This is a genomic window from Actinomycetota bacterium (assembly GCA_019347575.1).
Classification (GTDB): domain Bacteria; phylum Actinomycetota; class Nitriliruptoria; order Nitriliruptorales; family Nitriliruptoraceae; genus JAHWKY01.
Genome location: JAHWKY010000022.1, coordinates 1 through 57,671, shown reverse-complemented (window position 1 = coordinate 57,671; position 57,671 = coordinate 1). Strand labels below are relative to the sequence as shown.

Here is a 57,671-nt window from a genome sequence, read left to right as displayed (position 1 = left end):
GCGTGAGTGACGCGTCGAGCTTGATGATGTCGGGACGCAGCCGGGCGATGTGGTGCAGGCTCGCGAACCCGGCGCCGGCGTCGTCGACCGCGAGCCGAGCCCCGGCCTCCCTGAGCCCCGCGATCGCGGCCCGAAGGGCGTCGTAGTCCTCTACGGCGACGTGCTCGGTCACCTCGACGACGAGGCGGGTGGGATCGATGCGGTCCGAGATCAGCCGCTCCAACCGTCCCGAGAGCAGCAGCGCGGGCGAGGCGTTGACGCTGAGGTACCAGTCCTGGCGGATCATCTCGCCGGCGCGGATGGCCGCGGCGAGGGCGGTCGCCTCGAGCTCGACACCCACGCCCAGGCGATGTGCCTCGGCGAACCACAGGTCAGGCGGGCGCGCGGGTGGTCCCTCGAACCGGGCGAGCGCCTCCACACCGCGGGTGGCGCCCGACGTCAGGTCGATGATCGGTTGGAAGACGACCGCGAGACCTTCGCCCCGTACCGCCGCGCGGATGCGCTCCACCGTGGCGACGTCGCCGTCGAGCTCGTCACGCTCACGCTGCAGCTCGTCGGCCACGATCCCGGCGAGGACGTGCAGGAACTGCGCGTCGTGGGGGCCGAACGTGGGCCGCGGCCGAGCGGATACGCAGCACAGCGAGCCGTAGGGCAGGCCCGAAGGCAGCCTGACGGCGACGCCGGCGTAGGCGCCCAGGGGCAGCCCGATGCGGCGGGCGAGGCGTCCAGCGTTCGGGTCGGCGCCGACGTCGGGGACCACGTTGGACACCATCCCAGCCAGCATCCGCACGCAGTAGCTGCGGTTCAGCGCGAGTTGCGTCCCCAGGGCCGCCCCGAAACGCTCGCCCTCACCGACGACCGCGCGGACGACCTGGCTGTCGCCCCGGAACTCGGTCAGGTAGGCGGCATCGACGCCGAGGTGTTCGCGGGCGTGGTGCAGCACGCTGCCGACGACCGATGGCAGCCCCGCCTCCCCCACCGCCCGATCCGACAACCGTGCACCTCGTGTGTCGCGTACCTCGATGGTCGGTACGCCCGATGTGCACCTTGAACCTCAGCCGATGGCGGCGCCGACCGCTGCCACGACGGGCTCGGCGACCGCGGCCTCTCCGCCGTAGACCCACGCCACCCGCAGGTCGGCCGCGTGGTGGAGCAGGTAGCGCGCCGTCGTGGCGTGCAGCGTGTGCGTCTCGGTGAGGAGGATCGGTCCGCCGGCCTTCCCGGCGTGAACGCCGCCCGTGAGCGCGTCGGCGAAGACGTCGGAGCGGGCGACGCCGACAGTCGGCGGACGGTCGAAGAACTCAGCCGCCACGAGTTCCGCGGTCTCGAACCTGGTGCCGCCGACGAGCGGAACCGCGCCGGGATACGCGGTGGCTGCCGGGCCACCGGCGGCGAACACCGTCGCAGCGCCGACCTCGTCCAGGTAGTCCGTCGTGACGGGATGGGGCTGGTCGTCGGCCGACAGGACGATAGCGCCGTTGCTCGCGATCGCGGCGGGACCTGCCGCGAGCGCGTCGGCGAAGACGGTCGCTCGGGCGACGATCACGGTGTCGACGCTGCCCAGGGCACGGGCGATCGCGGCCGCGGTCTCGTAGCGGTTCTGACCGAAGATCCGCTCGACGACGTGCCCCTCGGCTCGGAGCTCGAGCACCACCTCGGGGTGGACCGCCACCTCGCCGCCGAGCACGTAGACGGTGCCGGCGCCGCCGAGCAGTCGTCGGATCTCCGTTCGTGTGGCGACGGACAGCTCGTCCGGGGGAGTCAGCAGCAGCGGGGCGCCGACCGCGTGGGCGAAGGGCGTCCCCGTCAATCCGTCGGCGAAGTCGTCGGAACGCGCGAGCACGACGGCCTTGGCCTGACTCGCCGATCCGAACCCGAGGGCGCCGGTCCCGTTGGCGGGGAAGCTGCTCTGGCTGATGTCCACAGCGGTCAGGATCCGGTCGTCACCCCACAGCCGGAAGGTCTCGTCCACGCCCACCTCGATCGTCACCGTGGTCGCTGGCGACGGGTGGCCGGTGGCGGTCGCCGTGTAGCTGAACGTGTCGGTGACGCCCGAGCCACCGTCGTGGTTGTACAGGAAGCTGCCGTCCGGAGCGAGCGTGACGTCGCCGTGCCAGGCGGGGCGTGCGAGGCTCGCCGTCAGCTCTCCCGCGCGACCACCCCGGTCGTTGGCGAGGACGCCGTCGCTCGGGCTCACGCCGAGATCGCCTCCGATCGGGAGACCCCCGAAGGCGTCCGGTGCGACGTCGAGCGTGCCGGTCGACAGCGCGTGTGCGGTGTGGGCCGCGGTGTGTTCGAGGCCGACGAAACCCTCTTCGGCCACGTAGATGTCAGTGCCGAAGTCGACGTCGGTGTCGTCGCCGCCGTCGTCGAAGACGCCGTTGTCGCCGACTCCGACGAGGTTGGGCAGGAACCCACCCTGATCCATCAGCTGGGGGGCGGCGTTCAACGGGTCGGTGTGCCAGCTACCGAGGACGTGGCCCAGTTCGTGGGCCGCGATGTTGCCCACGCCGGTGCCGACCAGCTCCAGCTTCGTCGCGCTCGAACCGCGGGGGACGCTGTTGAAGGAGTTGGCGTTGCTGGAGGGGGTCGACAGCAGGTCGAGCAGGACCACCCCGATCTCCGACAGGTCGTAGTTGCCGAGGTCGATGGACTGGGCGATCCCGATAGTGGGGACACCCAGCTCTTCGATGGTCCCGCCGATGACGATCCGGGACACCAGCCTGCCGTCACCGGGGTCGGGGTGGTCACGGCTGTTGAGGATCTCGACGTCGAAGCTCCCACGGGTGCCGCTCGTGTCGCGGTCACCGTTGAGTCCGCCGCGAAGGTCCCGGTCGACGTTCTCGCGCACGACCGCGACGATCCGGTCGATCAGCGCATCCTCGTCCGATGCGTCTAGTCCCCAGCGGGTGAGGAAGTCACGGAGCGGGGACAGCCGGGCGTCGGGCTTGCCGCCCCAGATCCGGTCGGCGTCGGCGATGGTCGCACCGTCGAAGTCGAGGAACACGACCTGCTGGTCCGAGCCGAAGCCACCCTCGGAGCCAGGCAGGTAGGCCTGCAGCGACACCTCGTACGGACCTGCACCCGCGCCCACGGCGACCGCGTAGGTACCGCTGGAGTGGGCGACGATCGCGGCGTGGGGTCCCCCTCCTTCCAGCGGCGACTGACCGGGGTACGCCCCGAACACCGGATCGTGGTTCGAGGCCATCAGCAGCGTCCCACCGGGTCCGTGGATGGCGACCCGGTTGACGTCGCCCGAGGTGATCGTCGCACCCAGGACGTCCCCCGCGTCGAGCGAGAAGCTGTAGAAGTCGATGTCGGGCACCGTGCGGGCGATCGTGACCTCATACGGGCCCTCGCTCTCAGCACCGGTCCCGCTGGCGGAGTCATCGAGGTTCTTCGGTTTGGTACCGAACCCGGTTACCAGCACGTAGTAGGTGTCAGCGTCCTCGACAGTGAAGTCCAGGAAGCTGTCGAGCGTCCCACCTGCGTCGTCGTTGAACGCCACCCACTGCGGCAGCTCACCGTCGGAGCCCGTCGCCGGCTGGGACCCGGTGAAGATCGCCACCGTCGGATCGAGACTCGAACCGACCTCGGAGGCATCGACGTCCACGACGATGTGCTCGCCGGGCTCGGCCTCGACCCGGTAGTAATCGAGGTCGCCGCTGCCGCTGCCGCTGGAGCCGTGCGGCCCGTCGCCGATCTCGGCGCTGTAGCTGACCGCCGTCCCGAACGTCAGGCCGGTGACGGTCGCCGTACCGCGGGCGCCGTCGTCCTCGCCCCCGTACACACCGCTCGGCGCAGCGGGGAGGGGCTCCAGGTGCCCCGACAGCTGCGCCTCGTTGTCCTCCCCGATCGCGGTCCCGAACCCAGCGACCGTGTCACCGGTCGCGTAGGTGTCGTTGGGTTCCGACTCGTCGCTAGCGACGACCTGCACCGACCCGGTCCCTGGATCCGGCTCGCTGACGTGGGCTCGCCGGCCGTGCTCCGCGCTGTACGCGGACCACGACTTGACGTCGGGCTCCTGCGAGGTGGGCAGCAGCGCGAGGAACGGGTTGGGCGAGGCGGGGCGCCGGGCGAGGTCGGTGGGTTCGTGCCCCGGCGCGGCTCCGGCGGAGGGGACCATGAGCGCAGCGCTCAGCAGAGCCAGGACGGTGACGACGATGCGGAGTCGCACGCAGGAGCCCTCGCCGGTCGGATCGTGACGGACGCGCCACGATCACGCCCGCGGCGGGGAGACTACGTCACCGCCCCGAGGACTTCGTGGCGAGCGCTTCCCGTCGGAGTCTCAGCCCGGAGGCCAGCCGACCCACACGCACGTGCGGTCGACCTTGACCCACATCACGTGGGCCTTGGCGCACGCTCCGACCCCGATGCGGTCGTCGAACCTGACGTCGAGCTGCGCCGCGGCGCGGACGTCATCGGTCGGGGTGAAGGCCAGGCTCGCGAACGCCGCGAACGCGAGGACCAGGTAGACGATCCAGCGGCTGGTCACGATGTACCTCCGATCTGCAGGGGAGCGTCGGCGAGGACGTCAGGAGTCGTGGCCTCGAGGTGGAGCTCGACCGTGAGGCTGACCACATCGGAACCGTCCTCGACGTCGACACGTTCGGTGTCGGTTCCTCCCGGTGGCCGATCGTCGACGACCAGAGGTCCGAGTTCGGTATCCGCCCACGGGGCGTCCATGGTGGGCGGTTCGACGCTGGAGCTGTCCGGGGCGGTGACCCGACCTGCGGACAGGGCCTCGGCGGGTAGTCGTACGACGGAGCCGTCGGTCGGCGTGGACAGGGCTGGGGCCGTCGCTACCTCGTGGCTCGCCAGCAGGTGCACCGTGTCGCTCAGATCGACGGCACCCGGTCCCGATCCGCCCGCGCTCGACCCGGGCATGACCACCAACGCGACGGCGAGACCGGCCTGGGCGATCGCGGCGGTCACGGCCGTCTCGGATCCGACGGGGTGACGGAAGCGACGGGTCCAGTCGCGCAGCGCGAACAGCGGCGTCAGAACGAGGTTGCCGTAGGCGGCTCGCAGCTTGTGCCGCGCCCGGGTCAGTGCCACGCGCGCCGAGCCCTCGGTGACACCGAGGAAGTGGGCGACGTCCGCGACCGGTGCCCCCTCGGCGTCGCGCAGCCACAGCGCCCCGCGGTCCCGGTCGGACAGGCCGGCGAGGTGGGCGTGCAGCTCCTTGGCGTCATCGTCGAGGAGCACCCGATCCTCGGGGCGTGCACCCTCGTCCACGAGGTCATCGAGTTCATCGACGGCGATGACGCTCCGCCGGCACTGGTCGATGGCGCAGCGCGACGCGATGGTGCGCAGCCAGCCTCCGACACAGCGACCGTCCCGGAGCGTGGGCAGCGCGGCCACGGCCCGCGCCAGGGTCTCTTGGACCGCGTCCTCGACGTCGTGCTCGTTGCGCAGCCGACGACGACAGACCGAGCGGATCATCGACCCGTAGCGCTCGATCAGCGCGTTGAACGCCGCGCCGTCACCGGCGGACGCGGACGCGACAAGGACCTCGTCGGACGCATGACGGTAGCTGTCGAGCGGATCGAGCTCGCGACGGCGCATCCGGCGAGCCGTCGCGCCGGTGGCTCGTGCGGTGGTCATGTCTTCCCCTCCTGCCCGGCAGCGACCGGCCGCCGGACCCTCTCGGAGGGGAGTGCGAGTGGGTCCCGCTGCGTTAGCGCGTGGACCCTAGCACCGGGCCATGTGCGCGCCGAGCGCACGGATGTGGCCATGAGGCCACGTCCGACTCGTCCGTTGTTAACGCCCGCTCGGATGCCGCCTCTTCCGGCCGACGGCGCGCGGTGCGCCGTGGCGGCGGGCGTCGCTGCCCTCTCGCACGACCTCCGCGGCTCCGCCCGCCGCCCCACCCCTCACACGGGCGTGGCGACCCCGATGACGTGGGGACGCACGATCGGCGGGTACCCGGGCGCCTCGTAGGCGTCCAGGTCGACGATCTCGAACCACGCTCGGTGGAGCTCGGCCGTGGTGTCGCGGTTGGGTCTGCAGCCGCGACCGATCCAACCCCACGGTCCCTCGAGGCGATCCTGCCAGCGGGCGAGGCGCGGGTCGTCGCTGCGGACGTGCTCCCAGAACCGCAACCTGCCCTCCGGGCGGAGCACCCGACGCAGCTCGTGCAGGCCGCGATCGAGGTCGGGGATGGTGCAGAGCACGAGGCTGGCGATGACCGTGTCGAACGTGTCGTCATCGAACGGCAACGCCTGGGCATCGCCGTCGACCAGCGTGACCGGCACCGGCGCGAGCCGTGCGCGTTGCTCGGCGTACCCACGGGCGACGCGATCGGGCTCGAGCGCGACGACCTCGTCGGCGTCGCGGTAGAGCGCCAGGTTGCGGCCCGTGCCCGCCCCGACCTCGAGGACGCGACCCGTCGCAGGGGCCACGAGTTGGTGGCGCAGCCGGTAGCCGTCACCACGGTCGACCAGCGCTGCCGCACGATCGAACAGTGCGACCCAGGCGCGGTCGAGCACGTCGTTCACGGCTTCACTCCTCCTTCGCGGCTGCACTGCTCGAGACCTCGCCGATCCATCGCACACCGCAGCCTCGACGGTAGTCGCACCGGTCCCCTCCCCTCGTCCGGGTATCGGTCCTTCGCATCGCGGCGATCATCGGGCAGGTTCCTGCTCCCGATCCGGTGGAGGGGGCGGCGTGGCGACCAAGGGCATCGGGGCGGCGTTCCAACGTGCGGTCGACGAGGGCGAGGTCCGACTCGGACGCACACCGTCGCAGCTCCTGGCGACCGGAGCCGTCGGGGGCATCGACGTCGGCGTGGGGGTCTTCGCGCTCTTCATCGTCACCGAGCAGACCGGCAACCACCTCCTCGCCTCGCTGTTCTTCTCCATCGGGTTCCTCGCGCTGACGCTGGGGCGCAGTGAGCTGTTCACCGAGAACTTCCTGGTGCCCGTGGCGGCCGTCACGGCCGGGAAACGTGAGTGGCCGTCGGTGGCCCGACTGTGGATCGGCTCGCTGGCCGGCAACCTCGCTGGGGGCTTCGTGATCGCGGCGGTGGTGGTGACCGGCTTCCCGCAGCTCGAGCGCGACGCGGTCGACATCGGCACCCACTTCACCGAGCTCGGGATCGGGTGGCGGTCGTTCGCCATGGCGTTGCTGGCCGGTGTCATCATCACGCTCATGACCTGGATGGAGCACAACCACGAGTCAACATCCGGTCACATCGTCGCGGCGGTCGCCGCCGGGTGGGCCCTCGCGTACGGCGAGCTGAACCACGTGATCGTCGCGTCGATCGAGATGTTCGCTGCACTTCAGTACGGGGCGCCGTTCGGCTACCTCGACTGGCTCGCGGTGTTCGGCTGGGCCGCATTGGGGAACCTGGTCGGGGGGCTCGGACTGGTGACGATGCTGCGGCTGTTCCAGGTCCAGGGCGGGTCGGCGAAGGAGTCCGACCACGATCCCGAGGACAACGACTGACCTACGTGCGCGCGTTGGCGGCGAGGTCGGACTCCAACGCAAGTCGGAGTTCGTCGGGCATCGGTCGCGAGCGGCCCTCGGACGGATCGATGGTCACGTAGGTGGTCACACACGTCACACAGTGCCGGTCGGCGACCGTCGCGGTGAACCTCAGGTCGAACGACGACGTGCCGAGTCGAGTCGGCAAGACCGTGATGAGGATCTCGTCGTCGAACCCGGCCGAGCCGACCCACTCGATGACCGCCTTGACGAGCTGGACGTCGAAGTGGCCGCCCAGCCACGTCTCCTTCGCGGGGAAGCCCAGCGTCTCGACGTACCGGGTCATCGCGTCGTCGAAGTAGGTGAGCCAGTGGGCGTTGAACACCACGCCCTGCTGGTCGACCTCGGCGTAGCGGACGCGGATCGGGAACGAGAACACATCGGGCTCCGTGGTCGCTGCACGCTCGGCCGGGGTCCGACTCGCGCTGGAGGCGGCGGGCGAGGCAGCCTAGGGAGCGGACCGGGGAATGCCGGTCCCAGTCAGGACGCCCATCCGATGAGCAGGGAGGAGCAGCACATCCCGCTGTCGGCCGCCCTCAGACGTGCCGCGGGTCCGCTGGCCGTGGCGACGCTCGCCACGGGGTACGGCCTGCGCGCGCTCAAGCAACGGTACGAAGCCACCGCCCCGTTCCACCTCGACGACGAGCCCGAGCCCGGCAGTCCCGAGTTCGACCACTTCCTCGAAGGGATGACGGGCGAGCCAGTACGGCCGGGCAACCGGGTCGAGGTCTACCGCAACGGTCGGGAGATCTTCCCGGCCATGTTGGAGGCGATCGCGCAGGCGGAGCGATCCATCCTCTTCGCGACCTACATCTACTGGCGTGGCGAGATCGCACGCCGTTTCGCCGACGTGTTGTCCTCACGTTCACGGGAAGGCGTCGAGGTGCGTGTGCTGCTCGATGCGGTCGGAGCGTCGCGGATGCGCGACGGGCTGGCTCGTCAGATGGGCTCCGCCGGCTGCCGGATCGAGTGGTTCCGGCCCCCGAAGTGGCACACCATCCACCGGTTCGACAACCGCACGCACCGCAAGATCCTGGTGTGCGACGGACGGGTCGCCTTCACCGGCGGCGTCGGCATCGCGGAGCAGTGGACCGGCGACGCCCAGGACCCCGATCACTGGCGCGACACCCACCTGCGCATCGACGGACCGTCCGCGCGCGGGTTGGTCGCGGGGTTCCAGGAGAACTGGGCCGAAGCCACGCGCGAACTCCTCGGTGGCGCGAACGTCCCCGACATCGAGCCCTACTCCGACGGCGTCGCGGTGCACGTGGCGCGTAGCTCCGCACGCCACGGCACCAGCGAGATCCAGCACGTCTTCCACGCCGCCATCGCCTGTGCCCGCGAGCGCATCCGCCTCACGACCGCGTACTTCGCTCCCGACCGCTCGTTCGTGGATGGCCTCATCCAGGCGGCGGAGCGGGGGGTGGACATCCAGATCCTGACGAACGGCCGCAACGCCAAGTCGGAGGTCGTGCGACAGGCGGGCCAGCGGCGGTACGAGGCCCTGCTGGAAGCGGGCGTGCGCGTCTTCGAGTACACGCCGACGTTGCTGCACGCCAAGGTGTTGACCGTGGACGGCCGCTGGTCGTCGGTCGGCTCGGTCAACCTCGATCATCGCTCGTTCGCGCTCAACGACGAGCTCAACGCATCGGTCTCCGACGGAGGCGTGGCGGGCGTCCTCGACCGGCACTTCGATGACGACCGCGACCGAAGCGAGGAGATCGACCTCGAGCGATGGCGGGCGCGGGGCGCGCTGCCACGACTCAAGGAGCGTGTCAGCTCCGCCCTCCAGCAGGAGCTCTGACCCCGAACTTGAATGGTTGGATGCAGTCACGTGCCCCCAGGTATTCAAGTTCGGCGTGAACAGACGCGGCGGGGCGGGGCGCGCCCGCCATGTCACAGCGCCCCGAGCGACTCGCGCGCCATAGCCACGAGTAGGTCGAGGTAGCGCGCGGCGTCGATGCGTCGCTCCACAAGCTCGGCCGCTGACGACCAGATCGCGGTCGTGACGACGCGCGCAGCGACCCGTGCCTCCTCGGCTGGGGCGCCCCGCAGCGCGCCGATGACCTCCGCCCACGCGTCGAGGTAGCTCGCCTCGTTGCGAGCCGCCGCGCGCCGGTACCAGGCCGGGGCGTGCCGCAGCTCGCGCAGCAGCACGATGACCGCGTCGGGGTGCTCGATGCCGAGCCGTGCGTGGACCGTGGCGAGCAGGTCGAACGCCGCCGGCGGCTCCAACGCGGGCGCCTCCTCGAGCGCGGCTCGCAGCGCCTCCCAGATGCGGTCGAGCGCCGCGATGAGCAGATCCTCCTTCGACGGGAAGTGGCGGTAGATGCCCGGGCCTGTGATACCGGCCGCCTCACCGATCTCGTCGATGCCGGTGGGGTGGTAGCCCTGACGGGCGAACAGAGCGGTGGCGGCGTCGACGATGGCGTCGCGCCGACGCTGACCGCGTTCGGTCGGCGCTGATGGCTGGTCGGCGACCTCGAGCGACACCTACAGCCCGAGCGCGTCCGCGAGCAGCGCGCGGTGGTGGCGGGCGTCGCCGAACAGTAGCGACGCTGCCTTGGCGCGCTTGAAGTACAGGTGGGCGTCGTGCTCCCAGGTGAACCCGATGCCGCCGTGGACCTGGATGGCTTCGCCCGTGACCCACGTCGCCGTCTCGGAAGCGATCGCCTTGGCGAGCGCGGAGGCGATGGGGAACTCATCGGGGTCGTCGCTGGTGCGTGCGGCGTGGTAAGCGGCCGAGCGGCTGTGCTCGGTGCGGACGAGCATGTCCGCGAGTCGGTGTTTGATGGCCTGGAACGAGCCGATGGGACGGCCGAACTGGTAGCGGCCGCGCGCGTACTCCAGCGCCATCTCGAGGCTGCGCTGAGCCACGCCGACGAGCTCGCACGCGAGGGCGGCAGCGGCCAGCCGCTGGACCTGCTCGACCACGTCCCAGCCACCGGGCATCGGTTGCGCGGCGACGTTCTCGAACGTCAGGGTCGCCTGCTTGCGGGTGGCGTCGAGCGTGGAGGTGAGCTCGCGGGTCACTCCGTCGGCATGCCCGTCGACGAGGAACAGGTTCACGTCGGTGTCGTCCCGAGCTGCCACGATGACGAGATCGGCGGTGTGCCCGTCGAGCACGTAGCGCTTGCGGCCGTTCAGCACGCCGTCGGTGACCGTGAGCTCGACCGTGTCGGCGGTGAGCCCGTGCGCGGACTCGAGCAGCGCGAGGGCGGCGGTGAGCTCCCCCGCCGCGATCGCCGGCAGGTGCTCCTTCTTCTGCTCGTCGCTGCCTCCGAGGAGCAGTGCGTTCGCGCCGAGCACGACCGTCGACAGGAACGGGCCCGGGTACACGGCGCGGCCTTGCTCCTCGAGCACGATCGACAGCTCGGCGAACCCGTATCCCGCCCCGCCGAGCTCCTCGGGGATGGCCAGGCCGTGCCAGCCCATGCCGGCGGCCTCACGCCACAGGTCCGCGTCGTGGGCGCTGTCGGTGCCCATCAGCTCACGGACCTTCTCGCTGCCCACCCGGTCGGTGAGGAAGCGGCGAGCGGTCTTGCGGAGCAGCTCCTGCTCCTCGGTGAGCGTGTAGTCGACCTGCGTCATGGCGGGCTCCTCGGTTCGGTCGCAGTCAGCTTCGGGGGACGTCCTTCCAGGGCACGTCCTTGTCGACGCGCGGCTCGCCAGGCAGGCCCAGGACCCGTTCGCCGAGGATGTTCTTCATGATCTCGGAGGTGCCGCCCTCGATCGAGTTCGCACGAGCACGGAGGAACGCACGCTGGGGCGACGCACCCGATGCGGCCTCGACCCCGGGACCAGTGTGCGGATCCACGTCGGTCCGCGTGAACTCGTACCCGCCAGGCATCAGCGTGCCCTCGTGCCCCATCAGCTCCACCGCGTACGCGGTGATCTCTTTGTTCAGGTCGGCCCAGGCGAGCTTGGCCGTCGAGCCCTCGGGGCCGGGCGTGCCGGCCTCCCGGTTCTCGGACGCGCGCATGACCGTGAGCCGCGCTGCCTCCGCCTCGGCCCACAGCCGTGCGAGCTCGTCGCGCGCGACCGGGTCGGCCGATCCGTGCTCCTTCCAGGTGCGCACGGCGAGGCCGATCGCCCCGGAGCCCCGCGGCACCGTGGCGGCCCCGATGGCCACACGCTCGTTCATCAGCGTGGTCATCGCGACCGACCAGCCCGCCCCGACCTCGTCGAGGCGCAGGCTGTCGGGGATGTGGACGTCGGTGAAGTAGACCTCGTTGAACTCCGCTTCACCGGTGATCTGGTACAGCGGACGCACGTCGACGCCGTCGGCCTCCATGTCCACGATGAAGTAGGTCAGGCCCTTGTGCTTGGGCACATCGGCGTCCGTCCGGGTGACCAGCAGCCCCCACTTCGACAGGTGCGCCAGCGTGGTCCAGACCTTCTGACCGTTGACGACCCACTCGTCGCCCTCCTTCACGGCGGTCGTCGACAGGCCCGCCAGGTCGGAGCCAGCCCCGGGCTCGCTGAACAGCTGGCACCAGATCTCCTCGGTGGTGAACATCGGGCGCAGGTAGCGCTGTTTCTGCTCGTCCGTGCCGTGCGCCATGATCGTGCCGGCCCCCATGCCGATGCCGATGACGTTGAGGCGCTTGTTCCACATCGGCGCGTCGGCCTCGCGCAGCCGCCGGTCGACCAGCTCGCGCAGCTTGGGGCTGAGCCCCAGCCCACCCAGGCCCTCGGGGAAGTCGACCCAGGCGAGGCCGAGATCGAACTGCGCACCCCAGAACTCCGGCGCCTCGCTCGTGGCCGGAGGGTGCTCGTCGAGCAGCTGGCGCAGGCGGCTCTCGACCAGCTGGCTGTCGGGGCCGGCCGAAGGACCGGCGTCGGGCGTGGTGGTCTCGCTCATGCGCTTCCCCAACGACTAGGGTGCGGGCACCGGATGTTAGCGACGGTTCACCTTACCGCCCTCGGACGGTCGGGGGAGAACCGTCGAGGATCAGGGGGGAGGTACCACCCATGGCGACGCTCGCGGCCAACGGACACTTCACCGGGGTGGGGGCCCGCGACGCGGTCGCCATCGCCCGGGACGTCGCCGACTGGGGCTACGGCGCCGTATGGGGCGCCGAGGTGGCCGAGCAGGAGTGCTTCACCCTCCTCGGTGCGATCGCCAGCCACACCGACCTCGAGGTGGGACTCGCCGTCACACCGGTGCAAACGCGGTCCGCCTTCGTGCTCGCACGCGCCGCGCTGACGGTCCAGGAGCTGGCCGCTGGCGGGTTCCGACTGGGGATCGGGGCGTCGTCCGAGGTGCTGGTGTCGCGCTTCGCGGGCGAGCCGTACGTCAAGCCGTTGACCTACGTGCGCGAGACGGTCGAGGCGATCAGGCCGATCCTGCAGGGCGAGCGGAGCACCTTCCATGGCGAGTTCATCGACATCGGCGGGTACAAGTACCCCCTGCCGGTCGAGCCGGTCCCCATCTACCTCGGGTCGCTCAACCCCGCGTCCCTGCGGCTGTGCGGCGAGGTCGGCGACGGGCTGTGCATCAACCAGTTCGCGCCCAGTCACGTCCCCACGATGCTGGCGGAGGTGCGCGCGGGCGCGGAGGCTGCGGGGCGCGAGCTCCCCGACGACTTCCCCGTGGTGGCGCGGCTGTTCTGCGCGATCACCGACGACGTGGCGGGTGTCAAGGGCCTGCTGCGCCAGGTGTTCGCGCCGTACGCCGCGACGAGCGGCTACAACCGCTTCTTCCGCTGGCTCGGCTACGTCGAGGAGGCTGACGCGATCGCCGCCGCAGCCGAGGCCGACGACAAGGAGGCGATGGTGGCGGCCTACAGCGACCGGATGCTCGACGAGCTGTTCGTCGTGGGGGACGCTGACGCGGTCACCGATCGGGTCCACGAGTACGTGGACGCGGGCGTTACCGTGCCGGTCATCGCGCCGCTGGCCCCGGGTACCGAACCCGCCCGGCAGACCCTGCAGAACATCGGCCGGCGTTTCGGCCGCTGACCCCCGAGCCAGGAGTACCACCGTGAGCCTCGAAGTCGTCCCCCTCGACGAGCTGAAGTCACGGATCGGCGCGGAGATCGGCACCAGCGACTGGGTGCAGATCGACCAGGACCGGATCGACGCCTTCGCCGACGTGACCAACGACCACCAGTTCATCCACGTCGATCCCGAAGCGGCCAAGCAGACCCCGTTCGGCGGCACGATCGCGCACGGCTACCTCACGCTGTCGCTGCTCCCCCACTTCATGAGCCAGGCCACCTTGCTGCCCGAGGGCCTGGTCATGGCGATGAACTACGGCTCCGACAAGGTCCGCTTCCTCGCCCCGGTCAAGGTCGGCAGCCGTGTCCGCGGTCGCGTCACGCTGCTGGACGTCAAGGAGAAGGCGAGCGGTCAGATGCTGATCAAGAACGAGGTCACGGTCGAGATCGAGGGCGAGGACAAGCCCGCCCTCATCGCCGAGGTCCTCTCCCTCTTCTTTCTCGGGTGACGGCACATCCGCGCCGTCAATAGACGTGTCCCCGCGCGCCCGCGGCCGAGAGCGCGGTCTCGGCCGCTCGGTAGGTGGGGGGACCCGGACCCGCTCTCCTGGGTGACGGCGCCTCCGCGCCGTCGATCGTCGTCAGCGGGTCGCGTCGGCGAGGAGCGAGAGGAACGAGGCGTACAGCGAGTGGTGATCGCCGCTGGGATCGGCGAGCTCGAGGTGGGCGATGCCGATCGTGGCCGCCGTGACCAGCGCCGCCACCTCGCGAGGCGTCCGGGGCAGCCGCACCTCGCCCTCTGCGAGCAGGCCCTCGATGAACCCCTCGATACGGTCGAGCTGCTCCCGGCGGAACTCGGCGAGCCGCTGGCGTGCGCCCGGATGGCGCTGCGCGTAGAGCAGGACCTCGACCTCGAGGAGCACCCAGTCGGGGTCGGCGTAGACCGTGCTGAGCGAATCGATCGCGGCCGGCAGCAGGTCGACCGCGATCGCATCCTCGCCGACGTTGGCCGAGAAGCCCTCGAGGACATCCGCGAGCCGCGCATCGACGACCTCGAAGAACAGCTCCTCCTTGCTGTCGAAGTTGGAGTAGACCGCGCCCTTCGTGAACCCCGCGGCCTCCGCGATCGCATCCACCGACGCCCCGTCGAACCCCGACCGGGCGAAGACCTGAGCGGCGGCCTCGATCAGGGCGCGTCGCGTCTTCTCACGGCGACGATCCCTCGTCTGCTCCGGCTGCTCCTCCATGCGGTGACGCCCATGTCCGCACCTGTACCTGTTCGGATACCGATTAGTATCCGAGTACTGCTCGGTACCGTTACCCTCCTCGGAGGACCTGTGACCGGTTCGAACGGTAGGCGACTACCCCGCCGGATGCGGCTGGTCCGCCGACCCGGCGACCGCTCGATCGCGGTCTCGGCCGACGATGCGCTCGCGCTGTCCCGCGCAGCGACGGACGGGACCCACCAGTTCCCCGGCCGCGGACCCGTGGCCCCCCCGTCCACGACCGCGGCCGGGGAACATCGAGCCACCGCCGTCACGGCCCCTCACGCGCGCGCTTGACCACCGCGCTGGTCCGGCACCGACGCGTTAGAGCGCGAACTCGCCGGCACCGAGGACGTTGCCCTCGCTGTCCTTGAACCAAACGCCCTTCTCGCCGGTTGGCATCGTGGCGACCACACCGTCCCACTCCAGACCGGGCGCCTCGAAGGTCTCGAACTCGACCCCGCGCTCGCTGAGCTCACGTACCAGCGCCGCGACGTCGTCGACGATCCAGCTCATCACCGTGTTCTGCGCGGTCCCCGCCGCGGGGGTGGGGAAGAGGAAGAAGCGGCTGCCGCCGACCTCGTACATCGCCCCGCCCATCGTCTCGACGGACGGGTGCAGATCGAGCTTCTGGGAGTACCAGGCCTTGGCGCGCTCGAGGTCTTCGGCGGCGATCGTGGCGTACACCGGTGCATCGTTAACGATCACGTCGTTCCTCCTGTCCTCACCCACCCTACGCTGCGGGGTCCGCGTGGTGAAGGGGAGCGGGTGGATCGAAGCGAAGCTCCGTGGCGGCCCCGCCGTCCCGGTCCGGACGACGAGCTGGCGCTGGACCGCAGCGACCTCGCCCCGGACCCCCTCGAGATGTACCGGCGGTGGCTGGATGATGCCGACGCTGCCGAGGAACCCCAGCCCGAGGCTGCCGTGCTCGCCACCACGACGCTCGACGGACTGCCCTCGGCCCGAACGATCCTCGTCAAGCGCGTGGACGAGCGGGGCGCCGTGTTCTTCACCAACTACTCCAGCCGCAAGGGCCGCGAGCTGGCGTCCAACCCCGTGGCTGCTCTGTGCGCGGTGTGGCACGGTCTGCACCGGCAGGTGCGTCTGACCGGTCACGTGAGCCACATCTCCGCCGCCGAGTCGGACGCCTACTGGACGACACGACCGCCGTCCTCGCGGCTGGCTGCGGCGGCGTCACCGCAGAGCGAGCCGATCCCGGACCGCGATGCGGTCGAGCAGGCGATGCGTGGGCTCGCGACGATCTACCCCACCGGAGACGTCCCACGCCCCGACCACTGGGGCGGATACTTGCTCGAACCCATCGAGGCCGAGTTCTGGCAGGGACGGCGCGACCGACTCCACGACCGTTTCCGCTACCACCCCTCGGGGGACGGGTGGTCCATCGAACGCCTCGCCCCGTAGGGTGCCGCTAGCCGACAGGCTCGGACGACCGGAGGGCCCCCGTGAACCGTGCATTGCGCCGGCTCGTTCAGCGACTCGGCCACAAGCGCTGGTTCGCGGCCGTCGGCAAGCGCGTCGCCCCGCATCTCGACCGTTTCGTCCACCGGGTGAGCCGCGGGAAGGTCCAGCTCAGCGACGCGTTCCTGCCGACGCTGATCCTCATCCACACCGGGCGCAAGAGCGGACGCGACTACCAGACCCCGCTGGCGTACCTGCCGCACGACGAGGGGTACGTGATCGTCGGGTCGAACTGGGGCCAGCAGCACCATCCCGCCTGGACCCACAACCTGCTCGCTAACCCCCAGGTCGCGATCGAGATGAAGGGCCGACACGTGCCCGTGACGGCTCGACCCGTGACCGATCCGGACGAGCGCGCTGAGCTGTGGGAACGCCTCACGTCGGTGTGGCCGGCCTACGACACCTACGTCGAGCGTGCCGGCGACCGTCAGATCCGACTGTTCGTGCTCACACCGGACCAGCCGATCGAAGTCGCCGACTGAAGGCCTCGCGGAACGACGGGATCGCGCACGGACGCGGAGCCGAGCACAGCTCCGTCAGCCGGCGGCGGCGAGATCGGGTCCGGCGATCAGCGTCACGCGCGCGACCTCGGCGTCCTCGACGAGCTGGGGTGTGACGGGGATCCGGTCGGCGAGCAGCTCCGCGGCCTCGCGCTGGCCCGGGGGGTAGCGAACGGTCGTGACGGTCACCGGTTCGGGCGCGTCGGCGATGTCGGTCACGACGAACCCCAGCCCGGTGAGCAGATCGCGCGTGGCCGCAGCGAGCCCGGGTGTGCCAGCGCCGTTCTGCACCGACACCTCCACCTCGTTGGGCTGCAAGCCGGCTACGGCGTCGTCCAGGATGGATCCGTTGCGGAAGCGCTGGAACAACGCCTCGGCCTCAGCCTCGACCGGGACGAGGACCGCTGCCCCGCCCCGGTTCGCACCGGTCACCGGCACCGTGTGCGTCACCGCTGCCCCGCCAGCGAGACCGCGCAAACCAAGCCCCAGACGCAGCAGGTCGATCGGGCCCATGCCCTCGTCAGCGGTGAGAGCGGCACCGACCGCCCGGGTCAGGGGGACGAGTTCGAACGGGTTCAGCACCCGCCCGGGTGACGCCAGCTTGGAGGCCAGCGCGCGCAGGAACTCCTGTTGACGCTTGATCCGTTCGAGGTCGTTGTCGATCTTGCGCGTGCGCACGAACCCGAGGGCCTGGCGTCCGTCGAGCAACTGGCACCCCGCGGGGAGGTCGACGCCCGCGAACGGATCCTGCATGGCCCGCTCGAGGCACAGCTCCACACCCCCGACCGCGTCGACGATCCTGCGGAAGCCGCCGAAGTTGACCTCGAGGTAGTGCTGGATCGGCAGCCCGGAGACCTGAGACACGGTCTGGACCAGGCAGTCAGGACCACCGATACCGAAGGCGGCGTTGATGCGACCCGCCGTGCCGTCACAGCGCGTCACCCACAGATCCCGTGGGAACGCGAGGAGGGCGACGCGACCGCCCTGGATCGACATGACGAAGATCGTGTCGGTGCGTTCGCCCTCGACGAACCCGGTCGTGAGCTCGACCTGCTCCTCGGCGGTCAGTCCCTCGCGGCTGTCGGAACCGACGACGAGCACGTGGGTGGGTCCCTCTGCCGCCTGAAGGCCAGCGACGGCGATCCGCTCGATCTGGCCGTTGGCCCACACCACCAGTCCGGCGGTGCCGACGAGCAGGAGCGCGAGCACGACCACGGTCGTTATGGCGATACGCCGCCACATGACCCTGCGGCGGCGGCCGCCGCGTGCCACGCGGCCCCAACCGTCTCCGGCCGGGGCGGGTGCGGGGGCGGGACGGTGATCGATGCTCACGTGTTGCTCGCTGGGGTCGGGCACATCGCGTGGGACGCAGGGGAACGCGGAAGTGTTGCACGTCGGCCCCGTGGCATCCTGCTGCCATGTCGCTCGCCCCGCGCCCCGTCCGCCACAGCCAGGTGACGCTCGTGCGGGTCATGAGCATGCTCGATGCCAACTCGCTGGGGAACGTGCACGGTGGTGTGATCATGCGCGAGGTGGACAACGCCGCAGGAACCGCGGCGACCCGCCACGCGGGTCGTCCGTGCGTCACCGCCGCCATCGACGAGTTGAGCTTCCTCGAGCCGGTCCACGTCGGTGACCTGCTCTACGTGACGGCACAGGTGAACGCGGTGGGCAGCACGTCGCTCGAGATCGGGGTGCGGGTCGAGGCCGAGCCCTCCGGCGGCGGGACGCGACGCCACACCACGAGCGCCTACCTCGTGTTCGTGGCGTTGGCCGAGGACGGACGCCCCGCACCCGTTCCCCCACTCATCTGCGAGACGGAGGAGGAGCGCCACCGTCACGCACAGGCACTCATCCGACGGCAGGTACGCAAGGAACGGATCGAGCGCCTCGGGGCGTGGATGCCGGACCAGCAGCCCGCCGGCTGAGCGCCCACGCTCAGGCGTCGGCTTCGAGCAGTTCCTTCATCCGCGCCACCTCGTGACGGGTGTCCTCGGCGAGCCAGTCCCGCAAGCGCGGCTCGACCAGCCACCGCAGAGGAGGTCGGAAGTCGAACTCCTCCCGGTGGGTGACGCGGGTGCGGCCGTCGCCGAGATCCTCGAAGGTGAACCAACCGTGGAAGCGGCACGCGGCGTGCTGCGGGGTGCCTGGCTTCGAACGGACGTCGATGCGCCGGTGAGGTTCGACGTCGATGACCTGCACCGTCGTGGCGGCAGGCAGGCCACGGAGCTTGCCGGCGTAGCGGATCTCGGCTCGGTCGCCGTCCCACCGGATCCAGTCGACGCGCGCGATCTTGGTATCGGCCTGCATGTAGCGCTCGAAATCGAGCACGAACGCCCAGCACTCCTCGACCGGCCGGTCGATGATCTCGGTGCCCTCTCCGGCGATCACGCCGCCTCCTCTCCGTCGATCGACAGCGGGTCGGTGTTGGCCCCGCACACCAGCACGCCGACGCGCTCGTCGCCCTGCGGACGGTAGTGACCACCCAGCAGCGCGGCCATCGCCGTGGCGCCTCCTGGCTCCGTGATCAGCCGGACCTCGCGCAGCAGCGCCCTCTGCGCGGCGCGGACGTCCTCGTCCGCGACCACCACGGAGCCCGCGATCCAAGGCCGCGCCGCCCACGCGTGGTCCCCCAGTCGGCGCGCCCCGAGCGAATCGGCGGTCAGGCCTCCGACCTCGATGTCGACCGGTCCGCCAGCCTCGAGCGCCGCCGCGTAGGTAGCGGTCCCGTGCGCCTCGACGGCGACGACCCGCACGCTTCCGCCGTACCACCCCGCCACCCCCGCGATGAGCCCGCCGCCGCCCACGGCGACCAGCAGCGTGTCGAGGTCGGGGCGCTGCTGCTGCAGCTCCAGCGCGACGGTCCCCTGCCCCGCGACGATCTCGGGCTGGTCGTACGCGTGGGCGACGAGCGCCCCGGAACCCTCGGCGAAGCTCGCGCTGGCCTCGAGCGCCTCGGCGTAGTGGTCCCCGACCAGACGCACGACGGCCCCGAGCGCGCGCAACCGCGACACCTTGACCTCGGGCGTCGTCGTCGGCACGAAGATGGTCGCGGCCAGGCCGAGAGTGCGTGCGGCGTGAGCGACGCCGAGGCCGTGGTTGCCTCCGCTCGCTGCGACGACGCCGGCTCCGGACGCGGGATGACTCAGCAGCCGGTTGAACGCGCCCCGCGGTTTGAACGAGCCGGTGTGCTGGAGCAGTTCGAGCTTCAGGGCCACCGGCCCCGGCGTGCCGAACGCCGCCGGCTCGACGTCGAGGACGGGGGTGCGTCGAACGTGCGGGGCGATACGCGCGTGGGCGGCGTTGATGGCGTCAGCGGTGATGGGCTCCACGGGCGCGACCGTAACGGCACGACCCGTCAGTCGTCCTTGCCCTTCCCGTTCCCCTTCCCCTTCCCCTTGTCGTTCCCCTCACCCTTCCCATCGTCACCCTCCCCGTCGTCGTCCTCGTCCTCCCCTCCGTCGTCGGTCGGCTGCGCCGGCGGTTCGTCGGGGGCGTCCTCGTCCAGGATCTCCTCGATCTCGACGGGCCGGAGCGCGCGCATCTGCTCCTCGAGTTCGGCGAGCGGTTCGAGCAGGTCGAGCGCCTGCTGACCGGAGATGACCTCCTCTCTGCTGAGGGCCTCGATGCCGGCGCGCAGCTCACCCAGGTAGCCCATGGCGGCGGCGGTGTCGCCCGCGACGAAGGTCTCCACGGCTCGGTTCGTGCCACGGTGGAACGCGGACGCCGAGTCGTCGGGCAGCCATCCGTCGGCCACGGCGGCATCGAGCGCGGCCTTCATCGCATCGCCTGCGGCGACGACCGGCGCCAGCGCGTCCGCCTCGGAGGGGTTCGAACCGGTTGCAGATGACGGAGCGTCGTCGCCGGTCAGGAGACCCACGAGCGCGAACGCCGCGACGAGGACACCGACGAGGACCGCGACGGCACCGAACACGGACGAGCGGTCGCCGCGGTCCCGGCGAGACGAGGGGTGCTCGGCGGGGCCACTCGTCATCTCTCCGGTGTGGGGCCGCGGCGGGGTCGACGCGGGGGACGACGGAGGCGCCGCCACGGCGGATGGCGGGTCGTCGAACGCGGCGCGATCGAACGATGCCGTATCGCGGCCCAGTCCGGTGCCAGCGATCGCGACGGTCTCGTCCGCGGCACCGGAGCCGACGAGGGCGAGGGTCTCGGTGCGTGCCGCCTCGGGAAGGGCGCCCTCGAGGCGAACCCACAGTTCGCGTGCGGTGGGGGGGCGGTCGTCGGGATCCTTGGCGAGCGCTTCGAGGACGACCGCAGAGAGCCGGGACGGGAGGTCGTCGCGGATCGCGAGGGGTGGCGTCGGCTGGGTGCGTAGATGGTGGGTGGCGATGGTGATGGGCGATCCGCCGTGGAAGGGCGGCTTGCCGGTCAGCATCTCGTAGACGACACACCCCAGCGCGTAGATGTCGGCGCGGGTATCGATCGGCTTGCCGGCAGCCTGTTCCGGCGACAGGTACGCGGCGGAGCCCAGCAGCGTGCCGGTGCGGGTGATGGTGACGTCGGTGAGGGCGCGGGCGATGCCGAAATCGGCGACCTTCGCGCGTCCGTGCTCGTCGAACATGATGTTCGCGGGCTTGACGTCGCGGTGGATGATCCCAATGTCGTGAGCCGCCCCGAGTCCCTCGCAGACCTGCGCCATGATCTGGACGACCCGGGCGGGATCGAGCGGTGCCTCGTCCTCGATGAGATCGGCGAGGGTCCCGCCTCCGACGTGCTCCATGACGATGTAGTGCGTGCCCTCGTGGCTGCCGTGGTCGAACACCGATACGACGTGGGGGTGGGTGAGTCCAGCGGCCTGACGCGCCTCTCGGCGGAACCGTGAGACGGCGTCCTCGTCGGTGGCCAACGCGGGATCGAGCGCCTTCACCGCGACGCGGCGGTCGAGCGCGTGGTCACGGGCCTCGTAGACCTGCGCCATACCGCCCCGGGCGATGAGCTGTACGAGCTCGTAGCGCCCGGACAGCGTTCGTCCCTGCCCCAAGGCGGAACCTCCGCGCGTGGCTGTGGTGTGCCGCCACGTTACCCAGCGTGAACTCCACATCCGGGGGGGACCCCGGCCGCGTGGACGGTGGTTGGTCTCACTCCTGCAGCTCGGCGGGACGCGCCGGGATGGAGGTCAGCTGACCGCTGCGGATGATGCGGAGCTCGACCTCCCGATCGACCGCAGCGTCGGTCAGGTGGGCCTGCAGCGCCCCGACCGTCTCGATCGCCACTCCGTCGACCGAGACGATGATGTCCTCGGGGCGCAGGCCGGCGAGGGCCGCGGGACCGTCGTCCTCCACGGTCGTGATCTCCACGCCGCGCGACCGTCCCAGTGATGCGGCGGCGCGGGGAGGCAGCGGCCGGACACCGCCGCCGATCCCGAGGTAGGCGCGACGGACGCGTCCGTCGCGCAGCAACGCTCCGACGATCGTCCGCGTGCCGGCGTCGATGGGGATGGCCATGCCAAGCCCCTGACCGAGCCCGGGCCCCACGAGTGCGGTGTTGATGCCGACCACCCGTCCGGCGCTGTCGGCCAACGCCCCGCCGGAGTTGCCGGGATGCAGCGCCGCGTCGGTCTGGATGACGTTCTCGATCAGACGAGCGGTGCGGGGGGTCGCCGCGGTCAGCGAGCGGCCCACGGCACTGACGACGCCGGCGCTGACCGAGCCGGCGTAGCCCAGCGGGTTGCCGATGGCCACGACCAGCTGGCCGACGCGGAGCTGCGCCGCATCGCCCAGGGTCACGGCCGGTAGGTCGGTTGCGGCCACGCGCACGACCGCGAGGTCCGAGAGCCGGTCGGTGCCGACGACCTCGAGGTCCGCGCGGGTCCCGTCGGCGAACTCGGCCACGCCGCCCGTGGCGCCATCGACCACGTGCGCGGACGTGACGAGGAACCCGTCCGGGGTGAGCACGACCGCCGAGCCGGCACCGGCACGCTGCCAGCGCCCACGGATGCGGCGCCGTACCTCGAGGCTGGCCACCGACGGCAGGAGTCGTTCCGCGACACCGGCGACGGTGCGCGAGTAGACGTCGAGGACGTCGCCGTCGTCGGCGACGGCGGGATCGAGCGGGGGCACGGCGGTCGGGGCGGTCACGGCGTCCCTCCGAGGGTCACGGTCAGCTCCACCTCTTCGTCGCCGCGCACGAGCGTCAGGGACAGTTCGCGGGGCGCGTCGTCGAGCAGGGCGAACAGATCGTCGCTGGATCCCACGTCGCGTCCGCCCGCGCCCACGATCAGGTCGCCACGCCGCACGCCCGCGGCAGCTGCCGCCCCCGCCTCGTCGACATCGCGCACGAGGAGCCCGTCGCGCTCGGTCAGACCGACCGCTGAGCGCAACCGGTGCGCGACGTGCGGGGGGGCGACCGCGATCCCGAGGCGCACCGGCGGCTCGGCATCGCCGCGGCCGAGCCGCTCGAGCGCGCTGCGCAGGTCCGCGCTCGCGGGAAGGGCGAGGTAGAAGCCGCCGCCCCGACGGTGGGTGTTGATCCCGAGCAGGCGACCATCGGCATCGACGATCGGGCCACCCGAGGACCCACGCACGAGCGGAGCGGTGTGCTCGATGGCCTCCGAGATGCGTCGGCCACGCGGCCCGCGGAACGACTGGCTGACCGACGACACGAACCCGACCGTGATGCGGTTGGGCGCGAGCGCGAAGACCACCGTTCCCGGTGCGGGCGAGGCATCGGCGAACGCGATCGGCGGGGCGGCACCGGTGTCGACGGTCACGACGGCAAGGTCGGCATCGACGTCGAAGCCCGCCACCTGGCCGGTCACCACGCGGCCATCCGCGAAGCGCACCTCGACGGTCTCGCCGCGGATGTTGTGCGCGTTGGTGGCCACGCGGCCCTCGGCGACGACGACTCCGCTACCTCGCCCGCCTCCGCGCAGCGCGACGACGCTGGCCCCGATCCGATCCGCGATGGCCGAGACCGTCGCGGTCACCTCCTGCAGAACCGTCACGTCCGTCCTCCTCGCTGTGGTCTCCCCGGTCACTAGTGACTTGCAACATGATAGTTACTAGAGACCAGGGCGCAAGGGGTAGGGTGGGCTCCGTGGCGAACCCCGCTGAACCCCCGCAGGAGCTTTCCGAGCCGGTCCTGGACCCTACGGCCGCGCTGGCGCACGCGGTCGAGCGCGTCGGCGATCGCTGGACCCTGCTGCTGGTCCACGCGCTGCTCGACGCCCCGCAGCGCTTCGGCGACCTCGAGCGCACCGTGCCCGGGATCTCCCCCAACGTGCTCAGCCAGCGGTTGAAGCAGCTCGAGGTCGAGGGGTTGGTGGTGGCCACGCCCTACAGCGAGCGCCCTCCGCGGTTCACCTACGAGCTGTCGGCGACGGGGCGGGGCCTCGCCGGTGCGCTGCGGCTGCTCGCGCAGTGGGGCGCGGAGCACGCCGGCCGTCACGGCCTGCGCCACGCCGCGTGCGGGACCCCCGTGGAGGCCCGCTGGTGGTGCCCGACCTGCGAGGCGGCCGTCGACGAGGACTCGGTCAGCGACCTCGATCACCTCTGATCCGATCCCCCACGAACTTGAATACTTGGGAGCACTCAGATGTACCCAGGTATTCAGGTTCGGAGGTATCCAAGTTCGGAGGATGCGGGCACCGCTGGGACCGCTGTGCCAGGATGCGACCGCTCGGAGGTGGCCGGTGGACCCCGATGGGATCAGGCAGTTGCGTGCGGAGCGCGGGGCGCAGCACGTGACCTTCTCCGAGATCGCCGACCACCTCTTCGACTTCGCCGACCGCCACCCCGAGGAGACCGCCACCGTGGAAGCCATCGCCCGGTTCCTGGTCGAGGTCGAGGGCATCGAGCACGATCACGACCTCCACCCCGACCGTGGCCTCCCCGCCCCGTGACCAGAAGGTTGAACCGCTGAACCGGGCTGACGGGTTCCGATCTTCCAGTACGAACGCGGCTCCAGCCCAGGCAGGAACGGCGCGCGCGCACGGCGAAGAACCGCGGTACGTCCGCTGAGGGGGTGGCGCGTGGGATGGCGTTCCGGACGCTCGTTGGCGTGGCTGTGGCTGGCGGTGCTCACCGCCGGGGTGGTGGCGATGGCACCGGCGAGCACGGGGTCCGACGGGTCCCGCCCGTACCAGCGCATCCACCTGCACGCGGACACGGGCGAGTACCTGTGGTGGAGCTTCGCGCCCCACGAGGAGAGCGCCGACCGCCAGCTCGTGACCCGTACGTGTCCCAGCCAGGGAGGCGTCCCGGACGGTGCGCCTTGCCTAGCGGGGCGGTCGGGCACCGACCGGTCGTTCACGTTGTGGTTCCACCCCCGCAGCCGCGTCGCGGAGCCGGTCGCCTGGAACGCCGAGGCACCGCTGCGCTTCCGCCTCGCCCTCGACGTGGACACGCCCGTGCCGGATTTCGACGTCCACCTGGTGCACTCACCTCGGGCGGGCGGGGTGAACTCGTCGGCACCGGCCACTGAGGTGGAGCCGGGCGTGTGGGAGGGTGAGCTCGACATCCCCGGTGCGCTGTCCGAGCAGGGTTACGAGCTGTTCGGAGTCCAGCTGCGGTTCGCTGGTGAGGGCCACGCCACGGTGCGCTTAGGCGTGGACGGGACGTCCTGGATCGAGCTGCCACAGCCGGTCGCCGGCTGGTCGACCACCGACCTGTGGCGCCAGAGCCCCCTCTCCGAGGCGCCACGGACGTTCTCGACGCCGGTGCGCTCGCTGTGGTTCTCCGACGACGACTGGGAGGTCGTCACGATGGAGGGCACGCTCGCCGAGGCCGCCACGCTGACCCACACCACCGACCGTCCAGCCGCCGCCGTGATCGGCTGGGTCGAGGCCTTCGGCCAACCCGTCGTCTACACGGCGGCCCGGGACGGCGAGCTACACGCCGAGCGGATCACGGAGGCCCCACACCTGCGCCTGCTGCACGGCGGGGCCGAGGTCGACAGCGGCACCAACCCCGGGAGCATCGCCGGTGGTCGCGGCACCGACGTGGTCGCGGCCACGGACCTGCCGGCTGGCGAGCTGGGGCTCGAGGTGGCACCCACCGAGGCGGGACAGACCTCGAGCTACACCGCGTACCTGCTGGTCGTCTACGGGCAGCGCACGCTGGAGCGGATCCAGGTCGCGTTCACACCCGGCCACTCCGTGCGTCAACCAGCCATGCGTGCCGTCGTGGTGGCCAACTGCCCGGCCGTCTCCGAGCTCATCCCCCTGACCTCGGCAGCGACCGCCGTGCGGGCGCGCCTCGACTGGGACTCGCCCAACCCCACCACCGACTGGGTGCCCCGCTTCACGCTGGAGAACGCCGACTACCCCTGCAGCGAGGCGGGTACCGGCCCGGAGACCACCCTGGCGCTACCGGTCCCCCAGGTCTTCGCGTTGGGTGCGACGCCGGCGTACGACGCCACGTTCGTGTCGTACCGCGACACGATCATCCTCGCCGACATCCGCATCCTCTACGTCCCCGAGGGGTGAGGACGAGGCGGAGGTCGTGCTGCCCGAAATCGTGACGGCAACACGCATCCACGCGCGTTTCCGTCACCGGCAGCGCGGCCTGGGCATGTCGGCCGGACGCGAACACGCATCCACGCGCGTTTCCGTCATCGGCAGCGCGGCCTGGGCACGTCGGCCGGACGGGAACACGCATCCACGCGCGTTTCCGACGACAACCGCCGCGTCCTTGCCGTCCTGGCCTACCTCGGCTGACCCCAACACCTACTCACTGCGAGGACGGGGCGGTCAGCCCCAGGGTGCGGAGGCGGTTGAGAGCCGCGGCGATGTCGAGCGCCCGTACCTCGGCGAGGCGACCCCGACGATGCTCATCGAGCGCATCGAGCCCGTCGGACGACACCTCCGCGAAGAGCTCACCGACGGCATCGACCACCGTCGTGCTCCCGTCCAACGCGTCCGCGAGCCGCTCGATCGCTGCCGCGACCGTGGCGGTCTGGGCCGGCTCGGTGAGCTGATCCGCGACGTCGCGAAGATCGAGCTCGCCGCTCCCGATCACGATCCGGTCGCGAGCGACGGGGCGGACCCGGCGCTTGCCGTGCTCGTTGTGCGTCTCGATGGTGCCCGGGGCGGGGATGCGGGAACGCGGGGGACGTAGAGACGTCGCGGCCTCGGCCCGTCGCCGGGATGGGAGCGCCGCGGCGACCTCGCGCGCCCGTTGCGTGACCTCGCGGGGCGCGAACCCGACCATCTGGATGACGTGGTCGGCGACGTCGAGGTAGTCGCCCGCCCCGCCGAGCACCAGGACGGTCGAGACGCCGAGCTGGTCGTGCAGGTCGCGGACGCGATCGAGGAGCACGGTGATGGGCTCGTCCTCGCGCGCCACCAACGCCTGCATGCGGGCGTCGCGCACGAGCAGGTTCGTCGCGGAGCTGTCCTCGTCGACCAGCAGCACCTGCGCCCCTGCCTCGATCGCCTCGCTGATGGCGGCGGCCTGCGAGGTCGAGCCGCTGGCGTTCGGGGTGGTGAACCGGGTCGTGTCACGACCGTCCGGCAGCCCTTGGATGAACGCCGAGATGTCGACGCCGGCGACCGACCGCCCCGGCGCGGCACGGGCGGGGAACGTCTCGGGCAGGCTCACGCAGCGCTCGCGCCCGTCCCCCGCGATGTGGTCGTACACCCCGGCGCCGAGCGCAGCCAGGAGCGTGGACTTGCCGTGGTACCCGCCACCGACGATCACGGTGACGCCCCGCCGGATCCCGATGCCGGTCACGGCGCCCGCGTGGGGAGCCTCCAGGGTCATGCGGAGCGCGTCCGGGGAGGCCAACGGGATCGCGCCGTCCCCGAGCGGCCGATCGTCCACCCCGCTCGCCCGGGGCAGCACGGCCTCGTCGGCGAGGAACGCCACGAGCCCAGCGTCCGTGAGCTGCGCCCGCAGCGACCGGGCATCCTCGACGGTCCGCACGTGCCGCTCGAGCTGGCCGCGGTCGAGCGTGTCGGCGGACAGGCTGGCCGCGACGATGGTAGGCAGCTCCTCGAGCAGCACCGTCGCGGCGAGGTCCGCGTCGATCCGGCGACCGCGGGCAGGCAGCCCGACGAACGCGCGCAGCTCGACGACACCGTGCGCGATCAGGACCGCGTTGCGGTCGAGCACGGCCTGTCCCGGTCTGGCGACGGTGATGACCCCGGACCAGCCGGTCCCGCGTCGGCCGCCGCTCAGACGCTCGGCGGCGGCGTGGAAGCGGCGGCACAGGTGGTCACGGACCGCCACGTCCCGCGCCGGGGTGGCGAGGTCGTCCTCGGTGAGGCCGACCCCGGCGTTGGGGACCCGCACGCGGAACACCCCGGTGCCGGGCGGGGCGTAGGGATCGCTGGGTACGCGATCGATATCGAGGTCGAAGCGCTCGAAGCGGTGCACGCCCCGTAGCGACCGGTACGCGCCGTAGTCACGCCCATCGATGGACTCCAGGCGCTCGCGCAACGGGTGGTCGTTCACCATCGTCCCCGGGATCGGGTGCCTCGGAGCATCGCACCCCATACGGGTCGGGGCGGAAGGCGGGGCGCGTTCGTCCCGCGTCGCTCCCTGCCGGTGTATCGAACACGGTCAGTCCGTGTGGAGGACGGCGGTGACCCGCACGATCGGTAGCAGCTCGGCGCCGAAGGCGTTCTCGAGCGCGGGTCCGTTGTTGTAGATCGCGAGGTGGTACGTCCCGGGCTCGACCTCCGGGAACACGATCCCGTGGCGCCACAGATCGCTGCCGTTGTCGAAGCCGACCGTGGCGCCGGTGTCGTCGCGCAGACCGAGGTACATGCCTGTGAGACGGTCGGGATCCACGTGGACGGTCAGGTCACGCGTTCCCGCGGCCTCCGGCACCTCGATCGGCACCGTGATCACCGGGTACATCTGGATCAGGCCGAGCGTGCGTCCCGGTCCCAGTTGGACCTCGGTGTCGACGAGCCGGACGACCTCACCCTCGGCTGGAGGCGCGCCCCGCAGCCACGGCGGGCACGCCGCGGGGGTCGGGGCTGCCGTGCACGGGTGCGTCGTCGTGCCGGGCAGGTCGATCGGCAGCGTGCGGGTGACCACCAGACCGCCGGGCACGGTCGCGGGGCGGGCTGTGATCGTGCCGTGCGGGACGCCGTCGTCGATGAACCGGTTCCGGCTCCAGGTCAGCAGCGGCAGCGTGACCTCGGCGTGCCGCACGATCACCGGGGCGACGGAGACGCCCCGCTCGTACCACGCCTCGTCCGAACCGGTGACGGCGACGCCGAGGCGGTGGCCGGCGCGAACGATCCAGTCCTGGGGGTACAGGTCGATCGCGGCGACCCCGTCACCGCGGAGCAGTTTGGCTCCGCGGGTGATGAGGGTGGCGGTGTCGTCGGGGGCGACGTCGTAGACGCTGACGACCATGCGCGGCTCGTCGATGCGCTGGTCGATGTCGACGTCGACCGTCACGTTGCCGGCTCCGGCGATGTGGCTGTCGGAGGAAAGTGGGGCGGTGAAGGTCCACAGCGCGGCGGCGTGGTCGACGTCGGCGTAGCTGCTGCCGGGGCGGTCGAGGTAACTACCCGATCGCAGCGCGAACGTGTACGGCTCGGCATCCGCAGGGGGCCACGCCTCCTCGCCTCGCCAACGACCGTCGTTGTCCTGCACCTTCACGACCGGCTCATCGCGTGCCGGCACGTCCTCGAGGTGGTGGGCCAGGAACGCCACGGTCTGGGTGATGCGGTCGGCGCGGGTGCCGAAGTTGTGCCCGGCCTGGCCGAACACGCCGTGGGAGTCGCCGGTCAGCGTGGACCACACCGGCAGGAACTGATCGGGCTTGACCTGGGTGTCGGCGAAGCCCTGGCTCCACAGGATCGGCACGTCGGTGCCGGCGACGCGGGCCCCGTACTCGCGCTCGGCCCAGAACCGCGCGTCGCGGTCGTCTTCGAGCAGGTCCGCGGCCTGCGCGTTGAGGTAGCAGTGGGGCACCGTGTCGAGGGGGTCCTCAGCGAGCCACGGCGTGGGGAAGTTGCCGACACCAGGCACCGGGGTGATCGCGAAGAGCTGCAGGAACGCGTAGAAGAAGGCCAGGCCACGCCAGTCCGCCCCGTAGTGGACGCCGTTGTCGTAGAGGGCGCTGTACACGCTGGTCGGGCCGGCGATGATCACGGCGGCGTCGAGCGGCGCCCCGCCCGCGATCGCCATCAGTGGCGTAGCCCCGTCGTAGCTCAGCCCGTAGGCGCCGACCCGCCCGTTGGACCAAGGAGCGGAGTCGGCCCACTCGATGATCGCGACGGCGTCCATCTGCTCGCCGGGACCCCGCAACTCCGAGCAACCTCCCGACTGGCCGAACCCGCGCAGCGACACGACGGCGAGCGTCCAGCCCTGTGCCAGGAACGCCTCGGCTGCCCCAGGTTCCACGTTGCCGGTGATCACACCCGACGCCGCCGCGTACGGCGTCATCACGACGACGACGGGCGTGCGCTCGTCGCGCTCGACCCCGGCGGGGCGCCACACCTGGGCCCACAGCGACGTGCCGTCCAGCGAGGTGACGTACTCCTCGAAGTACTCGCCGAAGACGTCCCCGTCGGCGCTCGCCGCAGCTGTGGTCACCGCGGAGCCGGTGACGAGCAGCAGCAGGACGGTCAGGAACCGGATCGTTCGCACGGTCATCCCCTTGGATGTTCGACCACGGGGTCGTTCCATCGGGAGGAACGGGACGACGACGGTCGGCACGAAAGGGTCCGCGGCGAGGAACGACCCCGGCGTCCTGCGACGGTCCCGCGATCACCCGGCCCACCGGGTGGTTGTCCCGCGGAGGTAGCTTGGTGTCGTGCGCGTGAAGCTGCGGTCCACCGGTGGGCGACCACGTGCGGGAGCGAGCCTGGCCGCTGCAGATCCGGCGGCCGAGTCGGACACCGCAACGCTATCGCGCGAGGTCGCTCGTCTTCGACGCGCTCAGTTGGCGGTCGTCGTGCTCGCCACGCTCGCCACGATCGGGCTGGTCCTCCCCGGTGCGAGCCGGTCGGTCGTCGCACCGGATGCCCGGCTCGCGCTCGAGGTGCTGGGACTGTGCGCCGCCCTGTTCGCCGCGGTCATCCTGGCGTTGCCCGGCGAGGCCGACGTCCGCCCCGCACGGAACGCCCTCGTGTGCGGCCTGGCGGTCCTGGCCATCTCGAACGCGGTCTTCACCGTGTGGCCCGCCATCCGCGACACGCGGTTGCCGCTCGACCAGGGCCTCGGCTACTACCCCTGGTTGGCTGCGAGGTACGTGGCCGGTGTGCTGTTCATCGCGGCTGGCACCGAGTGGCCCCGCCTGCGGTTGGCCACCTACCTCGCGGCTGCACTGGCGCTGCTCGCCACCGTCGACCTGTTCCTCGTCGCTCTGCCGGGAGATCTACCGGTGCCGGTCGAGGTCGTGGGCGTGGGTGATGACAGGCACGTCCGCATCGTCTCCGTACCGACCCACGTGGCGCTCCAGGCCATCCCCGCCGGGCAGTTCGCGCTCGGGGCGTGGCTGGCGGGGCGTCTGCACGTGCGCAGCACGGCCCCCGCGTACCTGTGGCTTTCGGTGGCGCTGCTCGTGCAGGTGTTCGCACAGCTCCACGAGACCTTCGCACCGGCGTTCCTCGGGCCCGTGGTCACGAGCGCGGACGCGTTCCGCCTGGTCGCCTTCCTGCTGCTGCTCCTCGGTGCGGTCCACCAGCTGGCCTACCTGTACCGCAACCGCAGCCTCGCGGTCCGCACCCAGCAGCGTGACCTGCGTGCACGCGAGGAGCTGGTCGACGAGCTCCGAGACTTCGCCGAGAGGGAGCACGACTTCCGCACGCTGGTGTCGCACGAACTGGCCACCCCCGTCGCCACGATCCGGGCCTTCGCGCACGTGCTGGGGTCACGGCTCGACGCATCCTCGCCTCCGGATCTGCGGCGAGCCGTGGCGGGTATCGACAGCGAATCCCGCCGGCTCCTGGAGTTGGTGGACCGGATGGACGAGCTCCGCGACCTCGAGCTGTCCGCGTTCCACTGCGATCTGCGTCCGGTGATGCTGCGCCCCGTCCTCGAGGACGCGGCCGCGTTCGTGCGCGGCCTGCCCGGCACGCACCCGGTGATGCTGCGCACGACCGACGCACGTGTCGCTGCCGATCCCCTTCGGCTCGGGCAGGCGCTGCGCAACGTCCTGGTGAACGCGGTCCGCTACTCCCCCGACGGCACGTCGATCTCCATCGCGGCGATCCACCGCGGGGAGCGGGTCGGGATCGCCATCACCGACCGGGGTCCGGGTATCCCGCCCGCCGAGCGACGGCGGGTGCGACGTCGTTACGCTCGCGGGAGCACCGCGCGAGGGACGGAGGGCAGGGGCCTGGGCCTCTACCTCGCCACCCGTATCGCCGAGACGCACGGGAGCACGCTGGTCATCGAGGACGGTCCAGACGGCGGCACCCGCGTCACCTTCGAGCTCGAGGTGCTGCGGTGACACCCACCCGGCACGGCGGCGACGGGATCGTTCGCCTCCTGCTCGTGGAGGACCGCGCGAGCTTCCGGCAGGCACTCGAAGCGGTCGTCGCCCTCGAGGCCGACCTCGAGATCGTGGCGCAGACCGACCGCGGCGAGACCGCAGCCGATCTCGCCAGGCGATCGGAGCCGGATGTCGCCGTGGTGGATCTCGACCTGCCCGGCGGCACCGGCGTGGACGCGATCCGCCTCATCCGCGAGGCGAGTCCGACGACGACCTGCATGGTGCTCACCGCGCTGCGCGACGAGGTCGAGCTGGGCCGCGCCATCGAGGCCGGGGCAGCGGCTCTCGTCCACAAGTCGGTCGACATCGGGGTGTTGCTCGACGCCATCCGCGACGTCGCCCGAGGAGCGACGCTGCTGCCTCCGGAGTCGACGGCACGTTTCCTCACGGCGCTGTCGTCGTCGCGCGCCGACGCGTGGCACGGCGAGCTGCTGGGCAACAGCCTCTCGCCCCGTGAGCGGGAGGTGCTCCAGCTCCTCGCCGACGGGCACACGAACCAGGCGATGGCTACGGAGCTGGGGATCAGTCCCGAGACGGTCCAGACGCACGTGCGCAACCTGATGGGCAAGCTCGACGTGCGGACCCGGCTCGAAGCGGTCGCGCTCGCGCTGCGTCTCGGCCTGGTCGAAGGACCACGGCGCCGCCTACCTGGATCCGGGTAGGCGAGGCTACGGGCGCGCGGGTACCGCCTCGATCGTCGGGCGAGCGACGATGATCGCATGCGTTCCCGTGTCGCTCCGAGGGTCGTCTGCGCCCACCCGCTGACGATCGTGCCGCCGATGGTGACCGCGGTGGGGGTGGGGCTGACTGCGGACGCGGTCGCGGCCAAGTGGGCGTTCATCATCGCCGCGGGATCGCTCCTGTGTGTGGAGGGCACCGCACGGCTCCTCGTCGTGCGTGCGTGGCACAGACGGGTCTGGCCGCCGACGGATGGTGAGCCGGCCGCGCTGCTGCTGGTCCTGGCGGCCCCCACATGGACCGCGGCGTGGTGGTCAGCTCTCGGTCCGCTGTCCCTCGCCTCGCCTGGCGCCGGCGCCGGCGTGAAGGCGGCGGCGATCATCGCGCTCATCCAGTTCGCCTCGTGGGTCGTCGCGAGCCGACCGCGCCCCACCGAGCCGCAGGTGCGAACCGCGTCCGATCGCCGTCGCGTGGTCGAGCGCACGTGACAGCGATCCAGCCCCTCGGCGAGCACGAGATCGTCGTCCTGCTGCTCCAGCTGGCGATGCTGCTGCTCGTCGCGCGCTTCCTCGGCGAGGTCGCCGTGCGCTTCGACCTCCCCTCGGTCGTCGGCGAGCTGCTGGCCGGGATCGTGCTCGGACCGTCCATCCTCGGGACCATCGCCCCGGGGGTCTTCGAGTTCCTGGTCCCTGCCGATCCGGCGCAGTTCCACCTGCTGGAGGTCGTGTCGTTCCTCGGCGTGCTGATGCTCCTGGTCGTCACCGGCCTCGAGACCGATGTCGGGCTGATCCTGCGTAAGGGCCGGTCGGCAGCAGCCATCTCGCTCGGCGGCATCGTCGTCCCGTTCGTGACCGGGTTCGCGCTGGGCCAGCTGCTGCCCGAGTCCTTCCTCGTCGACGCCGAGAAACGGCTCGTCTTCAGCCTCTTCATCGCCACGGCGATGAGCATCTCGGCCATCCCGGTCATCGCCAAGGTGCTGATCGAGATGAACGTCGTACGGCGCGACATCGGTCAGATCACGCTGGCCGCGGGGATGATCGACGACACCATCGGCTGGATCCTGCTGTCGGTGGTCGCGGGCCTGGCTCGCAGTGGAGCGGTCGATCTGCCCGCCGTGATGCAGTCGGTCCTGTCCGTGGTCGTGGTCGTGGGCCTGGCCTTCACCGCCGGACGCAAGCTAGTTCCGATGCTGTTCCGCGCGGTCGACAACCGCATCCCGGGAGACAAGGGTCGGATCAGCCTGCTCATGATCCTCGCCCTCGGGTTCGGCTCGGTCACGCACGCGCTGGGCATCGAAGCCGTCCTGGGTGCCTTCCTCGCCGGCATCCTCGTGGGACAGGTCAAGCGCGTCGACCACAAGACCCGACACGTGTTCGAGACCGTGGCGCTCGGCGTCTTCGCCCCGATCTTCTTCGCGGCATCCGGCCTGCGGGTCGACCTCGAGCTGCTGTTGAAGCCGACGAACCTCGCCATCGGGCTCATCGTGCTCGCGGTGGCCATCTTCGGGAAGTTCGTGGGCGCAGCGCTCGGCGCGAAGGCGTCGGGCCTGCGCCGGTGGGAGGCGCTGTCGCTCGGGGCGGGGATGAACGCGCGGGGCGCGCTGGAGATAATCGTCGCGACCGTGGGGCTCAGCCTGGGAGTGCTCACGCCCGAGATGTACTCCATCATCCTGATGGTGGCGATCGTCACCTCCCTCATGGCCCCTCCGATCCTGAGGTGGACGCTCCGACACATCCCGATGAGCGACGAGGAGCGCGCCCGGCTCGAGGCCGAGGAGCGGCAGCGCGTCAGCTTCGTGGAGAACCTCCACCGGGTCCTGCTCCCGAGTCGGGGCGGGGAGAACTCGCAGCTCGCGGCGCAGCTCGTCGCCCGTCTGTTCGAGGGTCAGTCCGACGTCGAAGTCACGACCATGTTCGTGGCGACGGCGTCTCCGGAAAGCACTGTGCGACGCGCCGCGGCCGACCCGGTGTCCGGCGGGGTCGCGGTGGCGGCCAACCCGACCGTTCACCTCGAGCGTCTGGAGCGTCAGCTGGCCTCGGTACCCAGCGGTGACCGGCGCCGCATCGTCGACGAGCAGAGTCCCGACATCATCGCGGCGGTGGTCACCGAGCTCGGGCGTGGCTACGACCTCCTCGTGCTGGGAGCGAGCGAACCGCAGCGTCCTTCCGGCAACGGTGGACCGATGTTCAGCAGCGTCGTCGACCGCCTCATCCAGGAGGCGCCGTGCCCGACCGTCATCGTCAGCAACACCCCTTCCGGTGACCGACCGGAGCAGCTCCCACCGCTGAACCTGCGTCGGATCCTGCTCCCGACGACCGGGACGGAGACGACTCGCCACGCGGCGGAGATAGCGTTCCGGATCGGGCGGAGCTCGGATGCGGTGGTCGAGATCGTCCACGTGGTCGACGACCGACAGGATCGCGATCACCACAACCCGGCTGCGTACGGCACCGGCCGGCAGTCGGTCGCCCTCGGCGAGGAGCTGCTCGCCGCGACCGCGACGCTGGGGCATCAGATGGGAACGGCGGTCCGGACCCGGCTCGTGGTCGGCGATCTACCGGAACGATCGGTCATCGCGCTCTGCGAGTCCCTCGCGATCGACCTCGTGGTGATGAGTGGCGGCGTGCGCCCCGTCAGCCAGCGGGCCTTCCTCGGCCACCGCGTCGACCACGTCCTGCGCTACGCCCCCTGCCCCGTCCTAGTCGCGACCTGATAAGGATCCGACCGCGGGGCGCCCTTCTCAGGCGTCGGGATCGATCCCCGCCAACTCGTCGACAGCGGTCGACTCGTCCAGCTCGGTGCCAGCACGGTAGGCCGCGCGCCCCACGAGGTGGCTCCCCACCGGGGCGGTCACGAACTGCAGGGCCACGACCAGTAGCAGCTTCACCACGCTCCCCGCGTCGTCCATGACCAGCGCCGCCCCGCCCAGCACGAGCGCGAGGCCGAGGGTGGCGGGCTTGGTGGCGGCGTGCATCCGCGCGAACACGTCGGGGAAACGCTGGAGGCCGATGCTCGCGACGACCGCGAGGAGCACGCCGACGGTCATCGCGGTACCTGCGACGATGGTGGTCACCGCGCCCCCCTCCGCTCGATGAACCGCGCCACAAGGGCGGTCCCGGTGAAGCCCAGCAGTGCGACGACGACGAGGACGTCGAGGAAGAGGCCGCTGCCGGTCCGTGCAGCGAGGACGGCGATGCCGCACACCACCGTGACCAGAAGCGTCTCGAGCGCGACCACGCGATCGGGGAGCGAGCCGCCTCGCAGCATCCGGAGGAGGCACAACCCCGCGGCGGCGGCGAGCAACCCGAGCAGCACGTTGGTCAGCATCGTCACGATGGTGCCTCCACCTCGTCGTCGGACGCCGGTTCGGCATCGGGGAACGCGTTCACCGCGCGGTCGACGAGGTCGCCCAGTTCGGCGCGGGTCTCCTCGATCGTCTGCAGGTGCAGCACGTGGACGTACAGCGTCGGAGGGTCGCGCCGCACCTCCAGCGTGAGCGTGCCAGGGATGAGCGAGATGGCGTTGGCGATCAGCGTCACGACCCCGGGCGTGGTCGTGTGGACCGGCACCTCTACGATCGCCTGGTGGATGCGGTTGCTGGGCGTGACCACCTCCCAGGCGACGACCGCGGACGCACGCAGCAGTCCCCACGCGAAGAAGCCCAGGAACCGCAACGCGGCCATCGGTCGGATCCGGACCCGCTCGGGCTGCCACCGCACCGGCACCAGCCAGAGCGTCAGCGCTCCGACGACGAGTCCGCCGAGCGCGTTGGCGACGGACACCTCGCCCCAGAGCGCGGTCCACACGACGACCGACCACACCAGCGTGATCACCAGCCGCTTCGGTACGCGCCGCTCCGTCACGGTCCCAACACCGCCTCGACGTAGGGCGCCCGGTCGAGCAGCACGACCGCCGCGTTCTCGCTGATCTGCAGGATCGGGGCGGCGGCGAGGACGAACACCAGCGACGTGGCGACCAGGACACCGGTCGCGAGCGACATCGTGCGGGGAACGCGCACGGCAACGTCACTGGCCTCTTCGGCGGGAGCCGGCTCGTCGGGGGCACCCCAGAAGACGCCGTTCCAGATCTTCACCATCGAGAACAGCGTCAGCAGACCCACGGCGAGCGAGACCGTCACGATCTCCCACTGGCCGATCGCCAGCCCGGCCTCGATGAGCGACAGCTTCGCCACGAACCCCGACAGAGGCGGGATCCCGGCCAGGCTCAGTGCAGGCAGCAGGAACATGACCGCGACGACCGGGGCGGAGTGGAGCATCCCGCCCAACCGGCGGAGCTGCGCCGTGCCCTTGGCCTGTTCCACGACGCCGGCGACGAGGAAGAGGGTCGTCTTGACGATGATGTGGTGCACCACGTAGAGGACCGCGCCCGCGATCCCGGCGAGGGAGAACAACCCCAGGCCGAAGATCATGTAGCCGATCTGGCTGATGATGTGGAAGCTCAGGATGCGCTTGACGTCGTTCTGTGCGATCGCCCCGAGGACGCCGACCGTCATCGTGAGCCCGCCCAGCAGGAGCAGGACCACGGAAGCGTCGCCGTCGGTGGGGAACAGCAGAGTCTGGGTCCGGATGATGGCGTAGACCCCGACCTTGGTGAGCAGGCCCGCGAAGAGCGCCGTGACGGGCGAGGGCGCCGTCGGGTACGCGTCCGGCAGCCACGAGAACAGAGGGAAGATGGCGGCCTTCACCCCGAACACCACGAGAAGCAGCAGCCCGAGGGCGCCGCGGAGCTGGGGATCGATCGCGTCGAGGCGTCCCGCCAGCTCGGCGAGGTTGACCGTCCCGGTGGCGGCGTACAGCAGCGCGACCGTGGTCACGAACAGGGTCGAGGCGAGCAGGCTCATCACGACGTAGGTCATGCCGTGCCGCACCTGTCGCCGCGTCCCGCCGAGGGTGATCAGCACGTAGCTGGACGCGAGCATGACCTCGAACGCGACGAAGAGGTTGAACAGGTCGGCGGTCAGGAAGGAAGCGCACACACCGGCCGCGAGGGTCAGGTAGACGGGGTGGAAGAAGCCCGCCTCGCCGGTGCGGGGACTGCCGATGGCGTAGACGAGCACCACCAGCAGCATCAGCGCCGAGACCACGAGCATGAGCGCGGAGAGCGAGTCAGCAGCGAGCACGATGCCGACGCTCGCATCCCACCCGCCGATCTTGGCGCCGATGACCGAGCCGTCCCCCACTTCCGCGAGGACCAGGCCGGAGAGCGCCAGGAGCGCCGTGAGGACGGCCACGCCGAGGATCCGCTGCACGCGCAGGTGGCGGCTCAGCATCAACGAGAGCGCCGCGCCTGCCAGTGGCAGCGCGATCAGCGCCGGGAGCACGAGATCGGCCATCAGGGCTCGGCACCGGTGCGGTAATCGACGGCGACCTCGTCCTCGTCGTGGCCCGCGTCCTCCACCCGCGATGCATCGAGCCGTCGCCGCATCTCGGCGATGCGACGGTCCTCGATGTCGTCCTCGACCTCGTCGTCGCGTCTCTGGAGCCAGCTGCGGTAGGCGAGCGCGAGCAGGAACGCGCTGACCGCGAAGGTGATGACGATGGCAGTGAGCGCGAGGGCCTGTGGGAGCGGGTCGGAGGTCGTCGCCGGATGTGCGCCGGCGAACGGTGGAGCGCCGGGGTCCCCTCCGGCGGAGAGCAGCAGCAGGTTGGCGCCGTGACCGAGAACGGCGAGTCCGATGACGATGCGCGACAGGCTCCGCTGGAGCACGAGGTAGGCACCCACGGCGTACAGCACCCCGACCGTCAGCGCGAGGAGGAGGATCACGTTGCGTCCTCCGCGTCGCCTTCCCGGCCCAGGGTCCGTAGCACCACGAGGACCAGGCCGATCACGACCGTGTAGACCCCGATGTCGAAGGGCAGCGCCGTGGTCGCCTTCAGGGTCCCCAGGACCGGCACGTGCAGCTCGAGTTCGGTGCTGGCGAGGAACGCGTCGTCCCAGATCCAACCGCCCGCTCCGGTGAGCACCGCCAGGAGGAGACCCGCCCCGAGAAGTCGCGACGAGGGCAGTGGCAGGATGCGGTCGACCCCGTCTGTGCCTTCGGCGACGTAGCGGAGCACGAGAGCGGCGCCGGCCACGAGGCCGCCGACGAAGCCCCCGCCGGGAGCGTTGTGGCCGGCGAACAGCAGGAACACCGAGAACAGCAGTGCCGTGCGGAAGATGACGTCGAGGACCGTGTCGAGGATCAGCGACGAGCGCGGCATCAGCGCTCCTCCGCTTCATCACGACGCAGGTGCGCGCGCACCAGCGACGCGACGCCGATGACCGCGACCACGACGACGGTGATCTCGCCGACGGTGTCGAGGGCCCGGAAGTCGGTCAGGATCACGTTGACGACGTTGCTGCCGCCACCTTCGGGCTTGGCACGCGCGAGGTAGTCGGCAGCGGAGGTGTCGAAGCGACGGGCCGAGGCTGCGATGACGGCGAAGATCGCCACGAACACGCCCACGGAGACCGAGACGAGGATGCGAAGCCCGCGTCCGAGTCGCCACGAGGACTGCTCGAAACGCTCGGGGAGCCGTCGGAGCACGAGCACGAAGATGCCGAGGGCGAGCGTCTCGACCAGGAGCTGGGTCAGTGCGAGGTCGGGCGCGCCCTGGATGACGAACAGCACCGCGACGCCGTAGCCGACCGCCCCGAGCAGCAGAACCGCCGACAGCCGGTGGCGTACGAGCGCGGTGCCGATGGCCGCCCCGATCACGAGCGCTCCGACGGCGACCTGCAGCCCGGAGCGTGCGAACGTCAGCGATCCGGGACCTGCCGCACTGCGGACGAGCAGGTGACCGGGCAACAGCACGGCGGTGCCGAGGACCATGCCGAGGTAGACCGGCAACGACCCGGGCTGCACGAACGCGGTCACCCGGTCGGCGAGGCGGTTGAGTCCGAACAGCGAGCGGCGGTACACGTCGGTGGTGTCGGGAGAGCGTCCGGTGAGACGGGTGGTCCGGTCCACCCACCGCGGACGCAGGAACGCGAGGGTGCCGACCGCGAGCGCGGTGACCGAGAGCGCGAGCGGGGCGCCGAACCCGTGCCACAGCGCGAGGTGGAGACCAGCGGCAGCTTCGTCGAGCGACGCCGACGCCGCCTCGACCAGAGCGTCCGCCGGGGCGACCCACACGCCGAACACGACGCTGGCGACCACGAGGACGACCGCGGGCAGCTCGAGGGTCAGCCGCGGGCGTTGGACCTCGTCGGCCGTGACGGGATCGTCGACGAGCACGTCGTCCGACTTGCCCGCCAGCGCACCCCAGATCAGCCGCAGTCCGTAGGCCGCCGTGAGCACGGCCCCGGCCACGATCGCGACCACCACCGCGCCCCGCCCGAGCGCCGCGTGCAGGCTCGAGTCGAGCGCTGCCTCCTTAGCCACGAAGCCGAGCAGCGGCGGGACCCCAGCCATCGACGCGGTCGCCACGACCAGAGCCGTCGCGGTGACGGGGAGCTTGCGGCCGATGCCGTCGAGGCGACGCAGGTCCCGGGTGTGGGCCTGGTGGTCCACCACACCGGCGCAGAGGAACAGGGCGGCCTTGAACAGCGCGTGCGCCAGGAGAACAGCGACACCGGCGTGGAGCAGCTCGTGATCGCCGGCGCCGACGAGGAGGAAGATGAGGCCTAGCTGCGACACGGTTCCGTACGCCAGCAGCTCCTTGAGGTCCGTGGACTTGAGCGCCCGGTACCCGCCGACCAGCATCGACACCGCCCCGACGGTCAACAGCGTCGGCGTCCACCAGTCCGCGACGGGCGCGAAGGCGGGGCCGACCCGGGCCACCAGGTAGATGCCCGCCTTCACCATCGTGGCGGAGTGCAGGTAGGCGGAGACCGGCGTCGGTGCCGCCATCGCCCCGGGCAGCCAGAAGTGGAACGGTGCCTGCGCCGACTTGGTCATCGCGCCGATGAGGACGAGGACGAGGCCAGCGGTGGCGGTGCCGCCCGTCGGCGGGGACTCCAGCAGCGCCGCGAGCGAGTACGTCTCACCCGCGAGTCCCAGGAACACCAGCCCCGCCAGCAGGACGAGACCGCCGAGGCCCGTCACGAGCAGCGCTTGGAGTGCGGCGGCTCTGGCGGGCGCGCGGTCGTCCTCGAAGCCGATCAGCAGGTAGGACGTGACCGACGTCAGCTCCCAGCCGACGAAGAGGAGCAGGATGTTGTCCGCCGACGTCAGCAGCAGCATCGACCCGGCGAACAGCACGAGCATCGCGGTGAAGCGGCCGAGGTCGTCACGCTGGTCGAAGTACCGCGCCCCGTACAGGAAGACGAGCACGCCGATGCCAGCGATCAGCCACCAGAACAGCAGCCCGAACCCGTCGAGACGCAGGTCGAGCATGAGTCCCAGGTCGGGGACCCACGGCACCGAGGCCTCGATGACCTCACCCTCGATGACCGAAGGCGTCCGGGCGATGAGGTAGACGACCGCCGCGGCCGGAGCCAGCGCACCCAGCACGAGCACGTTGCGTCCGAGCCGACGGCCCACGAGCCCGGTGACGAGTGCCAGCAGGGCGTGGATGACCAGAACGAGGGCGAGCCCCACCTCAGACGCTGTCCGCGGCGGAGGGAACCACCACCACCGGGAGCTTGGTGCTCGCGCTGATGCGATCCACGGGGATGCGGTCGCTGGCGCCCGTGAGGACGATCACGTCCTGGCTGCCGGAGACGAGGTCGTGCAGGCCATGCTCGGGTGGCCCCGCCACGAGGACGCTTCCCGGCTCGAACTCATCGAGCAGCTCCGCCGCGCGGCGCAGACGGCCCTCCGCGTTCACCTTGGCATCGTCCCAGGACGCGCGCTGCGCCGACTCGTAGTCGACCGACGCGACGAGGCAGACGCTGCCCAGGCCCTCGATCGACTCCAGGACCGGGCGGGCAGGCACGACATCCTCCGCGTCGCCGAGCAGGACGACGATGGCCTGCGGTCCCTCGCGATCGGCTGAAGGCACGATCTGTATGGGATGGGTCCCCGCCTCACGACGCGCGAGGTCGACCGCCAACGGGATGAACAGCGGACCGAGCACGACGGCGAGACCGACGACGGAACGCAGGTCGTGCCCTCTCCGACGCAGGACCAGAGCAGCGGCGAGGCCGCACACCACCCACCCGAGGCCGAAGATCGCAGCCTGGAGCGGCGTGCTCACGACCGCGAGGTTCGCGGCCCCTCCCAGCGCCCCGTCCACGGTGGCGGAGAGGTGCTCGGGGAGGTCGCGGGTAGCAACGGGCGTCACGTCGTCCGTTCCGGTCGGCGTTCATCTACCTGTGCCGACCAGGCTTCCCGGCTCGCCGCGACCCAGGCTAGCGGCTCGCCGGCGGGGCGTCGTCAGACGCCCCACCGGGGCCGTCGCCCGCGCGAGCGGTCGTACGGCGCGTACCTGCGATGCTCGCTTGAGCTATCCCCGCAACGAGATCAGCACGCTGTTCGTCGTCCCGTCACCGAGGTCGATCCGCAGCCGCCACGTGCCCTCGTTGAGCTGCTTGGTGCTGAGGTTGAACACGTACTGCTCCTCGATCGGGTCGTAGCGGAAGGTGTTGCCCGCGTCGGCGCTGGAAACCGAGACCGCCGCCTCCTCGTCTGCTGTCGTGCTGTCGCCGATCTTGGTGACCAGCAGCTTGGCGGTCGCGTCCGTGATGCCGGCGCTCGCGCCGGTGAGCTCGAACTTGACCGGCACGACGCGGCCGAGCCGGAACACCGGTGTGGTGTCGGTCGACAGGGGTGACAGCACCCCCGACCAGCTGTAGGCCACCGTGACCGTGAAGCTCTTGCTGCCGGTGTTGCCGGCAGCATCCGTGGCCGAGCACGTCACGGTCGTGACCCCGAGCGGGAAGGTCGTGCCGGATGCGCTGGTGCAGGCCGGTGTCAGGACGCCGTCGACGAGGTCGAGGGCCGCAGCGCTGTCGTAGCTGACCGTGGCGCCGGCCGATGACGTCGCGGTGACCGTGAGGTTGCCAGACACGGTGACCTCTGGTGCGGTGGTGTCGCGGACGGTGACCGTGAAGCCGCCCATGCCGGTGTTGCCGGCGGCGTCCGTCGCGGTGCACCCGACCGCGGTGTCCCCGAGCGGGTAGACGGTTCCCGACGCGGGATCGCACGTCGCGCTGAGCTGGCCGTCGACGTTGTCCTCCGCCGTGGCTGGGTCGTAGGTCACCGTCGCGCCATCGGGTCCGGTCGCCTCGGTCACGACATCCGCCGGGACCGTCACCACGGGGGCGGTCTCGTCCTGCACCGTCACCGTGAAGCTCGCCGATCCCGCGTTGCCAGCTCCATCTGTGGACGAGCACACCACGGTCGTGGTCCCGAGCGGGAAGGTGGCTCCCGCCTCCGGGGTGCACGACACGGGGACGACACCGGACACGGTGTCGGTCGCGCTCGCACCCGTGTACGACACGGGGGCACCCGATGCGTCGATCGCTGCTGCCACGATGTTGGCCGGTACCAGCACCTGCGGCGGCGTGGTGTCCTGCACCGTGACGGTGAACGAACGGGTCGCGAGGTTGCCGGCTGCGTCGGCGGCGGAGCACGTCACCGTGGTCGTACCCAGCGGGTAGGTCGCTCCTGATCCGGGGTCACAGACGACGGCGACGGTCCCGTCGACGAGGTCCGTCGCCGAGCTGCCCGGGTACGCCACGGTCGCGCCGCCGGCGGAGGCGGCCTCGGTGACCACGTCCGACGGGGCGTCGAACTCCGGTGCCGTGGTGTCGTGCACCGTGACCTGGAAGCTCACGCTGGCGCTGTTGCCTGCCGCGTCCGTGGCGGAGCACGTCACCGTGGTGGTGCCCAGAGAGAACGTCTCACCGCTCGTCCAGTCGCAGAGCGGCGTCACGGTGCCATCCACCTGGTCGGTGGCGGTAGGTGCGTCGAACGCGACGTTGGCGCCGAGCGAGGAGGTGGCCTCGACGGTGAGGTCGATGGGCGGTTCGAGCACGGGGGCGGTCGTGTCCTGGACCTCGATCCAGAAGCTGTTGCTGCCCTCGTTGCCTGCGGCGTCGACCGCCGAACACGAGACGGCGTGCATCCCCAGAGGGAACGTCGAGCCGCTCGCCGGATCGCACACGACGGGAAGGCTGCCGTCCACGGCGTCGTCGGCCGACACGCCTGACCACGTCGTGGTGGCGCCGGTGGGTCCTGTCGCCTCGATGATGAGGTTGGCCGGCACAGCCACGACCGGGGCGGTGGAGTCCTGCACCGTGATCGCGAATGAGCCCGTGGAGATGTTGCCGCTGGCGTCGGTCGCGGTGCATCCGATCTGGGTGGTCCCGAGGGGGAGCTGGCTCCCGGGCCCGGGGTTGCACACGGTGGCGACCGCGCCGTCGACGACATCTGTGGCATCGGCGACGTCGAAGGTCACCATCGCGCCGCTGGCGGACGTCGCCTCGACGACCATCCCGGCGGGCAGGTCGAGCACCGGCCCTGCCGTATCGAGCACCGTGACGGTGAACGATCCCGTCCCGGTGTTGCCGGAGGCGTCGGTCGCGGTGCACGTGACCGTGGTCGTCCCGAGCGTGAACAGCTGGCCTGCGGCCGGCGCACAGGAGGGGGTGATCGCACCCTCGACCGCGTCCAGTGCGGTCGCGGGCGGGTAGGTGACGACGGCACCGTCCGGACCGGTCGCCTCGGCCACGACGTCGGGGGGCACGCTGACGTCGGGCGCGGCGGTGTCGGAGATCGTGTAGGTGACGCTGGCGCTCGCGCTCAGCCCGTCACTGTCGGTGTACGAGCACGACGCGGTCTGGGCTCCCAGCCCGCTGGCGGCGTTGGGGCCGGTGATCGGGGAAAGCGCCGCGAGCTCCGACAGCGTGCCGTCCTCGACGTCGGAGATCTGGCACTGCGCAACCGGGACGGTACCGAACTCGTAGGTCGCGCCGTGGGCGACGCCGGTCACGCTCACGTGAGGCGCGTTGCAGCTGCCGGTGGAGATGCGGAGGTGATCGATCCCCAGCGCGCTCGAGAAGCCGCTGTCGCTGACGTTGCGCACCCGCGCCTCGATCGTGTAGCTGCCGCTCGCGGGGAAGCTGAAGCCGAACGGGGTCCACGGCGTCGCGCCGTAGTCACCGACCGTGGACACGGACGCGGAGAACAAGGTCGTGGTCGAACTCCCACCCTCGATGGTGACGACCGCGCCGTCGTCGTTGTACGGCAGGTAGTCGTTGGCCTTGAAGAAAGCCGAGCCGCACAGCGTCGCGCCGGCGGGGACCCACACCTCTTGGCTGAGGGTCGTGTAGACGTTCACGGCGCCGGCGTGCAGGACGGCGAACGATGCGCCATCGACCGGGCCCAGGCTGGCGTAGCTGGTGGCGTTCGCCACCGTGCCGTTCGCGACGACCCAAGCGTTCAGACCATCCTCGAAGCTGCCGTTGATCAGACTCGGTGGCGTGACGTAGGTCCGGAAGGCGTAGTCGGCGCTCGACTGCTGCATCCAGGTGCCGTACTGGTCCCGGACGATGCCGTTCCCGCCCGCGTAGCTGTTGGCGTACATCCAGCGGTAGCCGGGTCCGGACACGCCCACCGCGTAGGTGGTGCCTGCGATCACCGGGGCAGGCTGGTTCAACGCCACCTCCGCCCACCCAGGACTCCACGCCGACAGTGTGGCGGGTGCGCTCCCGGACCCGATCACGGTGCCCGTCGGAAGGCCGTGCGCGTCGAGCTCGATGATCTCGACCGTCACGTCCCCGGCCCCAGCGTCCCCGAGCAGGTAGGCGTCGGCGCGCGTGAGCGAACCGGTCGTCCCGGCCGTGAAGGTCTGGAACACCGCTTGGTTGTAGCTGGGGTCGATCACGGTGTACCAGCCGTTGGAGCTGGGCGATGCCTCCTGGTCGAGCTGCTCCAACGAACTCGCGCTGGCAGTGCCGGGCACGAGCAGGGAGGTGAGCACGACCACGGCCAAGAGTGCGGCCATCCGTCGAAGCGACCAGGCGCGGGCGGACACAGGAACGGCGTTCATGGGCGGAGTCCTTCTGGATCGTGGTTGCCGGCTGTTGCGCCGGTTCCTGCTCGGACGGACACGTCGAACAGAGCGGAGATGAGGCCGTTCGCGTCACGGATGGCCGTGCGCGTACCCGTTTCGATGGCTTCGAGCTCGCCCACGATGGACCCGTCGGCGAGCGCGTCGGGAACCAGGCGGAGGACGAAGGAGATGGTCATGGGCCCGACGCTACGAGACACGCGTCCCGGCCCGGTCCCATGGTCGTCCCCACGGTGTCCCTCACCGGGGCGTAACCGTCTGGCCGCTCCGGTCTAGTCCCGGAGCCTGAGCTCGAGGCTGGCCAGCTCCGCCGACGGCTCGAGTCCGAGCTCTGCGAGGTGTCGCCGCGCACGGGCGAGTACGGTCGCGGCACGCGCGTGACGTCCCGCAGCGAGCAGAACCCTCACGGCTCGCACGTACCGGGTCTCGTCGTAGGGGTCGGCCTCGATGCCCTCCTCCAGCAACGCGACGGCGTCGTCGATCCGACCCTCGTCCCGCGCAGCATCCGCGAGGAGATCGAGGGCTATCACGAGCCAACGGCGCGCCCGCTCGCGGGGCGCGACCGTCCACGCATCGTAGGGATCCGCGGGGAGTAGCTCACCGGCGTAGCGGTCCACGGCGCGTTGGGCCAGCGTCCGGGCTTCCGGCGGCCGGCTGCCTGCTGCCGCTGCGAGCGCCGCTCTGACGTCACGCTCGATCTCCACCAGATCGATGACGACGTGTTCCCGGAACGAGATCACGTCGCCGTCCCGCACCACGATGTCTCCGCAGGACTCACGGACGCGCGCCACCACGTTACGCATCCGCCGACGGCCTCGATCGGCGTCAACGTCGGGCCAGAGCCTCTCGGCGAGCTGCTCGACGTGCAGCTGTCCGCCCGAGACCGCGAGGATCTTCACGGCTTGAGCCGGGACGCCGGCCGGGGGGGTGACGTCAGCGTCCCCCCGCCGGACCTGAAGCCCGCCGAGGACACGGACCGTTACCTCGCCGCTGACAGCTGGCTCGGCCAGTTCCGGTCCGGATGCGACCTCCGACAGAGGGCCTTGCCGTGGCGTGGTGGTGGACACCGGGATCCGGGAGATGACCGCTTCGACCCAGTCGACGACCTCGTGGGGTGCCAACCGAAGGACGAACGATCGTCTGCCTTCGTGGTCAGCAAGAGCTGTGTCGTGTGGGTGGAACCCGAGCAGTTCGAGGAGTGACGCGATCATAGGTCGGCGTGTCACCGTCAGGAACCGCCCGCCACGGGTCAAGACCGAGAGCACGTGGCGTCGGAGCGCAGGCGTCGTCGTGAGGGCGTCACGCGGGTCCGCCACGATCGGTCCGACGTAGTACACGTCGCTGGTGCTACATCGTTCGGGCAGGCTGGGTCCGAGCCACGTCTCAGCGAGCCCGACCACGTCTGCTGGCAGCGCGTCGAGCGAGTCGGATGCCACCCGCGCGAGAACGGCAACGGCGACGATGCGGCCGTCACGGTCACGGGCGACCATGATCTCCTCGCCGGGGTGGTCGACGAGACGAGCGAGGACCTCGATCGCGAGCTCATCGCCGGGTGTGGCCTCCTCGTCTGAGCGCGGAACGAACCGGCGCCAGAAGTCGAGGACCCCGTCGCGGTCCTCGACTCGCAACGGGGTGAGGTTGGCCACGGCGACGTCCGCTTCGTCGAACAGGAGCGTCTTCACCAGGGCGTTCTGCCACAGGTACAGCCGTTGTTCGACGAGCCACGCCAGGTCGTCCCCGGTCGCGTCGCGCATCCTCTCCGCCAGGTGACTCGCAGCACGCACGCGGTAGATCGTGTGGCGATCAGGATCGCGCCACCGGAGATCCTGCGCCAGCACGGCCCGGACGTGCTCGTGGAGTCGGAGCCCGCCTGGAACCGGGGCGACGATCGACAGGTGTGCGAGGCGTGCGAGTGGTGCGGCGACGTCGTGGTCCGTCATCGTGCGCAGGAGCGGCTCGTCGAAGGTATGCACCACCGTGGCGGCTTCGAGCAGCTCGCGGAGATCCGGATCGTCGACATCACGCAGGAGTCGCTCGGCGCTCGTGCGGACGGCGACGTTCCAGCCACCGACGGTGGCGAGGTCGTGGGTTCCCATCTCCTCCGCGAGATCGGCCGCCAAGGCAACAGCGAGAGGTAGGCCACCGGTGGCCGCGGCAACGCTATCCACGAACCCGGCTCCGTCGATGCCCCGGCGCGTGAGGTACTCGTTCATCTCAGCAGGTGTGAAAGGAGCCAGGCGCAGCGTGCGGATGATCGGGCGCCAGAGACGCACCCAAGGGTCGGGAGGCAACTCGAGGCGGCTGGCGATGACGACGCGACAACCCGGCTCGAGCTCCGGGAGCAGCATGTCGAAGAGGAAGCGTGACACTGGTCGCAAGGAGACGAAGTCGTCGATGAGCAACACCGTGCGAGCACGGTTGAGCCCCTCGACGGTGTCCTGGATGTGGGTGCCGCCTAGCGCACGCAGCAGCGCATCCGGACTCGGAGCGATGGAGCCGCCATCGATCTCGACGACCGTACGGTCCTCCTCCCGGGCCAACCGCGCGAAGGCCCGCAGGAGGGTGCTCTTGCCTGATCCTCCGCTGCCGAGGACCAGCAGTAGTGGCGGCGGGGAGCCCGTGAGAGCGCCCCGGAACGTGGCCAGCTCGCTTTCGCGTCCCACGAAGAGCCGTCGTTCCAGCGAGTCCAGCACGTCACGCAGCCTGCCTGTTGCGGTATCCAGCTTGCTGCTCCGGGCCGTTTCTCCGCGTGTGACGTCGGCGTCACCGTAGGTTCAGCGGGGCGACCTCGCCGCCGACCCCTTCGACCGAACGGCCGGGAGAGATCCCGGCACCCGGTGGCGCCACCAGCGATCGCGGCTGACGGCACGACCAGCCTGAAACCGTGGCGCCATCACGCCGTCGTCTCAGCCGGTCCACCGGGGCCGAGCACAGCGGTACATCGACCGCCGTATCGCAGGAACGTGCCGCCGCGGCGAGCCCGAGGCAGGAGTCACGACCCCGTAGGGAGAACCCTGACACGACGGGAAGCGGTTCAGGGCTGTCACTGGTGACAGCGAGACGCCCAGGTGCCAACATCCTGGCGGAGAGCCCGCGACCGAGCGATGCGGGAAGGGGGAACCACCGTGAGGCGTGGACCCCGCAACGCGGTCGTCGCCGCGGTCACGCCCGGGGCGATCATCCCGGTCGTCGTCGCGCTCGTGATGGGACTCCAGGTCCCATCGCAGCGGGTCCTGCCGGACCTGCCTCCCGCCGCAGACGCGGACTACAGCAGCCGCTTCGCCACCGGGTTCGACACCCTGAGCGAGGACTACCTGCGTCAGATCCTCGGCCCCGATCCCGCGGCGGTGGCGTCGTCGACGCCAGACGGCAGCCTCGCTCCAGGCACGGTCGCGCGACCCTCAGCCACGTCCCCACCCGGGGTCGATCCGGACCCGCTGGAGGAACTGCCGGTCGGTGGCCAACGCACCCTGACCCCCGAGCGGACCCCCGACGATCTGCGGGCGGTCGAGCCCTGGCGCAGCCAGGGAGCGAGCATCTCCGCGGATGGCGGGCAGGTGGCCTTCGCCTCGACCGACACACGCATCGCGGGCATGGATCCCACGCCGTGTGCGGCGCAGCCACCCGGGCTGACGGCCGTCTCGGCGTTGTACTGGATCAGCCGCGGGAACCTGAGCAGCCCACCACCCGATCCCGGTCCGTGCGACCAGGTCGTGGTGTACGACCTTCGCACCGGCGAGACGACGATCGCGTCGATCGGGCAGTCAGGCGAGCTCGCGAACGCGCCGGTGCACAACTACATGCTCTCGGGCGACGGGCGGGTCGTCGTGTTCTCGACTGCCGCGTCGAACGTGGTGGTCGGGGACACCAACGATGTCACCGACATCTTCGTGCGCGACCTGGTCGCGGGCCGGACCGATCTGGTCTCGGTGTCGATCCACGGTGGACCGATCCGTCGGCCGCCCCAGGACTACCCGGAGCAGCTCGGCTACCCAGCGCGCCAGGACGTCCCCGACGTGCTCGGCAGCGTGGCGGCCGAGATCGCGTCGATCTCCCACGACGGCCGGTACGTGCTGTTCGAGTCGGCCGCCGACGATCTCGTCGAAGGCGACACCCCCCAGAGCGTGGATGTGTTCGTCCGCGACCGTCTGGCCGGCACCACCGAGCGGGTGTCCGTGACGTGGACCGGAGAGCCGCCCCCGCGTGAGGACGTGCGCAGCGACAACCAAGAGCGCGTGGAGTTCCGCACCACCGTCTCTGCGGTGCCGTGTATGGCGCCCAACGGCCGCTACGTGGCGTTCCGATCGCGCGTGTCCACCCTCGTACCGGGTGACCTCAACGACGGACCCGACCTGTTCCTGCGTGACCGCGTGACCGGACGCACCGAGATCGTGAGCGTGTCCTCCTCGGGTGAGCAGGGGGATGGGCACGCCTGGGGGGCCTTCGGCGACAGCCACCAACCCCGAGCCGCCAGCCACTGCGTGTCGAACGACGGACGCTACGTCCTGTTCTCGTCGAACTCGACCAACCTGGTCGAGGACGACACCAACGAGCAGTGGGACATCTTCCTGCGTGATCGGGCCACCGACACGACCCGGCGGGTGAGCGTGAAGGCCGACGGCACCCAGGCCGAGAGTCCACCGGCGGACAGGCCGAGGTTGCCGTTCGAGGGTGACACGCAGGACCACTGGGTGGCGTGGAACCCGACGTTGTCGCCGGATGGCAACTTCGTCGCCTTCCTCTCACAGGCGGGGCTCACCCCGGACGACCCCGGCCCAGAGCGGAACTGGCCCACCGACGGCTACCCACTGCTCGATGACGGGGGCCACCCCCACGACGTGTTCATCTTCGATATCTCCCGGGGCCGGCTGACGAGGGTCGACCTGAGAGGCCGACCGGGTCAGCTCGGGTTCGAGGACGGCGAGCTGGCGATGTCCCACGACGTCCTCGATGCGCCTGCCCTGTCCTCGGGAGCGTCGTTCGTCGCCTACGAGACCAGGATCACCAACCCCTATCCGCTCAAGGGCAGCGTCCGCGTGTACCGATGGAGAGGCCTATGAACCGACTGCGCTTCCGCGACCTGCCGCTGTTCGGCAAGTTCCTGCTGCCGTTCCTGGGCCTGGTCGTCGTGCTCGGCACGCTCGGCACGTTCGTGGTCGTGCGTGACCTCGTGAAGCGGGCCGAGGCCGAGCTCGACGAGACCCTGGCCCGCAACTCGCTCGAGGCGCGCTCGCTGCTGCGCGATCGGGAGCTGTACCTGGTGGAGTCGGCCAGCTTCTCGGCCAACCTCGCCGGCATGGCGACCGCGCTGGAGGCGCGCGATGCCGAGGACGCGACACGGCTGCTGCGTTCGGTGATCGCGCTGAAGAGCGACCTGGACCTGCTCGTCGTGGCCGACCCGGACGGGCAGACGTTCCTCGCCTTCACCCCACGCGAGGGCGGGACGGAAGCGGTGCGACTGGACTTGGACTGGCGCGGCGACGTCCTCGTCCGTGACGCGATCGCTGACCCCACCGGGTCCAAGTACGCGGGCTCGGTGACCGTCGACGACCGCACGTACCTGAGCGTGGCCGGTGCGGTGTGCTCCGACCCGCAGGGCTGCGCCCCGACCGGCGTCGCCATCGTCGGCATCGACGTGGATCGGATCGTGGCCTCGCTGACGGACGCCGGTGCCGACGACGGACGAACCGTGGCGCTCTACGGCGCCGACGGTCGGCTCGTGTCGGCCGCGAGCACGCGTATCCCGAACGAGGTCCCCGAGCGACCTGCGTCGGGGTTGCTGCGCCACACGAGCACCGTCGGCGGAGTCGAGATCGCGACGCTCTTCGCCGATTGGGAGGTCCGCGGAGAGGTCATCGGCACCGTCGGGGTCGCGGTCCCGACCGCTCCGGCCTTCGCAGCGGTCCGCGGAGCGGGGTGGCGGCTGGCGTTGCTGGTCCTGGCGGGGATGGTGGGCATCGTCGTGCTCGGGGCGCTCATCTCGCGCTTGACCACGTCCCGGGTGAAGGAGCTGCTGGAGACCAGCCGCGCGATCGGGCGCGGTGAGTTCTCCGTCCGTGCACCCGTGGTCGGCCGTGATGAGCTCGGCGAACTCGCCAGCGGCGTCAACCAGATGGCCGAGGAGCTCGAGGCTGGGCGCGAGACGCTCGAGCTGCGGGTGCAGCAGCGCACCGAGGAGGTCGAGCGGCTGATGCGCGAGCGCAACGAGATCTTCGCCTCGCTGAGCCACGAGCTGCGCACGCCGCTGGCGACCATCCTGCTGGAGACGGAGATGATGCTCGACCCCAGCTTCCGCAAGAACACGCAGTGGATCGGGGAGACGGGCGAGACCATCCAGGGTTCCGCGCAACAGCTCCTCGCGCTCGTGAACGACATCCTCGAGCTGGTCCGAGCCGAGGCTGGCAGTATCGACGTCGCCCTCGAGGTCATCGACGTCCACGACGTGATCGACGATCTGCGTCCGACCATCGAGGCGCTCGCCCGCTCCAGCGAGCTGGCCCTCACCCTCGCTATCGACGACCCGCTGCCTCCTGTCCGCGCCGACGACCGACGGCTGCGGGAGGTCCTGCTCAACCTCGTCGACAACGCGGTCAAGTACACCCCCGCGGGTGGCGCGGTGTCCATCGATGTGACCGCTGACGCTGATCGGGTCCGGATCGCCGTGACCGACACGGGCGTCGGCATGCCACAGGATGCGGGCGAGCGCATCTTCGAGCCGTTCTACCGCGTGCCGGGGGCACGCACACAGCGGGGCCAGGCGTCGAGCGGACTCGGACTCGCGTTGTCGAAGCGACTCATCGAGGCTCAGGGCGGCACCATCGCCTTCACCAGCCAGCCCGAGGAGGGGTCGACCTTCGTCGTCACCCTGCCGGCCGTTCCCGAGCCGGTCGACGGCCAGGGATCCGCGACGCTCGCATCCGAGCTCGATCGCGGACGTGCACCGGCACCATCGGGGTGACCGTGGCCGAGCGGAAGCACCCGTCGGGCCGTGGCGACGCGGACGTCGTGACGCTGCTGCTGGTGGACGATCACCCGATGTGGCGGGACACGCTCCGCAAGGTGCTCGAGCACGGCGGGGCCGCACGGGTCGTCGCGGAGGCGAACGACGGGGCCGAAGCCATCGAGCGGGCCCGGGACGTGCGGCCGGACGTGGTGATCATGGACATCGCGCTCCCTGGCGTCGACGGGGTCGAGGCGACACGGGCGATCGTCGAGTTCGATCCCGACGTGCGCGTGCTCGCGTTGTCGTCCTCCGACGATCCTCCACAGGTGATCGCCACGATCCGAGCCGGCGCCGCCGGCTACCTGCTCAAGACCGCGACCCCGGCCCAGCTCACCGACGCGGTCGACCGCATCCACCGGGGTGAAGCCGTCCTGCCCCCCACGCTGTCCGGGGTCGTTCTCGGGGTGCTCCGGGGAGCCGACCCCACCGATGACCTCGCAGACGAGGGTGAACATCCGGCGCTGGAGCGGTTGACGCCCCGCGAAGGTCAGGTCCTCGAACTCATCGCCGAGGGACGCTCGAACCGCGCCATCGCGGAGGCCCTCTCGGTCGCTCCGAAGAGCGTCGAGGCGTACGTGCGCAGCATCTACACCAAGCTGGATCTCGAACCCGTGCCCGACGACAACCGCCGCGTCCTGGCCGTGCTCGCCTACCTCGGGGCGTGAACGGTCCGTGAGGTCACCCGTCCGTCCAGCGTGTCGGACGGCGGGTGTCGTCGACGAGCGTCTTGCGCCGATCCCAGGGGCTGTCGCCGATGCCGCGCTCGAGCACCTCGATCTCCTCGCCGGTGACCCGGATGTAGGTGTAGGCGGTGTTGTCACCATCGTCGGTCTCCAGGACGTCACCATCGGGGTCCGACTGCGCGCGGATGAGGTAGAGGCCGTCGGGGTTGTCCCCGAACTCCACGAAGTTGCCCTCGACCCACCACTGGTAGATGTCGACCCAGCCCCGGGCGAGAGCCATCTGCGTGGCGACCGGCGGATCGAACGAGGTGCAGGCTTCCTCACCGTAGACCGAGTACGGCGGGTCCTGGGCGAACGAGTCCCACTCGGCGATGTGGTAGGGCGCAAGGCAGAACCCGAGCTTGGGGCCAACGCCGGCCAGCTCCAGTCCGCCGCGACGTGGGTCGGTCACGCGGTACAGCTCGAGGGACTGCAGGGCACCGTGGTGGTAGTGCACGTGCTGTGGATGCCACTCGAAGTCGCCGGCCTCGTGGACGTCGTGGCCACCGTCGTCGCGGTGCACGCGCTGGTACATCTGCCCTGCGAGCTCGCCGTCCTCGGCGATGAACAAGTCCAGGGGACCATCACCGACGTTGGCCGGCCCGGCGGAGAACCGCAGGCAACGCTGGGCGTCGTAATCGACGACCTCGGTCGGCTGGCACGCGGCGAAGCCGACCTCGTACGGCGGCACCACCTGCAGGTTCGGCAGCAGCTCCGCAGGCCCTCTCCCGCTGCGATCCCGACCGTGCCCGTGCCCGCCCTTGCCCGGGGCAGCCGCCTCGGGATCGAGCGCGGCACGCATCCGGAAGGCGCTATCACGCACATCGAAGGCCTCCAGGCGCACGACCCAACGTCCCTCGACTGGATCGGAGACGCGCACCTCGCCGGGCGGCGATCCCCTGAGTGCGACCAGGTCACCGTTCGGGTCGTAGACCGCCATCCCGAACTTGTCGCGCAGCGACGGCTGGTCGAACGCGACCCGCAGTTCCTCCCCGCCAGCGACGACATCGAAGGCGTAGCTGAAGCAGCGATGCTCGCTCCCGCACAACGGTCCCGCGATCCCTGCGAAGAGGGCACTGATGGCACTCACCTGCGACGAAGCCGGGTACCGCTCCGTGGCGATGCACGACAGGTAGGTGGCGACCGGGCTGTCGCACAGCACCGGGTCGGCCACGCGCGTGCCCGTCCCGACGCTGTCGATGTACGGGCCGTCCCAGAACAGGGCGTCACCCCGGCCGAGCTCCCCGACGAACTCCGACTCCGCCGTGGATGCGGAGGCGTCGGTGGTCGAGTCGTCCGGCGTCACGAACCCGGTCGTTGCGGTCGCCGCCAGCAGCAGCACAACGGCTGTGGTCACGAACCTGCGCATCTTCCCGTCCTCGGTCGGTCCTCGACGCACGGGGCGTTCCACGGGGAGGAACACCCGGCTCCGAGCCGTCACGGATCAGGATGCTGGTGGAACGACGACCGACGGTCGGACCGGTCGGCTACCCGCGCGATGGAAGCTCGATCGGTACCACCTCGAGTCCGTCGATGCCCACGAAGTCGTGGGGGTTGCACGTGTAGACGGCCAGGCCGTTGGCGATGGCGATCGCGGCGATCATCGCGTCGTAGGCCCGTGTAGCGGTCTTGCGACCCGCGCGCCGGAGAGAGGCCGCGACCTGCCCGAACGCTCGAGCCGCCGCGTCGTCGAACGGCAACGGGTCGAAGTCGGCTTCGGCCTGTTGAAGGTGGGCCTGCCGTGCTTGGCGCTCCTGGGGAGTAGCCGCCACGAGCGGACCTACCGACAGCTCCGCGAGCGTGATCGCGGAGATCAACGGCTCGTCCGGTAGCTGCGAAGCGTCGTCCAGTTCGCGCAGCACGATCAGCGTGCTCGTGTCGAGCAACCCGTGGATCGGGCGCTCACCGTTGCTCACAGGCTCGCGTCGACTGCCGAGGCGAGATCGCGTCGCAGAGCCTCGGGCTCGACGGCCGGCAGTCCACGCCACCGGTCGAGCAGCACGGTGGCCTTCAGTGCGGGCCGTCGCACCGGGACCAGCTGGGCGACCGGCCGTCCCGAGCGCGTGACGGTCAGATGCTCGCCCCGCTGCACCCGGTCCACGATGTCGCCCCCGTGGTTGCGCAGATCACGCATGCTCACCTCAGCCATGACACCATCGTATCACGCGTGATACTTGACGCGCCTGGACCCCGCCAGCACGCGCAGAACGACTCTCTACTCCTCCCGTAGTACGTTAGACTCATGCTATGAGTAAGCGGCTCCAGGTACTGCTCGATGAGCACGAGTTCGACGCCATCCGCCAGGTCGCGGCAGCGGAGGGAGTGACCGTGTCGGAGTGGGTCCGCCAGGTCCTCCGCCGTGCCCGGCGCGAGCGACCGTCGGCCGATGCCGCACGCAAGCTCGCGGCGATCCGCGCCGCGGCGAGGCACGACTTCCCCACCGCCGACATCGACCAGATGCTCACCGAGATCGAGGCCGGGTACCTGGGGCGATGATCCTGGTCGACTCGAACATCCCGATGTACCTCGTCGGCGCCGAGCACCCCTCCAAGACCCGTGCGCAGCGGGTCCTCGAACGCCTCATCGACGCCGGGGAGCGCCTGGTCACCGACGTCGAGGTACTCCAGGAGATCCTGCACCGCTACACCGCCATCGACCGCCCCGATGCGATCCAGCCCGCGTTCGACGCGATCCTGGGCGTGGTGGACGAGGTCCTGCCCGTCCTGGAGGATCACGTGCAGGAGGCCAAGCGCATCGTGCTGGGCCGCTACGGGCTGTCGGCCCGCGACGCCTTGCACCTCGGCGTCATGGCCGACCACGGCATCGGTCGCATCCTCAGCTTCGACGCGGGCTTCGACGCCTACCCCGACGTCGAGCGCCTGTCATGAGGTCGTGGCGAACGTGCCCTCGACGACCGGCAGAGTCAGGGCGCTGACGGTGCCCGGACCGGTGGTGACCGTGAGGTGTGGTCGGTAGGGGTCGGGCACGGTGTTCCACCCGGCCGAGCCGACCGTGAGTACGAGCCGGTGGCCCGCGGGGATGCGGCTGGCCAGCGGCACGCTGGTCAGGGTGATGTCGGTCGGGGTGTTGACCGGGAAGTCCGCGCCCTCGTCGACGAACACGTGGCGCAGGTCGGCGATCGCCTGGCCCGACTCGGTGTGGTCAGCCACCGCACAGGGATCGTCCGCGTCGGTGTGGTAGAGGAACGAGGCCAGCGTGCCGTCGGGTAGGTCGCTCTCGATGGTGAGGTCGACCGTGTAGTGGCCGGCGATCACGACCTCCTCGGTCAGCGGCTCGGACACGTAGACGAGGTGGTCACCGACGCAGCCGGGCAGACGACCAGCGAACGGCCGCATGCAGACCCCCGCGCACGGCACCCGGTCGGAGCTGAGGAAGGTGCGGCTCGACGCTTCCACGTCACCGGGATCGGCGACGAGGTCGTCGCCGCTGAGCCACAGGGTCGCGTCGGTGGCGCGGGGCGGCCACCGCTTGGCGGTGTGCCACACGCCGGAGTCGTCCTCGTACTCCACCACACCGGGCTTGATCGCGCCTGGATCGTCGCGGTCGTAGGTGCGCAGGTACCGGTCGAGCCACGCCACCGCCATCTGGTCGAAATCGGGGCGGGTGGGGAAGCCGTGAGCCCACTGCCCCAGCATGAAGCGACGGTGCGGACCGAGCAGATCCCAGACCCCGTCGAGCTGATCGACCATGAGGTCCCAGGTCTCCCCCGTCGGGTCACCCTCGTCCCACCGCAGTCCCACGGTCGCGAACACCGCCACCTTGGTGCCGTCGATCAGCGGGCGTAGGTCGCGCTCCTGGAAGTAAGCGGTGCGATCGCCGTTCCACACCGGCGGGGACGTCTCGATCTCCTCGCTGTAGCGGGGGCAGGCGACGTGGCCGGGCTCGGTGTCGGGCACGAACGGCCGACCGGTCTCGTTGGCGCGCGCGGATCGAGCGCCGGTCACCAACTGCGCAGTGAACAGCGGCGGCCGGAACTCGAGGATCTCCAGCGTCGCGCCCTGCTCGGTGAACAGGCTCCACAGGTCGGTGACCGGGCTGACCGGGACGACCGCCTTCAGCGACGGTGCGTCGTCGCTGGCGAGCGCGAGCATCTGGCTCCAACCGGGGAAGCTGAGGCCGTACATGCCGACCCTGTCGGTGCTCCACTCCGCGTCGGCGAGCGCCTCGATCACCGTGGCCACGTCTGACGAGTCG

Annotated in this window: 53 protein-coding genes (1 of these 53 running past the window's edge); 19 read left to right on the top strand and 34 right to left on the bottom strand. The window is 70.8% G+C overall.

Going from position 1 to position 57,671, the window contains the following annotated elements; genetic code table 11:
• The 5 genes from KY469_14970 to KY469_14950 form a co-directional block, all read right to left on the bottom strand.
• Positions 1-994 carry the 5' portion of an EAL domain-containing protein gene (locus tag KY469_14970; protein ID MBW3664400.1) on the bottom strand. Its footprint begins 215 nt before the window's first position, so the window shows 994 of its 1,209 coding nt (coding positions 1-994); its start codon is at positions 992-994; its stop codon lies beyond the left edge, outside the window.
• 60 nt (positions 995-1,054) lie between these two features.
• Entirely contained in the window at positions 1,055-4,177 is a 3,123-nt protein-coding gene (locus KY469_14965) for a cell wall-binding repeat-containing protein (GenBank protein ID MBW3664399.1), read from the bottom strand.
• Positions 4,178-4,288: 111 nt separating this feature from the next.
• Positions 4,289-4,495 carry a hypothetical protein gene (locus KY469_14960; GenBank protein MBW3664398.1) on the bottom strand — a complete coding sequence of 69 codons (207 nt, stop codon included), beginning with the start codon at positions 4,493-4,495 and terminating at the stop codon, positions 4,289-4,291.
• Positions 4,492-5,607, bottom strand: a complete 1,116-nt coding sequence (locus KY469_14955) for a sigma-70 family RNA polymerase sigma factor (protein ID MBW3664397.1) — start codon at positions 5,605-5,607, stop codon at positions 4,492-4,494. Before KY469_14955 ends, KY469_14960 begins: the two co-directional genes overlap by 4 nt.
• Positions 5,608-5,876: 269 nt before the next feature.
• Positions 5,877-6,500, bottom strand: a complete 624-nt coding sequence (locus KY469_14950; GenBank protein MBW3664396.1) for a class I SAM-dependent methyltransferase — start codon at positions 6,498-6,500, stop codon at positions 5,877-5,879.
• A gap of 169 nt (positions 6,501-6,669) precedes the next feature.
• On the opposite strand from KY469_14950, the gene KY469_14945 reads away from it, so the two are divergent.
• Positions 6,670-7,449 (top strand): formate/nitrite transporter family protein, encoded by a 780-nt coding sequence (locus tag KY469_14945; protein ID MBW3664395.1) that lies wholly within the window; start codon positions 6,670-6,672, stop codon positions 7,447-7,449.
• 1 nt (position 7,450) lies between these two features.
• Here KY469_14945 and KY469_14940 read toward each other — a convergent pair whose 3' ends face one another.
• The gene (locus KY469_14940; protein ID MBW3664394.1) at positions 7,451-7,867 is read right to left on the bottom strand and encodes an acyl-CoA thioesterase; all 417 of its coding nucleotides are present in this window, start codon (positions 7,865-7,867) and stop codon (positions 7,451-7,453) included.
• Positions 7,868-7,984: 117 nt separating this feature from the next.
• On the opposite strand from KY469_14940, the gene KY469_14935 reads away from it, so the two are divergent.
• Positions 7,985-9,292, top strand: a complete 1,308-nt coding sequence (locus KY469_14935) for a cardiolipin synthase B (GenBank protein ID MBW3664393.1) — start codon at positions 7,985-7,987, stop codon at positions 9,290-9,292.
• 92 nt (positions 9,293-9,384) lie between these two features.
• Here the strand turns inward: KY469_14935 and KY469_14930 are convergent, their stop codons facing one another.
• The 3 genes from KY469_14930 to KY469_14920 are packed head-to-tail and all read right to left on the bottom strand — an operon-like array spanning position 9,385 to position 12,352.
• On the bottom strand, positions 9,385-9,981 hold the full coding sequence (locus KY469_14930) for a TetR/AcrR family transcriptional regulator (protein ID MBW3664392.1): 597 nt from the start codon (positions 9,979-9,981) through the stop codon (positions 9,385-9,387).
• Positions 9,982-11,079 carry an acyl-CoA/acyl-ACP dehydrogenase gene (locus tag KY469_14925; GenBank protein MBW3664391.1) on the bottom strand — a complete coding sequence of 366 codons (1,098 nt, stop codon included), beginning with the start codon at positions 11,077-11,079 and terminating at the stop codon, positions 9,982-9,984. It lies immediately after the preceding gene.
• A gap of 25 nt (positions 11,080-11,104) precedes the next feature.
• Complete coding sequence (locus KY469_14920) at positions 11,105-12,352, bottom strand: acyl-CoA dehydrogenase family protein (protein MBW3664390.1); 1,248 nt, start codon at positions 12,350-12,352, stop codon at positions 11,105-11,107.
• A 110-nt stretch (positions 12,353-12,462) separates the two neighbouring features.
• On the opposite strand from KY469_14920, the gene KY469_14915 reads away from it, so the two are divergent.
• The gene (locus tag KY469_14915; GenBank protein ID MBW3664389.1) at positions 12,463-13,452 is read left to right on the top strand and encodes an LLM class flavin-dependent oxidoreductase; all 990 of its coding nucleotides are present in this window, start codon (positions 12,463-12,465) and stop codon (positions 13,450-13,452) included.
• A 22-nt stretch (positions 13,453-13,474) separates the two neighbouring features.
• Entirely contained in the window at positions 13,475-13,939 is a 465-nt protein-coding gene (locus tag KY469_14910; protein ID MBW3664388.1) for a MaoC family dehydratase, read from the top strand.
• Between the two features lie 132 nt (positions 13,940-14,071).
• Here KY469_14910 and KY469_14905 read toward each other — a convergent pair whose 3' ends face one another.
• A complete protein-coding gene (locus KY469_14905; protein MBW3664387.1) occupies positions 14,072-14,677 on the bottom strand; it encodes a TetR/AcrR family transcriptional regulator in 606 nt (201 codons plus the stop codon).
• 342 nt (positions 14,678-15,019) lie between these two features.
• Positions 15,020-15,403: a VOC family protein gene (locus KY469_14900; protein MBW3664386.1), complete on the bottom strand. Its 384-nt coding sequence runs from the start codon at positions 15,401-15,403 to the stop codon at positions 15,020-15,022.
• A gap of 156 nt (positions 15,404-15,559) precedes the next feature.
• On the opposite strand from KY469_14900, the gene pdxH reads away from it, so the two are divergent.
• Both pdxH and KY469_14890 read left to right on the top strand, forming a co-directional pair.
• Complete coding sequence (pdxH, locus tag KY469_14895; GenBank protein MBW3664385.1) at positions 15,560-16,117, top strand: pyridoxamine 5'-phosphate oxidase; 558 nt, start codon at positions 15,560-15,562, stop codon at positions 16,115-16,117.
• A gap of 41 nt (positions 16,118-16,158) precedes the next feature.
• A complete protein-coding gene (locus tag KY469_14890) occupies positions 16,159-16,656 on the top strand; it encodes a nitroreductase family deazaflavin-dependent oxidoreductase (GenBank protein ID MBW3664384.1) in 498 nt (165 codons plus the stop codon).
• A gap of 54 nt (positions 16,657-16,710) precedes the next feature.
• Here the strand turns inward: KY469_14890 and KY469_14885 are convergent, their stop codons facing one another.
• A complete protein-coding gene (locus KY469_14885) occupies positions 16,711-18,006 on the bottom strand; it encodes an LCP family protein (GenBank protein ID MBW3664383.1) in 1,296 nt (431 codons plus the stop codon).
• An 86-nt stretch (positions 18,007-18,092) separates the two neighbouring features.
• On the opposite strand from KY469_14885, the gene KY469_14880 reads away from it, so the two are divergent.
• Positions 18,093-18,602: an acyl-CoA thioesterase gene (locus KY469_14880; GenBank protein MBW3664382.1), complete on the top strand. Its 510-nt coding sequence runs from the start codon at positions 18,093-18,095 to the stop codon at positions 18,600-18,602.
• A gap of 10 nt (positions 18,603-18,612) precedes the next feature.
• Here the strand turns inward: KY469_14880 and KY469_14875 are convergent, their stop codons facing one another.
• The 5 genes from KY469_14875 to KY469_14855 form a co-directional block, all read right to left on the bottom strand.
• Positions 18,613-19,065, bottom strand: coding sequence for an SRPBCC family protein (locus tag KY469_14875; protein MBW3664381.1), 453 nt, complete (start codon positions 19,063-19,065; stop codon positions 18,613-18,615).
• Complete coding sequence (locus tag KY469_14870; protein ID MBW3664380.1) at positions 19,062-20,006, bottom strand: threonine/serine dehydratase; 945 nt, start codon at positions 20,004-20,006, stop codon at positions 19,062-19,064. The genes KY469_14875 and KY469_14870 overlap by 4 nt, the downstream gene beginning before the upstream one ends.
• 26 nt (positions 20,007-20,032) lie before the next feature.
• A complete protein-coding gene (locus tag KY469_14865; protein ID MBW3664379.1) occupies positions 20,033-21,676 on the bottom strand; it encodes a protein kinase in 1,644 nt (547 codons plus the stop codon).
• A 97-nt stretch (positions 21,677-21,773) separates the two neighbouring features.
• A complete protein-coding gene (locus tag KY469_14860; protein MBW3664378.1) occupies positions 21,774-22,754 on the bottom strand; it encodes a trypsin-like peptidase domain-containing protein in 981 nt (326 codons plus the stop codon).
• Positions 22,755-22,768: 14 nt separating this feature from the next.
• Complete coding sequence (locus KY469_14855) at positions 22,769-23,638, bottom strand: S1C family serine protease (GenBank protein MBW3664377.1); 870 nt, start codon at positions 23,636-23,638, stop codon at positions 22,769-22,771.
• Positions 23,639-23,730: 92 nt separating this feature from the next.
• Between KY469_14855 and KY469_14850 the strand changes: the two genes are divergently transcribed.
• The 3 genes from KY469_14850 (at position 23,731) to KY469_14840 (ending at position 26,119) form a co-directional block, all read left to right on the top strand.
• Positions 23,731-24,189 carry a helix-turn-helix transcriptional regulator gene (locus KY469_14850; GenBank protein ID MBW3664376.1) on the top strand — a complete coding sequence of 153 codons (459 nt, stop codon included), beginning with the start codon at positions 23,731-23,733 and terminating at the stop codon, positions 24,187-24,189.
• Positions 24,190-24,325: 136 nt separating this feature from the next.
• Complete coding sequence (locus tag KY469_14845) at positions 24,326-24,535, top strand: hypothetical protein (GenBank protein MBW3664375.1); 210 nt, start codon at positions 24,326-24,328, stop codon at positions 24,533-24,535.
• Positions 24,536-24,664: 129 nt separating this feature from the next.
• Entirely contained in the window at positions 24,665-26,119 is a 1,455-nt protein-coding gene (locus KY469_14840; GenBank protein MBW3664374.1) for a hypothetical protein, read from the top strand.
• Between the two features lie 244 nt (positions 26,120-26,363).
• On the opposite strand, the gene KY469_14835 is transcribed toward KY469_14840, so the two are convergent.
• Both KY469_14835 and KY469_14830 read right to left on the bottom strand, forming a co-directional pair.
• Positions 26,364-28,091 carry an ABC-ATPase domain-containing protein gene (locus KY469_14835; GenBank protein MBW3664373.1) on the bottom strand — a complete coding sequence of 576 codons (1,728 nt, stop codon included), beginning with the start codon at positions 28,089-28,091 and terminating at the stop codon, positions 26,364-26,366.
• Positions 28,092-28,196: 105 nt separating this feature from the next.
• Positions 28,197-30,245 carry a CocE/NonD family hydrolase gene (locus tag KY469_14830; GenBank protein MBW3664372.1) on the bottom strand — a complete coding sequence of 683 codons (2,049 nt, stop codon included), beginning with the start codon at positions 30,243-30,245 and terminating at the stop codon, positions 28,197-28,199.
• A gap of 172 nt (positions 30,246-30,417) precedes the next feature.
• Here KY469_14830 and KY469_14825 point away from each other — a divergent pair, with 172 nt between their 5' ends.
• From KY469_14825 to KY469_14810, 4 genes are read left to right on the top strand one after another with little or no spacing between them, the layout of a single operon-like run.
• On the top strand, positions 30,418-32,052 hold the full coding sequence (locus KY469_14825; GenBank protein ID MBW3664371.1) for a HAMP domain-containing histidine kinase: 1,635 nt from the start codon (positions 30,418-30,420) through the stop codon (positions 32,050-32,052).
• A complete protein-coding gene (locus tag KY469_14820) occupies positions 32,049-32,756 on the top strand; it encodes a response regulator transcription factor (GenBank protein MBW3664370.1) in 708 nt (235 codons plus the stop codon). The genes KY469_14825 and KY469_14820 overlap by 4 nt, the downstream gene beginning before the upstream one ends.
• Before the next feature lie 57 nt (positions 32,757-32,813).
• On the top strand, positions 32,814-33,260 hold the full coding sequence (locus KY469_14815) for a hypothetical protein (GenBank protein MBW3664369.1): 447 nt from the start codon (positions 32,814-32,816) through the stop codon (positions 33,258-33,260).
• Entirely contained in the window at positions 33,257-35,485 is a 2,229-nt protein-coding gene (locus KY469_14810; protein ID MBW3664368.1) for a cation:proton antiporter, read from the top strand. The genes KY469_14815 and KY469_14810 overlap by 4 nt, the downstream gene beginning before the upstream one ends.
• A 27-nt stretch (positions 35,486-35,512) precedes the next feature.
• Here KY469_14810 and mnhG read toward each other — a convergent pair whose 3' ends face one another.
• The 11 genes from mnhG to KY469_14755 form a co-directional block, all read right to left on the bottom strand.
• Complete coding sequence (gene mnhG, locus KY469_14805; protein MBW3664367.1) at positions 35,513-35,818, bottom strand: monovalent cation/H(+) antiporter subunit G; 306 nt, start codon at positions 35,816-35,818, stop codon at positions 35,513-35,515.
• A 23-nt stretch (positions 35,819-35,841) separates the two neighbouring features.
• Complete coding sequence (locus tag KY469_14800) at positions 35,842-36,099, bottom strand: hypothetical protein (GenBank protein ID MBW3664366.1); 258 nt, start codon at positions 36,097-36,099, stop codon at positions 35,842-35,844.
• Between the two features lie 2 nt (positions 36,100-36,101).
• Entirely contained in the window at positions 36,102-36,635 is a 534-nt protein-coding gene (locus tag KY469_14795) for a Na+/H+ antiporter subunit E (protein ID MBW3664365.1), read from the bottom strand.
• Positions 36,632-38,125: a Na+/H+ antiporter subunit D gene (locus KY469_14790; protein ID MBW3664364.1), complete on the bottom strand. Its 1,494-nt coding sequence runs from the start codon at positions 38,123-38,125 to the stop codon at positions 36,632-36,634. The genes KY469_14795 and KY469_14790 overlap by 4 nt, the downstream gene beginning before the upstream one ends.
• On the bottom strand, positions 38,125-38,556 hold the full coding sequence (locus KY469_14785) for a Na(+)/H(+) antiporter subunit C (protein ID MBW3664363.1): 432 nt from the start codon (positions 38,554-38,556) through the stop codon (positions 38,125-38,127). Before KY469_14785 ends, KY469_14790 begins: the two co-directional genes overlap by 1 nt.
• Positions 38,553-38,993: a hypothetical protein gene (locus tag KY469_14780; protein ID MBW3664362.1), complete on the bottom strand. Its 441-nt coding sequence runs from the start codon at positions 38,991-38,993 to the stop codon at positions 38,553-38,555. Before KY469_14780 ends, KY469_14785 begins: the two co-directional genes overlap by 4 nt.
• The gene (locus KY469_14775) at positions 38,993-41,314 is read right to left on the bottom strand and encodes a DUF4040 domain-containing protein (protein MBW3664361.1); all 2,322 of its coding nucleotides are present in this window, start codon (positions 41,312-41,314) and stop codon (positions 38,993-38,995) included. The genes KY469_14780 and KY469_14775 overlap by 1 nt, the downstream gene beginning before the upstream one ends.
• A gap of 1 nt (position 41,315) precedes the next feature.
• The gene (locus KY469_14770; GenBank protein MBW3664360.1) at positions 41,316-41,999 is read right to left on the bottom strand and encodes a hypothetical protein; all 684 of its coding nucleotides are present in this window, start codon (positions 41,997-41,999) and stop codon (positions 41,316-41,318) included.
• Between the two features lie 162 nt (positions 42,000-42,161).
• Positions 42,162-45,710 (bottom strand): HYR domain-containing protein, encoded by a 3,549-nt coding sequence (locus KY469_14765; GenBank protein MBW3664359.1) that lies wholly within the window; start codon positions 45,708-45,710, stop codon positions 42,162-42,164.
• Positions 45,707-45,910 carry a hypothetical protein gene (locus KY469_14760; GenBank protein ID MBW3664358.1) on the bottom strand — a complete coding sequence of 68 codons (204 nt, stop codon included), beginning with the start codon at positions 45,908-45,910 and terminating at the stop codon, positions 45,707-45,709. Before KY469_14760 ends, KY469_14765 begins: the two co-directional genes overlap by 4 nt.
• A 93-nt stretch (positions 45,911-46,003) precedes the next feature.
• Complete coding sequence (locus KY469_14755) at positions 46,004-48,424, bottom strand: AAA family ATPase (protein MBW3664357.1); 2,421 nt, start codon at positions 48,422-48,424, stop codon at positions 46,004-46,006.
• Positions 48,425-48,856: 432 nt separating this feature from the next.
• On the opposite strand from KY469_14755, the gene KY469_14750 reads away from it, so the two are divergent.
• From KY469_14750 to KY469_14740, 3 genes are read left to right on the top strand one after another with little or no spacing between them, the layout of a single operon-like run.
• On the top strand, positions 48,857-50,791 hold the full coding sequence (locus KY469_14750; protein MBW3664356.1) for a hypothetical protein: 1,935 nt from the start codon (positions 48,857-48,859) through the stop codon (positions 50,789-50,791).
• Complete coding sequence (locus tag KY469_14745; GenBank protein ID MBW3664355.1) at positions 50,788-52,689, top strand: sensor histidine kinase; 1,902 nt, start codon at positions 50,788-50,790, stop codon at positions 52,687-52,689. Before KY469_14750 ends, KY469_14745 begins: the two co-directional genes overlap by 4 nt.
• Positions 52,690-52,691: 2 nt before the next feature.
• Positions 52,692-53,399, top strand: coding sequence for a response regulator transcription factor (locus tag KY469_14740; GenBank protein MBW3664354.1), 708 nt, complete (start codon positions 52,692-52,694; stop codon positions 53,397-53,399).
• Positions 53,400-53,412: 13 nt separating this feature from the next.
• Here KY469_14740 and KY469_14735 read toward each other — a convergent pair whose 3' ends face one another.
• The 3 genes from KY469_14735 to KY469_14725 all read right to left on the bottom strand — a co-directional run bounded on the left by KY469_14735 (position 53,413) and on the right by KY469_14725 (position 55,590).
• Positions 53,413-54,825: a hypothetical protein gene (locus KY469_14735; protein ID MBW3664353.1), complete on the bottom strand. Its 1,413-nt coding sequence runs from the start codon at positions 54,823-54,825 to the stop codon at positions 53,413-53,415.
• A 118-nt stretch (positions 54,826-54,943) separates the two neighbouring features.
• Complete coding sequence (locus KY469_14730; GenBank protein ID MBW3664352.1) at positions 54,944-55,342, bottom strand: type II toxin-antitoxin system VapC family toxin; 399 nt, start codon at positions 55,340-55,342, stop codon at positions 54,944-54,946.
• A gap of 26 nt (positions 55,343-55,368) precedes the next feature.
• Entirely contained in the window at positions 55,369-55,590 is a 222-nt protein-coding gene (locus KY469_14725; GenBank protein MBW3664351.1) for a type II toxin-antitoxin system prevent-host-death family antitoxin, read from the bottom strand.
• Positions 55,591-55,703: 113 nt separating this feature from the next.
• Between KY469_14725 and KY469_14720 the strand changes: the two genes are divergently transcribed.
• Together KY469_14720 and KY469_14715 are read left to right on the top strand one after the other, a co-directional pair.
• On the top strand, positions 55,704-55,952 hold the full coding sequence (locus KY469_14720; protein ID MBW3664350.1) for an antitoxin: 249 nt from the start codon (positions 55,704-55,706) through the stop codon (positions 55,950-55,952).
• Positions 55,949-56,344, top strand: coding sequence for a type II toxin-antitoxin system VapC family toxin (locus KY469_14715; protein ID MBW3664349.1), 396 nt, complete (start codon positions 55,949-55,951; stop codon positions 56,342-56,344). The genes KY469_14720 and KY469_14715 overlap by 4 nt, the downstream gene beginning before the upstream one ends.
• Here KY469_14715 and KY469_14710 read toward each other — a convergent pair.
• Positions 56,339-57,671 (bottom strand): CocE/NonD family hydrolase (locus KY469_14710; protein MBW3664348.1); only part of this gene is annotated, 1,333 nt, incomplete at its 5' end. The genes KY469_14715 and KY469_14710 overlap by 6 nt on opposite strands.

Excerpts from the sequence above, each read along its gene's own strand:
- KY469_14955 (MBW3664397.1), bottom strand. The coding sequence starts at position 5,607 with ATGACCACCGCACGAGCCACCGGCGCGACGGCTCGCCGGATGCGCCGT.
- KY469_14935 (MBW3664393.1), top strand. The coding sequence starts at position 7,985 with ATGAGCAGGGAGGAGCAGCACATCCCGCTGTCGGCCGCCCTCAGACGT.
- KY469_14925 (MBW3664391.1), bottom strand. The coding sequence starts at position 11,079 with ATGACGCAGGTCGACTACACGCTCACCGAGGAGCAGGAGCTGCTCCGC.
- KY469_14920 (MBW3664390.1), bottom strand. The coding sequence starts at position 12,352 with ATGAGCGAGACCACCACGCCCGACGCCGGTCCTTCGGCCGGCCCCGAC.
- KY469_14915 (MBW3664389.1), top strand. The coding sequence starts at position 12,463 with ATGGCGACGCTCGCGGCCAACGGACACTTCACCGGGGTGGGGGCCCGC.
- KY469_14905 (MBW3664387.1), bottom strand. The coding sequence starts at position 14,677 with ATGGAGGAGCAGCCGGAGCAGACGAGGGATCGTCGCCGTGAGAAGACG.
- pdxH (MBW3664385.1), top strand. The coding sequence starts at position 15,560 with ATGTACCGGCGGTGGCTGGATGATGCCGACGCTGCCGAGGAACCCCAG.
- KY469_14880 (MBW3664382.1), top strand. The coding sequence starts at position 18,093 with ATGTCGCTCGCCCCGCGCCCCGTCCGCCACAGCCAGGTGACGCTCGTG.
- KY469_14835 (MBW3664373.1), bottom strand. The coding sequence starts at position 28,091 with ATGGTGAACGACCACCCGTTGCGCGAGCGCCTGGAGTCCATCGATGGG.
- KY469_14815 (MBW3664369.1), top strand. The coding sequence starts at position 32,814 with ATGCGTTCCCGTGTCGCTCCGAGGGTCGTCTGCGCCCACCCGCTGACG.
- mnhG (MBW3664367.1), bottom strand. The coding sequence starts at position 35,818 with ATGACCGTCGGCGTGCTCCTCGCGGTCGTCGCGAGCATCGGCCTCCAG.
- KY469_14800 (MBW3664366.1), bottom strand. The coding sequence starts at position 36,099 with ATGCTGACCAACGTGCTGCTCGGGTTGCTCGCCGCCGCCGCGGGGTTG.
- KY469_14790 (MBW3664364.1), bottom strand. The coding sequence starts at position 38,125 with ATGGCCGATCTCGTGCTCCCGGCGCTGATCGCGCTGCCACTGGCAGGC.
- KY469_14780 (MBW3664362.1), bottom strand. The coding sequence starts at position 38,993 with ATGCCGCGCTCGTCGCTGATCCTCGACACGGTCCTCGACGTCATCTTC.
- KY469_14765 (MBW3664359.1), bottom strand. The coding sequence starts at position 45,710 with ATGAACGCCGTTCCTGTGTCCGCCCGCGCCTGGTCGCTTCGACGGATG.
- KY469_14760 (MBW3664358.1), bottom strand. The coding sequence starts at position 45,910 with ATGACCATCTCCTTCGTCCTCCGCCTGGTTCCCGACGCGCTCGCCGAC.
- KY469_14745 (MBW3664355.1), top strand. The coding sequence starts at position 50,788 with ATGAACCGACTGCGCTTCCGCGACCTGCCGCTGTTCGGCAAGTTCCTG.
- KY469_14735 (MBW3664353.1), bottom strand. The coding sequence starts at position 54,825 with ATGCGCAGGTTCGTGACCACAGCCGTTGTGCTGCTGCTGGCGGCGACC.
- KY469_14725 (MBW3664351.1), bottom strand. The coding sequence starts at position 55,590 with ATGCGTGATCTGCGCAACCACGGGGGCGACATCGTGGACCGGGTGCAG.
- KY469_14720 (MBW3664350.1), top strand. The coding sequence starts at position 55,704 with ATGAGTAAGCGGCTCCAGGTACTGCTCGATGAGCACGAGTTCGACGCC.
- KY469_14715 (MBW3664349.1), top strand. The coding sequence starts at position 55,949 with ATGATCCTGGTCGACTCGAACATCCCGATGTACCTCGTCGGCGCCGAG.